Raw genomic sequence first — 55,687 nt, forward strand, 5'->3', positions numbered from 1 at the left:
TTGGCCTTCGGGGACAGTTCGGGGTTGCGGGACAGCGGCAGCACCGCGACCTTCACCGGGGCCAGCCGGTGGTCCAGGCGCAGCACGGTGCGCTTCTCCAGCTTGCCCTTGGCGTTGGGCGCCTCGTCCTCGACGTAGGCGTCGAGGAGGAACGCCAGCATCGCGCGGCCGACACCGGCCGCGGGCTCGATGACGTACGGCGTCCAGCGCTCCTGGGCCTCCTGGTCGTAGAAGGAGAGGTCCTGGCCGGAGGCCTTGGAGTGCGCGTTGAGGTCGTAGTCGGTGCGGTTGGCCACACCCTCGAGCTCGCCCCACTCGTTGCCGCCGAACTGGAAGCGGTACTCGATGTCAGCGGTGCGCTTGGAGTAGTGGGAGAGCTTCTCCTGCGGGTGCTCGAACCACCGCATGTTCTCCTCGCGCATGCCGAGACCGGTGTACCAGTTCCAGCGCTGCTCCATCCAGTACTCCTGCCACTTCTCGTCCTCACCCGGCTTGACGAAGAACTCCATCTCCATCTGCTCGAACTCGCGGGTGCGGAAGATGAAGTTGCCGGGCGTGATCTCGTTGCGGAAGGACTTGCCCATCTGCGCGATGCCGAACGGGGGCTTCCTGCGCGAAGTGGTCTGCACCTGGGAGAAGTTGGTGAAGATGCCCTGTGCGGTCTCGGGGCGCAGGTACGCGATCGAGCCGGTGTCCTGGGTCGGGCCGAGGTGCGTGGAGAGCAGACCCGAGAACTGCTTGGGCTCGGTGAACTGGCCCTTGTTGCCACAGTGCGGGCAGTTGATGTCCGCCAGGCCGTTCTCCGGCAGGCGGCCCTTCTTGGCCTCGTACTCCTCCTCCAGGTGGTCCGCGCGGAACCGCTTGTGGCAGGAGGTGCACTCGGTCAACGGGTCGGAGAACGTGGCGACGTGGCCGGAGGCCACCCAGACCTCGGGGGCCAGGATCACGGACGAGTCGATACCGACGACGTCCTCGCGCGAGGTCACCATGTAGCGCCACCACTGGCGCTTCAGGTTCTCCTTGAGCTCGACACCCAGCGGTCCGTAGTCCCAGGCGGCCTTCTGGCCGCCGTAGATCTCACTGCAGGGGAATACGAAGCCACGGCGCTTGCTCAGGCTGACGATGGTGTCGATCTTGTCGGCGGCCACGGTGCTCTCTTCATTACGACGACGGGCGACGAAGCATGTCTGCGATCGAGCAGTGCTTCAGAGCGAATGCTTCAGGTTACCGGCGGTGCCTGCCCCTCAATCAAATCGGTTCGGTCTACGGGCCCTCACAGGCCTCCTACCACGCTTTGTTGACAACCGTTTCCATATTTGTTGAAAATGACTGTCATGAACGTACGACGACATCACATATCCGGGATCGCGCTCGCGGCGGCCACCGCTCTCGGCCTCGGGACCCTGTCCGCCTGCTCGACCGACAGCGCCGCGGCCGGCAACACGGACAAGTTCGACGTCGTCGCGTCGTTCTACCCGATGCAGTACCTCGCCGAGCAGATCGGCGGCGACCACGTGAACGTCACCACGCTCACCGAGCCCGGCCAGGAACCGCACGACCTGGAGCTCAGCACCAAGCAGACCGCCGAACTCGGCGAGGCGGACGCGGTGCTGTACCTCAAGAGCCTCCAGCCGGCCGTCGACGAGGCCGTCTCCCAGTCCGAGGTCAAGTCGAAGATCGACGCGGCGACGCTGACCAAGCTCGAGGACCACGGCGACGTCGAGCACGAGCACGGAGCCGGGGAAGAGCACGCCGGGGAAGAGGAGGAGCACGCCCTCGACCCGCACATCTGGCTCGACCCGGTGAAGTACCGCGAGGTCGCCGAGGGCGTCGCCAAGGCCTTCGAGAAGGCCGACCCCGACCACGCGGCCGACTACCGGAAGAACGCCGCCGCGCTGACGAAGAAGCTCGACACCCTCGGCACCGCCTACGAGGACGGGCTGAGGAACACCGCGACCAAGGTCTTCTTCACCAACCACGCCGCCTTCGGCTACCTCGCCGAGCGCTACGGCCTCACCCAGGAGGCCATCTCCGGCCTGGACCCGGAGAGCGAGCCCAGCCCGGCCCGGATCAAGGAGCTCCAGACCGAGGCCAGGGCCGACGGTGTGACCACTGTGTTCTACGAGACACTGGTGTCCGACAAGACCGCGAAGACCCTCGCCTCGGACGCGGGACTGAAGACCGATGTCCTCGACCCGCTCGAGGGGATCACCGACAAGTCCAAGGGCGACGACTACTTCCAGGTCATGGAGTCCAACCTCTCGGCGCTCAAGACAGCACTCGGCGCCAAGTGATCGTTACGGAGGCCCTCGTGAGCGAACCCGTCATCGAGCCCGTCATATCGATGCGTGGTGTCCGCGCCGACCTGGGCGCACGCCCCGTCCTCCGCGGCATCGACCTCACCGTCCACCGCGGTGAGGTCGTCGCGCTGCTCGGCGCCAACGGCTCGGGCAAGTCGACGGCCGTGCGCAGCGTCATCGGCCAGGTGCCGGTCGCGGCCGGCGAGATCGAGCTGTTCGGCACCCCGCGCCGCCGGTTCCGCGACTGGGCGCGCGTGGGCTACGTCCCGCAGCGCACCACGGCCGCGGGCGGCGTGCCCGCCACCGTGACCGAGATCGTCGCCTCCGGCCGCCTGTCCCGGGCCCGCTTCGGCGTGCTGCGCAAGGCGGACCACGCGGCCGTGCGCCACGCCCTGGAGCTGGTCGGCATGGCGGACCGCGCCAAGGACTCCGTGAACGCCCTCTCCGGCGGCCAGCACCAGCGGGTGCTCATCGCCCGCGCGCTGGCCTCCGACCCCGAACTGCTGATCATGGACGAGCCGATGGCGGGCGTCGACCTCGCCAGCCAGGAGGTGCTGGCACGGACCCTGCGCGAGCAGGTGGCGCAGGGCGCGACCGTCCTCCTCGTCCTCCATGAACTGGGCCCCCTGGAGCCGCTGATCGACCGCGCGGTCGTCCTGCGCGACGGCTGCGTGATGCACGACGGCCCGCCCCCGAAGGCCCTCGGCCAGCACGCGCTGCCCGGCCACGACCACGTACACCCGCACGCGGCCCACGACGCCGAACCGATCCGGACGGGGCTGCTGAGCTGATGGAATTCCTGAACTACGCCTTCATGCAACGGGCTCTGCTCGCCGCCGTCCTCGTCGGCATCACGGCCCCCGCGATCGGCATCTACCTGGTCCAGCGCCGCCAGGCCCTCATGGGCGACGGCATCGGCCACGTCGCGATGACCGGCGTCGGCCTCGGCTTCCTGCTCTCCTGGTCACCGGTGTGGACGGCGACCGTCGTGTCGGTCCTCGGCGCGGTCCTCATGGAGCTGATCCGCTGGTTCGGCCGCACCCGCGGCGACATCGCCCTCGCGATGCTCTTCTACGGCGGTATGGCCGGCGGCGTGATGTTCATCAACCTCGCGCCGACGGGCTCCAACGCGAACCTGACTTCCTACCTGTTCGGATCGCTCTCGACGGTCTCCCAGGACGACGTCACCGCGATCTGTGTGCTCGCCGCCTTCGTGGTGTTGGTCACCCTGGGCCTGCGCCGGCAGCTCTTCGCGGTCAGCCAGGACGAGGAGTTCGCACGCGTCACGGGACTGCCGGTGCGCGCCCTGAACCTGCTGACCGCGATCACGGCGGCCGTGACGGTGACGGTGGCCATGCGCGTGGTCGGCCTGCTCCTGGTGTCGGCCCTGATGGTGGTGCCCGTGGCGGCCGCGCAGCAGCTCACCCGCAGCTTCGCGGCGACCTTCGCGATCGCCGTGGCCATCGGCGTCAGCGTGACCATCGGCGGCACGGTGACCTCGTACTACCAGGACGTCCCGCCCGGCGCGACGATCGTGCTGCTGACCATCGGCGCGTTCATCGTGCTGACCGTCCTGGCGACCCCGCTGGCCCGGCGCCGAGCCCGTCAGGCGGCCGCGGCACAGCCCGGCGGCGACCCGGCGGAGTGCACGATTCCGGCCAGCCGGGAGGGGACCGGAAAGGTCGGCGTCTGACTCCGCACAGACCGGGCTGGCACAATGGCCCGGCAAGTGCAGACGTGAGGAGGCAACCGGTGACGACCGCTGGACCGCCCGTAAAGGGCCGCGCGACCCGACAGCGGGCCGCCGTGGCGGCGGCGCTCGACGAGGTCGACGAGTTCCGCAGCGCGCAGGAACTCCACGACATGCTCAAGCACAAGGGCGACTCGGTCGGCCTGACCACGGTCTACCGCACGCTCCAGAACCTCGCCGACGCGGGCGAGGTCGACGTTCTGCGCACCTCCGACGGGGAGTCCGTCTACCGCCGCTGCTCGACCGGCGACCACCACCATCACCTGGTGTGCCGGGTGTGCGGCAAGGCCGTCGAGGTCGAGGGCCCGGCGGTGGAGAAGTGGGCCGAGGCGATCGCCGCGGAGCACGGCTACGTCAATGTGGCGCACACGGTCGAGATCTTCGGCACATGCGCGGACTGCGCGGGGCGCGCCGGGGGGTGACCCGAGCGGATGCGGCCGCGGGCCGTTTCCACGAGCGGGAGACCCTGGGTGGTCTCCCGCAGTGTCGACGGCCCGGGTGAACGCGCGGCGGCTACGAGGTGGACTGCTGGTCGGGAGTCCTTCCCTGCATGGCCAGGAGTTCCTCGTTCGGGATCGCGCCACCGAAGCGGCGGTCCCGGGAGGCGAACTCCACACACGCCCGCCACAGGTCGCGGCGGTCGAAGTCCGGCCACAGCACGTCCTGGAAGACCATCTCGGCGTACGCGCTCTGCCACAGCAGGTAGTTGGACGTGCGCTGCTCGCCGCTGGGGCGCAGGAACAGGTCCACTTCCGGCATGTCCGGGTAGTAGAGGTACTTCGCGAAGGTCTTCTCGTCGACCTTCGACGGGTCGAGCCGCCCGGCCCGGACGTCCTCCGCCAGTGCCTGCGCCGCGTCGGCGATCTCGGCACGGCCGCCGTAGTTCATGCAGAAGTACAAGGTGAGCTTGTCGTTGTCCTTGGTCTGCTCCTGGGCGATCTGGAGCTCCTTGGCGACCGACTTCCACAGCTTGGGCATCCGGCCCACCCAGCGCACCCGGATACCGAGCTCGTCGAGGGTGTCGCGGGTCTTGCGGATGAAGTCACGGTTGAAGTTCATCAGGAAGCGCACCTCGTCGGGCGAGCGCTTCCAGTTCTCGGTGGAGAAGGCGTACAGCGAGATGGCGCCGACGCCGATCTCGACCCCGCCCTGAAGCACGTCGAGAACGCGCTCGGCACCGACCTTGTGGCCCTCGGTGCGCGGCAGCCCGCGCTCCTTGGCCCATCGGCCGTTCCCGTCCATGACGATCGCCACATGCTTGGGGACGAGCTCCCCGGGCAGCTTCGGCGGACGGGCGCCGGACGGGTGCGGCTCCGGCGACCTGTACTCGCGCCGCTGGCGCCCCAACAGCCGGCCTACCACCATGTGCTTCTCGATTCCTCTTCGGCTTACTTCTCTACGTAACGCAGCGAGCGGAGCCCGCGTTCCAGATGCCAGTGCAGGTAGGCGGAGACCAGCCCGCTGCCCTCCCGCACGTGCCGCGGCTCGCTCGCGTCCGCGGTCTCCCAGTCTCCCGTAAGCAGCGCGCCGAGGAGTTCCAGGGTCTGCGGCGAGGGTACGACGCTCCCCGCCACCCGGCAGTCCCCGCAGACGGAACCGCCCGAACCGACCGAGAAGAACCGGTTCGGCCCGGGCAGACCGCACTTGGCGCAGTCGTTGAAGCTCGGGGCGTATCCGTTGACGGCGAGGGAGCGCAGCAGGAAGGCGTCGAGCACCAGGTTCGGGGCGTGCTCACCCCGGGAGAGCGTCCGCAGGGCGCCGACGAGCAGCAGGTACTGCTGTACGGCCGGCTCGCCCTCGTGGTCGGTGAACCGCTCGGCCGTCTCCAGCATGGCCGTCCCGGCGGTGTACCGGGAGTAGTCGCTGACGATGCCGCCGCCGTACGGCGCGATGGTCTCGCTCTGGGTGCACAGCGGCAGTCCGCGCCCGACCAGCTCGCTGCCGCGCGCGAAGAACTGCACGTCGACGTGGGAGAAGGGTTCGAGCCGCGCCCCGAACTTGGACTTGGTGCGCCGGACACCGCGGGCCACCGCCCGTACCCGTCCGTGACCGCGGGTGAGCAGGGTGATGATGCGGTCGGCCTCGCCGAGTTTCTGGGTGCGCAGCACGACGCCGTCGTCACGGAAGAGGCTCATCGCTCACTGCCGTGGTCGCGGAACAGGCTCATGGGTCCATTCTCCCGTACGCGCCGGGGTCAGCGGGCACGGTCGGGGTGGCTGATGGTGTCCCAGGGGGCCAGGTTCCAGGGGCTGTCCCTGTTGGCGGGGTCGAGGAGGGCGCGGAGGTGGGCGTCGGCGGTCGTCTGCGGGGCGGGGGCGTCGGGGGTGCCGTCCAGCCCGTCCTTCCACACCTTGCGGCCCAGCAGATAGTCGTCGGCGTACTCCTGCCAGGAGGCGTACGCCGACACCACCGCCGGCACGATGTTCTTCAGGGCGGTCCAGGCCTCGCCCTCGGTGATCATCCCGGCGGCGAAACCGCGCCGGGAGATGTCGACGTACAGGGCGGCGTCCCAGGCGAGCGGTGAGACGCCGAGGAGGCGCTGGGCCCGGGCGCGGTAACCGGAGCGGGCCAGCTCGTCGAGCCGGTCGGCCAGCCCGTCCCGCGAGGTGATCTCCCACTGCTCGGCCAGCCAGCGCCGGGCACCGTCGTCGTCGCTCCGCGTGAACGGGTACAGGGTGGTCCGCGAGGCGCTCCGGTCCCGGCTCACCGGCGCGCTCAGCGACACCATCCAGAGCTGGTGCGTGGTGAGCGGCGGCACGGGAGGACGGTCGGTGGCCTTCCGCCTCGCTCTCGTCCATCTGCGTATGCTCCACAGGCCCATGCGCCCGCACCCTACGACACCGGCGTCAAGGCACCTCACCCCGGCTGCGGGCGTTGGCATGCGCGTTCGCCGCGCTGAGCCGCTCGGCGGGGGTGGCCCGGCGGACGGTGTCCGGGGCCGCGTCCCACTCCTTTCCGCCGCCGTACGGTCTGAGTTGTACGTACGGTCCTTCGTGCCCCATGACGATGCCGACCTTTCCGCTCCGGGTGTCCATGACGTGGCTTCCGACGGGGGGTTTCATTTCCGCTCCTCTTTCTCCACCGTCACGTGGATCCCCCGCCGTTTCGAGTTTCACGCTTTTCCCCTGCGGCACCCCGCTGTGCTCCTACACTCGGCAGGAGTCTGTGCACGCCAAGGGCGGGGTGGCACAGGGGCGTTGGCAGTTGGAGCAGGAAAGCCACGGCGGGAAAGCGGTGGGGGAATTGTGCGGCGGATATCACGCCCTACGCCACGCCGATTGGTTCGACTGCATTCGAGCGCATTCGAGTTCACCGGAACTGCGGAGGGTGCCCCAGCGCCGCGATCAGGGTGTCGATTTTCGGCGGGGTGCCTGGGAGGGCGGGCCGCGTACCTGGGGAAAACCCCCGATCGACAAGGGAGTTGACCGGATGGGGGGCGCGAGGAAGATCCGCGAGGCTCGTGCCATGACGCAGATCAAGCGCAACGCCGCCCTCGTAGCCGTCACCGCCGTCGCCCTCGGGATGGTCACCCCGCTGGCCGTCGCGGTGGAGCAGGCGCCCGCCCTCGACTGGAAGAAGTGCGCCGGCTCCGCCCTCGACCCCCGTCAGCAGTGCGCCACTCTTGAGGTGCCCATGGACTACGCCCACCCGGACGGCCGGAAGATCGGGTTCGCCGTCTCGCGGATCCCGAGCGAGAACCCGGCCGCCCGGCGTGGGGCGCTGTTCCTGATCCCCGGCGGTCCGGGCGGGTCGAGCCTCAACGACCCCTCGAACAAGGGGCAGAAGCTGCCCCAGGAGGTACGGGACGCCTACGACCTCATCGGGTTCGCGCCTCGTGGGCTCGCGCCCTCCACCGCCGTCGACTGCGGGCTGGAGCACGCGGACCTCGCCCTCTCCAAGCTGCGGCCGTGGCCCGCCGCGGACGGGTCCGTCGACGGCAACATGGCCACCGCCCGGCGGCTGGCGGACGCCTGTGCGGCGAACGGCGGTGAGCTCGTCCAGCACCTCAGCACCCGTAACGAGGCCCGCGACCTCGACCGGCTGCGGGCCGCGCTGGGCGAGCGGAGGATCTCCGCGTGGGGAGTGTCGTACGGGACGTATGTCGGCTCCGTCTACGCCCAGTTGTTCCCGGCGCGCACGGACCGGTTCGTGCTGGACAGCAACGACAACCCCGACCCGACGAAGGTCTCCAGGGGCTGGCTCGCCGCGCACGAGCAGGGCGTCGAGGACACCTTCCCGGAGTTCGCGAAGTGGGCCTCGGAGCCCGGGAATCCGTACCGTCTCGCCGGCACGGCCGCCGAGGTGCGGCCGCTGTTCCTGCGGCTGGCCGAGCGACTCGACCGGGAGCCGATCCCCTGGCCCGGCGCCAACCCCGAGGAACTGAACGGCAACGTGCTGCGCCAGACGATGCTGGACACCCTCTACGACCCGGACAACTTCCCCGCCCTGGCCGAGCTGATGCTGGCCGCCCGGAGCGGCACCGTGCCGCCCGCGCCCGCCTCGCCGCCCGAAGCGGCACTTCAGAACGTCACCGCCGTCGGCGCCGGGACCCTCTGCAACGACGTCGCGTGGCCCACCTCAACGGCGGTGTACGAGAAGGGTGTTGCGGAGAGCCGCGCGAAGTACCCGCTGACCGCCGGCATGCCGCGCAACGCGATGCTCTGCGCCGCCTGGCCCTACACGCCGAAGGAGGCGCCGGTCCGCGTCACCGACCGAGGGCCGTCGAACATCCTGCTCGTGCAGAACGAACGGGACGTCGCCACCCCCGTGAGCGGCGCCCTGAAGCTCCGCGAGGCCCTCGGCCGGCGCGCTGTCATGGTCACCGTGAACTCCACGGGCCACGGCTCCTATCTCCGCAACGGCAACGCGTGCGGGGACGAGACCGCGTCGAGGTTCCTCGCCACCGGCCGGCGTCCCGCCGCCGACGCCTACTGCCGCTGACCCGCCCTGCGGTAGGCGCGGGCCACGGCGTGGAACGCCTCCTTGGGCTCCCGGTGCCAGCCCGTGTCCGGGTCGCCGGGGCGGTCCTGCACCGCCTTGGCGATGCCGTAGCTCGCCATGTCGAGGTCATGGCGGGGGTCGCCGGGGCGGTGCGGGGCGTCCGCGGTGAGGAACTCGAACACCATCGCCGCGTACAGGTTCATCGACTCGAAGACGGCCAGGAGGTCGAGCAGGTAGGCCGCCTGGGTGCGTTCGCTGCGGACCGGGGGCGGGTCGCCCTTGATCTCCGGGGGTGTCTTGTCGTAGTCGACGATGTCCCAGCCCATGCCGCCCGCCTCGGGGGCGCCACGGTAGGTGCAGGTGCCGAACTCGGTGATGGCGACGGGCTTGCCCCAGCGCAGGTGCTGACTCAACTCCCGTACGTAGTCCTTTGGTTGCGGGAAGTACGAGTAGTAGTCGATGCCCACCACGTCGAAGAGGTTCCAGTCGACGAGGTCGATCTCCGGGGCGGAGGCGTAGCTCAGCCGGCCGTGGAAGACCCTGCGGCCGAGCACCGCCGCCTTCGCCGTGAAGCGGGCCAGGCGGCGCTGCATCCCCGCCCAGTCGACGGTGCCGTTCTGGAGGTTCTCGATGCGCTCGAAGACCGTGTCCCCCGGGATGATCCCGGGCACGAACAGCCAGAACTCGCAGCCCACGCTGAACTCGACGCTCGCGCCCTGCCGACGCAGCCGTTCCGCGAACCGGCCGGTCTCGGCGAGGTGGTCGAGGATGTCCCGCTCCGGGACGTCACCGAGGGTGGGCTGGAGCCAGATGTGCAGTCCGAGCTCGGCCGCCTCGGCGGCGGTGGCGGTGAGGCGTTCGACGCCGTCGCCGGTGACGTCGACGGTGTCGGCGTGCAGGTCGTCGCGGATGGCGCGGAGGTCCGCCCGCATCCGGTCGGCGCTCCACGCGGTGGCCGGCGTCTCACCGGCGCCGAGGGTGTAGACGACACCCCGGCGCGTCAGCCCGCCCCGCCCGGCCGCCCCGGCCCCGCCCGCGGGCAGCACCGCCCCCGCCACCCCGACCGCCGCCGCCCCGGCCAGGAACTGTGCCCGACTGATCCCCTTGGTCTTCTCCATACGGCCACTGTGGCGAGCCCGCACCCGCCCCGCCGTCCGCCGATGGTCTACGGCCCCGCAACCAAGGAATGCGTTCCGACGTCGATCTACCGAGGAGATCGTCCACACCCGCCTGTGATCTGGACCGCGACGGCGAGTTCCTGCCCCGCCGCATCCACTGCACGGAGGCGGATCCACCGAAGGAGGGCTCCGACAAGACGGGAGGCGGTTCCTACGGCACCCACAACAATGTGGGCATCGCCCGGACACCGGAGGGCACCCCGCTCCTGCTGGCCCCCGACCCGGCCAAGGCGCTTGTGAAGGCGCTCGGTTGACGGCTCACAGCCGACGCGGTGGGCCACCGGTCCGACCGGGAGGCCCGCCGCGAGGTGCGGCATCGCAGCGGCTACGCTTCCGCGCCCGCCGCGCCTGGGAACCGCCGCACATACCGCCGCTGCCACGGCGTCTCCACCGCCCGCCGGTCGTAGTGCGCCCGCACATATCCGACGGCCTCGTCCGCCGGTACGCCGTCCAGGACCGCGAGACAGGCCAGCGCCGTCCCCGTACGCCCGCGTCCGCCCCCGCAGGCGACCTCGACGCGTTCACCCGCCGCCCGCTCCCAGGCCTCGCTCAGCGCCGCGCGAGCGGCCTGCCGGTCCGCGGGGAGGCGGAAGTCGGGCCAGCGGATCCAGTGGAACTCCCAGGGGACCACGGGCGGTTGACGGCCCAGGAGGTAAAGGGCGTACGTGGGGGTCGGCGCCCCCGGTGCGAGCGGGTACCGCAGGCCACGGCCCCGCACCAGCCTGCCGGACGGCAGTCGCAGTACTCCCGCGGTGTTCTCGTCCCAGTTCTCCACGGGTCCATTCGACCATCCGCGGCCGCCATCCGGGGAAGGAAGGGTGAGCGGGCCCCCGGCCTGGTACTTGTACCCGGGAACCACGAAGACAGGGAGCCCTGATGACGATCCCCGCCCCGCTGACCGGTGTCGTCCCGCCCGTCTGCACGCCTCTGACACCGTCCCGCGAGGTGGACGTCCCGTCGCTGCTCCGGCTGGTCGACCATCTGGTGCGGAGCGGGGTGCACGGGCTGTTCGTGCTCGGTACGTCCTCGGAGGCGGCGTATCTGACGGACGCGCAGCGCCGATTGGTGGTGGAGACGGTGACGGGCCATGTGGGCGGCCAGCTCCCGGTGCTGGCGGGCGCGATCGACATGACGACACCGCGGGTCCTGGACCACGTGGCTTCCGTGGCGGCGGCGGGGGCCGACGCGGTGGTCGTGATCTCGCCGTTCTACACGAGTACGCACCCCGCGGAGATCGCCCGCCACTACCGCCTGGTGGCCGCCGCGAGCCCGGTGCCCGTCCTGGCCTACGACCTCCCGGGTGCCGTCCACAGCAAGCTCCCCGCGGAGTTGGTGCTGTCGCTCGCGGCCGAGGGAGTGCTGGCGGGTCTCAAGGACTCCAGCGGGGACCTGGGGGCGTTCCGCGAGGTCGTCGTCGGGGCCAGGACCCGGGGTGACATCGACGGCTTCAGCGTGCTGACGGGTTCCGAGCTGTTCGTGGACGCGGCACTGGCGGCGGGGGCGGACGGGGCGGTACCGGGCCTCGCGAACGTCGACCCGGAGGGCTATGTGCGGCTGGACCGGCTGTGCAGGGTGGGCGACTGGGAGCGGGCCCGGGTGGAGCAGGAGCGGCTGTGTGCGCTGTTCGGGATGGTGAAGGCGGGGGATGCGGCGCGGATGGGCGCGAGTTCGGCGGCGCTGGGGGCGTTCAAGGCGGCCCTGTATCTGCGGGGGGTCATCGCGTGCCCGGTGACCGCTGAGCCCCAGGTCCCGTTGTCGCAGCGGGAGATCGAGGGGGTGGGGAAGTTCCTGGCGGCAGCGGGGTTGCTGTGAGGGGTCGCCTTGCGGCTAGCCCTCGCGCACAGTCCCCGGCGTGACCATCCCCGACTCGTACGCCACGATCACCAACTGCGCCCGGTCACGCGCCCCCAGCTTCCCCATGATCCGGCTGACATGGGTCTTCGCGGTCAGCGGACTCAGCCCCAACGCCTCGGCGATCTCGGCGTTGTTGAGCCCCCGCCCGACCAGCACGAGCACCTCACGCTCCCGTTCCGACAAGCACTCCGGACCACTCGAGAGCGCCGGCGCGGTCGCCGGTGTCTGGCTCAGCAGGCGGGTGATCAGGCGCGCCGTCGGGCCCGGTGACAACAGCGACTCCCCCGCCGTCACCGTACGGATCGCGGCCAGCAGCTCCGCCGGTCTGGTGTCCTTCACCAGGAAACCCGAGGCGCCCGCACGCAACGCCTCGATGATGTACTCGTCGGTGTCGTACGTCGTCAGGACCAGCACCTTCACCCCGGCCAGTGCCTCGTCCGCCGCGATCAGCCGGGTCGCCTCGATGCCGTCGAGGTCGGGCATCCGGATGTCCATGACGACGAGGTCGGGCCGGGCCCGTCGCGCCAGGTCCACCGCCTCCCGGCCGGTCGCCGCCTCCCCCACCACCTCCATGTCCCGTGCCGACTCGACGAGCATCGCGAACGCGGCCCGTACGAGGGTCTGGTCGTCAGCGAGCAGCACGCGGATCGTCATCCCGTCCCTTCCTCCACAGCCGTCGTCAACGGCAGTACGGCCGTCACCTCGAAGCCGCCTCCCGCCCGCGGCCCCGCGTCGAGTGTGCCACCCACGCTGCGGGCCCTCTCGCGCATGCCGATCAGCCCGAAACCGGGACTGCCGGCATCGGCCCCCGGCCCCGTCCCCTCGTCGGCGACCGACACCCGCAGGGCGCCCCGCTCCTCGTACAACGAGACGCGGACGGCCGGCTCGGGCCCCGCGTGCCGGACCGCGTTCGTCAGCGCCTCCTGGACGATCCGGTACGCCGCGGCGCCGACGGCGGGCGGCGCCTGCCGTACCCGTACCGTCTGCTCCACCCGCGCGCCCGCCAGGCGGGCCGCCTCCACCAGGTCGGACAGGCCGTCGAGGCCGGGCAGCGGGCCGCGGTTGTCGGCCTTGACGTCCTGTTCGCGCAGCACCTCCAGCGTCGTACGCAGCTCTCCGCGCGCCGAACGACAGGTCTCCGCGATGTCCTCCAACGCCTTGGCGACCGTCTCGCGGTCGAGGCGTTCGGGGTCCGTGGAGAGCACGTGCGCGGCCACCGAGGTCTGCACGCCGATCAGGGTGATGCTGTGGGCGAGCAGGTCGTGCAGGTCCCGGGCGATCCGCAGACGCTCCTCCGCCACCCGGCGCCGGGCCTCCTCCTCGCGGGTGCGTTCGGCGCGTTCGGCGCGTTCGACGATGGCTCCGACATAGCTGCGGTGGACGCGGACCGCTTCACCGGTGATCGCGGTCGCCAGGATCCAGCCGGAGATGCGCAGCAGCTCTACGCCCCGTTCCGGATTGATCAGGAGGAGCATGATCACGCTCAGGCCGACCAGACTCGGCACCACGATCAGGGTCCGGCGCCGCGGTCCGGCCACCGCGAGGGCGTAGATGGCGACCATCGTCACCGCGATCAGCCCGGAGTGGGCGTTGTCCAGGGCGTGATAGGTGCCCTCGACGACGATGAGCGCGACGAGCGTGCCCATCGGATAGTGCCGCCGCCAGGCGAGCGTCAGCGCCGAGAGAGCGAACAGGATCCAACCGACGACGCCCGGTGTGTGCGCGTTGTCGCCCTGCGCCACGAACGCCAGCGGCACCGACGCCAGCCCGACCCCCACCGCGAACAGCCAGTCGCGCCGGGCGGGCCGGACGAGCCGCCTGCCGGGGCGGGCGCGTTGCTCCTTGGTGGTCACCACGTGCTCCATCCTCGCCGATCCGGCCCGGGGCCGGACCCCCGTGCGTGAGCCCGGAGGTCCGGCCGGCTGTGCGCGTGCGGTTCAGCGCATCCCCGCGGGCTCCGCGACCGGCTCGGGCGACTCGCCGCCCACTGCCGGTTGCTTCGACAGCGCGCCCGGCCACCACACCTTGCGGCGCAGCGCCACGCTCGCGCTGGTGACCAGATAGGTGCGGACCAGGAAGGTGTCCAGCAGCACGCCGACCGCGATGACGAAGCCCAGTTCCACCAGCTGCAGCATCGGCATGCTGGTCAGCACCGCGAACGTCGCCGCCAGGACCAGGCCCGCCGAGGCGATGACCCCGCCCGTCGTGCGCAGCGCGATCAGCGCGGCCTGCGCCGGTTCGGTGCCCTTCAGGGACTCCTCGCGCATGCGGTGCATCAGGAAGATGCCGTAGTCGACGCCCAGGGCGACCAGGAACACGAAGGACAGCAGGCCGAGCCCCGGGTCCGTGCCCTCGAAGCCGAAGACCGGGCCGAAGACCAGTCCGCCGATGCCGAGCGCCGCGCCCCACACCGCGACCACGGCCACCACCAGGATCAGCGGCGCGACGACCGACCGCAGCAGGGCCATCAGGATCAGCAGCACGGAGGCGAGGACGAGCGGTACGACGACCAGCCGGTCCCGGGCGTTGGTGTCCTTCATGTCGAGCTGCTGGGCGCTGGGTCCGCCGACGTAGGAGCCGTCGAGGCGGTCGCGCAGCTCCTTGATGGTGGCGGTCTCCCCCGCCGACTGGGGTGCGGAGCCGGCGATGACGGAGAGCTCCGTCCAGCCGTTCCCGCTGCGGCCGCGGGTCGCGCTGTCGACGCCCGGGGTGTCCCGGGCCTCGGCCAGGGCGGCGTCGGCGCGGTCGGTGGGGGCGATGACGGAGATCGGCTGGGTGCCGCGCTCGGGATAGGCCTTCCCCAGGGTCTCCAGGGCGGCGACCGCCTCGGGCTTGCTGGTGAAGGAGTCCTCCTGCTTGAGGCTGCCGGGGAGGTTCAGTGCCCCGAGCGCCAGCGTGCCGAGCAGTACCGCGCCGCCCGCGAGGACCGTCAGCGGCCGGCGTCCGGCGGAGCTGCCCATCGCGGCGAACAGCGACCGGCGGACCTTGGGCGTGCTGCCGTAGCGGGGCACCAGCGGCCAGAAGACGCGGCGGCCGAGCAGGACGAGGATCGCGGGCAGCAGGGTCATCATGGCGGCCAGCGCGCACAGGATGCCGACCGTGCCCAGCGGGCCCATGCCGCGGCTGGAGTTGAGATCGGCGGCGAGGAGGCAGAACAGACCCGCGGCGACCGTCCCGGAGGAGGCCAGCACCGCCGGTCCGCAGCCCTTCAGCGCGGCGGCCATCGCGTCGTAGGGCCGCTCGACGCGTCGCAGCTCCTCGCGGTACCGGGAGACGAGCAGCAGGGCGTAGTCGGTGCCCGCGCCGAAGACGAGGATGGTCATGATGCCGGAGCTCTGGCCGGAGACCGACGTCCCGAACCCCTGGTTCAGCCCGTAGGCGACCCCCATGGACAGATAGTCGGCCATGCCCGCGACGGCGAGCGGCACCAGCCACAGGAACGGGCTGCGGTAGATGAGGATCAGCAGCAGCGCCACGACGGCGGCGGTGGTGTAGAGCAGGGGCCCGTCGAGCGAGTTGTAGACCTCGCCGGCGTCCGTCGCGAGCGCGCCCTCGCCGCCGACGTCGACGCTCAGCCCGTCCTCGCCCTGGGCGATGTCCCTTACGTCGCCGACGAGTTGGTCGCGCTTCTCCTCGTCCGTGCCGGGCTCGGTGCTGGCCACCGGGTACATCAGGGTGGTGCCGTCCTTGGACGGGACGCCCTCCGGCCGCACAGTGAGTGGGTGCGCGCTCGCGATCTCGCCGATCTGGTCGGCGGCCGTCGCCCGGTCCGCCGCGGTCAGTCCGCCGTCGCGGTGGTAGACGACGACCATCCGGGTCGTCTCGCCGCCCGGCAACCGGTCCTGGATCTTGGCGACCTGGGTGGAGTCGGCGCTCGCCGGGAGATAGTCGACGGCCCGGTCGCGCTGCACGTCCGCGAGCTTCGACGCGAACGGCGAGGTGAGCGCCAGCACGGCGATCCACAGCCCGAGCACGAGCCAGGGCACGGCACGGCGTCCCCGGACGGTTGTCGTTGCGGCCCCCATGAGTCGGGCCTCCCCTCGGTCGGATGTCTGGTTCGGTTCCAGACTCCCGGCGGCCGGGGGCCGATTCGTCGGGCGGCAGGGCGAGTTGGGGGTTACTGCGCAGGGCGTCCTTCAGGTCCCGTTACTCCCTGGGGAGTAGCGGCGGTGGTACGACGGCGGCGGCACCGCCCGCCTGCTACGACGGGGTGCGCGCCGCCGCCAGCAGCCGCGTCACGTCGTCCGCGCAGATGGTGAGCGCGGCGCCGACCGTAGCGAGGGCGTCCCGCTCCGCGGGGGTGTAGGGCCCGTCGGCGAGGGCGATCCGTGCGCCCTGGAGGAGGACCGACTCACGGCCGGCGGGGGCGAGGTGCGGGGCCAGCGGGTCCAGCGCCTCGTGGAGCTCTATGGCCAGGCCTGCCCCGCAGGGCTCGCCGAAGACCCGTCCGGTGTCCGCGGCCAGCGCCTCGACCAGCGCCCCGAGCTGGTCCTCCGTGCAGTCGTCGAAGCCGGCGGCACGGACCGTGCAGGCGGCGGCCTCCAGCGCCGTACGGGAGCAGGTGCCGCCCGCGGCGAGCACCGCGAGGGCGACGGTGTGGACGGCGTCGCGGAGCATCGCGGAGAAGCGGGTGGTGGTCGGGTGGTCGAGGACGTCGGTGCCGAAGTGGCGCTTGCAGGCGGCGCACTCCACGACCGGACCGGTCTCGCCGCGCGGCAGCACGGGCATGCCGAGGAGGGTGAAGCGGCGCCTGCCGGTCAGCCGCTGGTAGTTGCGGTCGCCGCCGCAGCCGGGGCAGAAGAACTCCCCGTCGCCCACGGGCGTCCACGCGGTGCGGGTGCCCAGCAGGCGCGCAGCCCTGACGGCCTGGCCGTTTCGTCCCCGTCCTGGCAGCACGTCGCACCTCCGCGTAACGGCACGGCAACATCGCCGTGCTGGCGTGATGTTAGCCACATCACGCACCCGGAGTCAGCACCCCCGACGAGACCTCTCCGTGACCTGCACAGGTCGATGGCCGAAAACAGAGGTGCCCCGCTCACCGAGAAACGGCGAGCGGGGCACACCTCAGGGGCGCGGGGAACTGCGCGACCAGCCACGACGGCGCCGCAGCCGAAGCGCGACCCCGCGCGGCACCTCCTTAGCGCGCCGCTCGGTTGACCGCCGAGACGACCGCCTTCAGCGACGCACGCGTCGTGTTCGCATCGATGCCGATCCCCCACAGAACCTTGCCGTCGATCGCGCATTCGATGTAGGAGGCGGCCTGCGCGGACGCCCCCTCGCTCATCGTGTGCTCCTGGTAGTCCAGCAGCCGTACGTCGATGCCGATGGACTGCAGGGCGTCGAAGAAGGCCGAGATCGGACCGTTGCCGGAGCCCGTCAGGACGGTGTCCTGACCGTCGACCGTGGCCTCCACCTTCAGCGTGTCCACGCCGTCCGTGTCGGTCGTCGACTGGTTGTTCTTGACCTGGACGCGGCCCCACGGGTTCTCGGGGTTCGGCAGGTACTCGTCCCGGAAGGTCGCCCAGATGTCGCCGCCGGTGACCTCGCCGCCCTCGGCGTCCGTCTTGGCCTGGATCAGCTTGGAGAACTCGATCTGCATCCGGCGCGGCAGGTCCAGCTTGTGGTCGTTCTTCAGGACGTACGCGATACCACCCTTGCCGGACTGCGAGTTGACCCGGATGACCGCCTCGTAGGAGCGGCCGACGTCCTTCGGGTCGATCGGCAGGTACGGGACCGCCCACTCGATGTCGTCGACGGTGACACCCTTCGCGGCCGCGTCGGCCTCCATGGCGTCGAAGCCCTTCTTGATGGCGTCCTGGTGGGAGCCGGAGAAGGACGTGTAGACCAGGTCGCCCACGTACGGGTGGCGCGGGTGGACCTCCATCTGGTTGCAGTACTCCCACGTACGACGGATCTCGTCGATGTCGGAGAAGTCGATCTGCGGGTCGACGCCCTGGGAGAACAGGTTCATGCCCAGGGTGACCAGGTCGACGTTGCCGGTGCGCTCGCCCTGGCCGAACAGACAGCCCTCGACACGGTCGGCGCCGGCCATCAGGGCCAGCTCGGCGGCGGCGACGGCGGTTCCGCGGTCGTTGTGCGGGTGGACGGAGATGACGACGTGCTCGCGGCGGGAGATGTTGCGGCTCATCCACTCGAAGCGGTCCGCGTGCGTGGACGGCGTCGAACGCTCCACGGTGGCGGGCAGGTTGAGGATGATCTCGCGGCCCGGACCCGGCTGGTAGACGTCCATGACCGCCTCGCAGACCTCCAGCGCGAAGTCCAGCTCGGTGTCGGTGAAGATCTCCGGGCTGTACTGGTAGCCGAACTCGGTCTCGGGGCCCAGCAGCTTCTCGGCGTACTCCATCACCAGGCGGGTGCCGTCGACGGCGATCTGCTTGATGTCGTCCTTGGAGCCGCGGAAGACCACGCGGCGGAAGACGGGGGCGGTGGCGTTGTACAGGTGCACGGTGGCGCGCTTGGCGCCCTTCAGGGACTCCACCGTGCGCTCGATCAGGTCCTCGCGGGCCTGGGTCAGCACGGAGATGGTGACGTCGTCGGGGATCGCGCCCGGCTCCTCGACGATGGAGCGCACGAAGTCGAAGTCGGTCTGCCCCGAGGCCGGGAAGCCGACCTCGATCTCCTTGTAGCCCATCTTGACCAGCTGGTCGAACATCCGGCGCTTGCGCTCGGGCGACATCGGGTCGATCAGGGCCTGGTTGCCGTCGCGCAGATCCGTGGAGAGCCAGCGGGGGGCGACGGTGATCCGGTTGTTCGGCCAGGTGCGGTCCGCGATGTCGACCTGGTCGTACTGGCCGTACTTGTGGATCGGCATGGCACTGGGCTGCTGGCGGTTCGCCATGATGCGGGGGCTCCTCAGGATGTCCGGAAGGACGGCCGACGACGCAACGCCAAGCTCCGCGGGGAGGGAGTCGACCTGGACTACAGGCCCTCGCCGCGGCAGCTAAGAAGAAGCAGCCCGAAACGCATGATGCGAAGCATGTTATCCGAGCCGCGGTCCGTGCGGGGCGCTGTATCAGTATGCGGGACCCGGGGGATCAACGGGACAAAACGTGCGCCATACCACTCGGTGACGGCGACCCGGGCTCCTTATCCGCACATTTCACCAATCATGGTTGCGAGTAGTGACAGCGGCATAACACAGTGCAATGGTGCCGGGCATGACGACCCACGGGGGCTCTGAGCCCGTCTTCTGCACCGTCGTACCACCGCATGTCCTCGACAAGCTCGCCCAGGCCGAGGACCCCGCGCTCGCTGGTCCCGCCCGCAGGACCCTGGAACGCGACGCCTTCGAGCGCACCCACCGCCGGCTGACCACGGTCGTCGGCGCTCCCTCCATCGCCGCGCCGTCCGGCGCCGAGCCCGGCAAGCCGTACCGCACCGTCTACGACGCCCGGCACCGCACCGACCTGCCCGGCAAGAAGGTCCGCACCGAGGGCTCGGAGCCCGGCAAGGACGCCACGGTCAACCGCGCTTACGCCGGTCTCGGAGCCACCTTCGAGCTGTTCCTGGCGGCGTACCAGCGCGACTCCATCGACGGAGGCGGCCTCCCGCTGGACGCCACCGTCCACTACGAGGAGAACTACAACAACGCCTTCTGGAACGGCGAGCAGATGGTGTTCGGCGACGGCGACGGCGAGATCTTCCTCGACTTCACCATCCCGATCGACGTCATCGGCCACGAACTCACCCACGGCGTCACGCAGTACACGGCCAACCTCACCTACTTCGGCCAGCCCGGCGCCCTCAACGAGTCGATGTCCGACGTCTTCGGCTCCCTCATCAAGCAGCACACCCTCGGCCAGACCGCCGCCGAGGCCGACTGGCTCATCGGCGCGGGCCTGCTCGCCCCGCGCGTCACCGGCTCCGCCCTGCGCTCCATGAAGGCCCCGGGCACGGCGTACGACGACGACGTCCTCGGCAAGGACCCGCAGCCCGCGACCATGGACGACTTCGTCCGCACCGGCCGTGACAACGGCGGCGTCCACATCAACTCCGGCATCCCCAACCACGCCTTCTACCTCGCCGCCACCACCCTCGGCGGCCACGCCTGGGAGCGGGCCGGACAGATCTGGTACGACGTCCTGACCGGCGGCCGGCTGAAGAAGGACGCCCTCTTCACGGACTTCGCCGCCCTGACGGTCGAGGCGGCCAAGGACCGCTACAAGGACGGCGAGGAGCTCCAGGCCGTCCTGAAGGCGTGGGAGCAGGTCGGGGTGCGCACGGCGTAGTTCCGTACTAGACACGTCCCATGCGTATTCGAGTGCGACGTACCGGTGGATTCGCGGGGATCGAGCGTCATGCCGAGGTGGACACCTCGGGCCGGCCCGACGCCCACGAGTGGCACGCCCTGGCCGAGAAGGCGCTCGCCTCCGGCCGGGGCACACCGCCCATCGGGGTGCCCGACGGTTTCGCCTACGAGATCACCGTGGACGGCAGGACGGTGTACGCCGCCGACCCACGGCTGACCGAGGAGCAGCGCGAGCTGATCTCACGGGTCCTGAAGGAAGGGGCCTGACGGGAGGCTCGTAACCGCTTCTTCACGCCTGCCCGTTGACTTCCGTTACCAGCGGTACGGATGATCCGGCGCATGGCGAATCAAGAGCATCCGATACCCCGGTTCCCGGCCGGCTTCCTGTGGGGCGTCTCGACCTCGGCCCATCAGATCGAGGGCGCGGCGGAGCTGCGCGAGCCCTCCGTGTGGGACACCTTCACGGCCGAGCCGGGACGGGTGAAGGACGGCTCGACGGCGGCGGTGGCCGTCGACCACTACCACCGCTACCGCGAGGACGTGGCGCTCCTGGCCGGCCTGGGCGTGGACGCGTACCGCTTCTCCGTCTCCTGGCCGCGGGTGCGCGCCGAGGGCGGCCTGGACTTCTACGACCGGCTGGTCGACGAGCTGTGCGCGGCGGGCGTACGACCGGTGCCCACCCTCTTCCACTGGGACCTGCCCGCGGCCCTCCAGGAAGGAGGCGGCTGGCTGGAGCGGGACACCGCGGCGCGGTACGCGGAGTACGTCTCGGTCGTCGCCGAGCGGCTCGGTGACCGTGTCAAGAAGTGGATCACCATCAACGAGCCCGCCGAACACACCCTGTTCGGGCACGCGTTGGGCGCCCACGCGCCCGGCAAGCAGCTGATGTTCGACGCGCTGCCGGTCGCCCACCATCTGCTGCTGGCCCACGGACTGGGCGTCCAGGCCCTGCGCGCGGCCGGTGCCACCGACATTGGCATCGCCAACTCGCACGGGCCGACGTGGCCGGCGTCCCAGGAGGCCGCCGACGTGGAGGCGGCGGACTTCTACGACGTCCTGCTGAACCGGCTGTTCGCGGACCCCATCCTGCTGGGCGAATACCCCGCGGGCCTCGGTGAGTTGATGCCGGGTGACGTGGCGGCCGACCTGAAGGTCATCGGGGAGCCGCTGGACTTCTACGGCGTCAACTTCTACGCGCCGACCAGGGTGGGCGCCCCGCAGGGTGCGGACATCGAGTTCGGGGGCCTGACGATCCCGGCCGAACTCCCCTTCTCCGTGCGGCAGATCGAGGACGTCCCGGTGACCGACTTCGGCTGGCCGGTGGTGCCCGAGGCGCTGACGGAACTCCTCACCGGCTTCCGCGAGCGCTACGGCGACCGCCTCCCGCCCGTCGTCATCACCGAGAACGGCTGCTCGTACGAGGGCATCCACGACCGGGCCAGGATCGACTACCTGGACGGTCATCTCCGCGCACTGCACCGGGCGGTCGAGGCGGGTGTGGACGTACGCGGCTACTTCGTGTGGTCGCTGATGGACAACTTCGAGTGGGCCGAGGGCTACGCCCAGCAGTTCGGGCTCGTGCACGTGAACCTCGACACCCAGGAGCGGACGCCCAAGGACTCGTACGGCTGGTACCAGGAGCTGCTCCGGGCCCAGAGGTGACCACGGCCCTCACCGAGCCGGCCGACCGGGTCGGCCGGGGCTGGACGACGGCGCTCTCGCTGGCCAACGTGGCGATCTGGGTGGGCTGGTACGGCCCGCTCCAGATCCTGCTGGCCCGGCAGGCGGAGGACTTCGCGCCAGGCGCCGGGATGTCGAAGGAGTCGCTGCTGGCGTGGGTGACCGGCGTCGGCGCGGTGGTGTCACTGGCCGCCAACCCGTTCTTCGGCGCGCTGTCGGACCGCACCACGAGCCACCGGGGCCGCCGTACCCCGTGGATCGTGGCCGGTGCGGCCGGTGGCGCGCTGTCGCTGCTGCTGCTCGCGGGCGCGGGCGGGCTGTGGCTGATGATGCTCGGCTGGTGCCTGGTCCAGCTGACCCTCAACGCGGCCTTCGCGGCAGTGACCGCGGCGGTGCCGGACCGGGTGCCCCGGTTGCAGCGGGGTGCGGTGGGCGGCTGGCTGGGGGCGGCGCAGATCCTCGGGGCGGTCGCCGGTACGGGGCTGGCGACGGCGGCCGGCGGGATCGCCGCGGGGTACGCGGCCTGTGCGGCCTTCACGCTGGCGGGCGTACTGCCGTACGTGCTCCGCTACGAGGATCTGCGGCTGCCGGTGACGGACCGCCCGGCGTGGTCCGCGAAGACCTTCCTCCGCGGGTTCTGGCTGAGCCCGCGCCGCTACCCGGACTTCGCCTGGGCCTGGCTGACCCGCTTCCTGATCAACCTCAGCAACGCGCTGGTCATCCTCTACCTCCTCTACTACCTGCGGGACCGCCTCCACCACGACGACCCCGAGCGGGGCGTACTGATCCTGACCGCGGTGAACAGCGTGACACTGCTGGCCACGGTCGTGGTGGGCGGCGTCCGGTCGGACCGGTCGGGCCGCCGCAAGCCGTATGTGCGGTGGTCCGGGGTGCTGATGGCGGCGGCCACGGCCCTGCTGTCCGTGTGGCAGACCTGGCCGAGCGCGATCGTCGTGGCGGCACTGCTGGGCGTGGGCCTCGGGGTGTTCATGTCGGTCGACTTCGCGCTGATGACGGACGTGCTCCCGAAGGCGGGGGACCGCGGCAAGGACCTCGGCGTCATCAACGTGGCCAACTCCCTGCCCCAGGTCGCCGCCCCCGCCCTCGCCGCACCGATCGTGACGTACCTGGGCGGATACCGGGTGCTGTATCTGGTGGCCGCCGTGGTCGGGTTGGCGGGGGCGGTGCTGGTGGGGCGGATCAAGGGGGTGGACTAGGAGTGGACCAGCGCTGGACCAGGGCCGGTCACAGGGCGCCTGCGTCCCGGGCCGACCAGACGCTGGGGTACAGCGGGCGGAAGCCGAGCTCCCGGCGGATGCGCTCGGTGGAGGTGATGCCGAGCCACGGGTCGGGATCCGTGCGGTCGTGGAGTTCGGCGGGGACCTCGACGCCGTTGAGCTCGTGCAGTTCGAGTGCCGTGACGGGGGCGTCGTCGGAGATGTTGTAGATCCGGCCGGCGACCCCCGGCGCGTACAGGAGACGCAGCAGCCCCTGGGCGACATCCGCGTGATGGACCATCTGCAAGCGCTGGGCCGACGCCCAGTTCCGGGCCCACATCAGGGACTGGGCCAGGTGCGGATCGCCCTCGCCGTAGACGAAGACGAGCCGGCCGACCCGCACGTCCAGGCCTTCCAGGGCGAGCAGTTCCCGTTCGGCCGCCGCCTTCGACTCGGTGTAGGCGCCCCACATCTCGCCGCCGGGCCGGCTCTCGTCCTCCTCGGTCAGCGGGCGGCCGCGTCCGAGCCCGTACACGAGCCCGGTGCTGACCTGCACGAAGCGCTGCACGCCGGCGGCGAGCGCAGCGTGCCCCAGTGCGACGGCCACATCCCGATTGACGGCCCAGGCCTCCTCGTCCGGGACCCCGCGGAAGGAGGCCGCGATGTTGACGACCGCGTCCACCCCGGCGACCGCCTTGCCGAGCACCCCGTCGTCCCGCAGATCCCCCACCACGATCTCGGCGCCCGACCCCGCGAACCGCTCCGCCCGTTCCGCGTCCCTCACCAGCACCCGCACCCGCTCCCCCGGCCGGGCCTGCGCCAGCAGCCGGGGCACGAACCGACGGCCGACCTGTCCTGTCGTACCCGTCACCAACGTCAGCATCATGTGCTCCTCTCGGTCGGTGCCCAGCCTCCGCGGGGGCCGGGCCGGCCGGGAGAGACCTTCCGATCGGGGGACCGCCAGTCCCTGGATAAGCCGGGCGGACTGCCGCAGCCTTGAGGGGTGAACCGAGCCGAACTCGCCGACTTCCTGCGCCGTGGCCGTGCCCGACTGGAGCCCTCGGACGTGGGGCTGGTCCCTGGGGCCCGCCGCCGTATCCAGGGCCTGCGCCGGGAGGAGGTGGCCGCGCTGACCGGCATGTCGGTGGACTACTACACGCGCCTCGAACAGCGCAGGGGCCCGCGTCCGTCCCGCCAGATGCTGACGGCACTGGCCCGCGCGCTGCGCCTGACGGACGACGAACGGGACCACCTCTTCCACCTGGCGGGCGAGGAGCCGCCACGCCGGCAGCCGACGTCGTCGCACGTGCGCCCGGGCCTGCTGCTGATCCTGGACCGCCTCCACGACACCCCGGCGCAGGTCGTGAGCGACACCGGGGAGGTGCTGGCCCAGAACGCGCCGGCGAAGGCACTCGCGGGTGACGCCGCAGCCCGCCCGCCCCGCGACCGCAACCTGATCCGCCGCTTCTTCCTCGACCCGACGGCGAGGGAGCTCTTCCCGCCCGAGGACCATCCGGCAATGGCCCGCGTCCAGGTGGCGAGCCTCCGCGCGGTGACCGCGGCGCGCCCCGACGACCCCGAAGCGGCGGCCCTCGTGGCGGAACTCCGCTCCCGCAGCCAGGAGTTCGCCCACCTCTGGACGGCCCACGAGGTCTCGCTACGCCGCGCCTCCACGAAGCGCTTCCGCCACCCGGTGGTCGGCCTCCTGGAACTCGACTGCGAGATCCTCCTCAGCCACGAACACCACCACCAACTGATCGTCTACACAGCCCGCCCAGGCACGGAGTCCCACGAACGCCTCCAACGACTGCGCCAAACGTCTCTCGCCCCCGCCGCCCTTACCCATCACAGCCCGTCCGGCGTTTGAGGACGAGGCCCGTTCAGGGCCGAAGCGGGGGTCTGGGGGCGCAGCCCCCAGGGATGGGACGGGTAGGGGCGGCGGGGGCGAGGAACAGGCTCAGAAGCCCAGCTTGCGCAGCTGGCGGGGGTCGCGTTGCCAGTCCTTCGCGACCTTCACGTGGAGGTCGAGGAAGACCGGCGTCCCCAGCAGCGCCTCGATCTGCTTGCGGGACTTGATGCCGACCTCCTTCAGGCGCTTGCCCTTGGGGCCGATGATGATGCCCTTCTGGCTGGGGCGCTCGATGTAGACGAAGGCGTGGATGTCGAGGAGGGGCTTGTCGGCGGGCCGGTCCTCGCGGGGCAGCATCTCCTCCACCACGACCGCGATGGAGTGCGGAAGCTCGTCGCGGACACCCTCCAGCGCCGCCTCCCGGATCAACTCCGCGATCATGACCTGCTCGGGCTCGTCCGTGAGGTCGCCCTCGGGGTACAGCGCCGGCCCCTCGGGCAGCAGCGGCACGATCAGGTCGGCCAGCAGATCCACCTGCTGGTCAGCGACCGCCGAGACGGGAACGATCTCGGCCCACTCGAAGCCGAGCTCCTTGCCGAGCTGGTCGATGGCGATGAGCTGCTCGGCCAGCGTCTTGGAGTCCACCAGGTCCGTCTTGGTGACGATCGCGATCTTCGGCGTCTTCTTGATCGACGCCAGCTCCTTCGCGATGAAGCGGTCACCGGGACCGAGCTTCTCGTTCGCCGGAAGGCAGAACCCGATCACGTCGACCTCGGCCCACGTCGTCCGCACGATGTCGTTCAGGCGCTGGCCCAGCAGCGTGCGCGGCTTGTGCAGCCCAGGCGTGTCCACCAGGATCAGCTGCGCCTCCGGGCGGTGCACGATCCCCCGTACCGTGTGCCGCGTGGTCTGCGGCTGGTCCGCGGTGATCGCCACCTTCTGGCCGACCAGAGCGTTCGTGAGGGTGGACTTGCCCGCGTTGGGGCGGCCCACGAAGCAGGCGAAGCCCGCACGGTGGCCGGACTCGGCGGACTGCTCGGATGACTGGCTGCGAACGCTCATGGCGCCCATTCTCCCTGATCCCCGGAGCCCCGCCGCACAACCGGCCACACCCGCCCCCGACGGTGAGGTCCCGGTAACCCGTACGCAACGAAACGTGACGGAAACACGCCGGTACACATCCGGTAACGCACGCCGGTGACCCTCTGACGAGCCCCCACCTCGATGGAGACCCCGTGACTCTCGCCGCCCCCCTTGCCGCCGGGCGTATCGACACCGGCGACACCGCCTGGCTGCTCGCCGCCACCGCCCTCGTCCTGCTGATGACCCCGGGCCTCGCCCTGTTCTACGGCGGCATGGTCCGCACGAAGAGCGTCCTCAACATGCTGATGATGAGCTTCGTGTCGATCGCGCTGGTGACCGTCGTATGGCTGGCCGCGGGCTACTCCCTCGCCTTCGGTGACGACATCGGCGGCGGACTCCTCGGCGGCCTCGACCACGCCGGCATGGCCGGCCTCGGCCCCGACAGCGTCCAGGGCACCGTCCCCACCCTGCTCTTCGCCACCTTCCAGCTGACCTTCGCGATCATCACGGCCGCGCTGATCAGCGGCGCGATCGCGGACCGGGCGAAGTTCGGCGCGTGGCTGGTCTTCGTCCCGGTGTGGGCGCTGCTCGTATACGTTCCCGTCGCCCACTGGGTCTGGGGGCCGGGCGGCTGGATCCTGGACAAGCTCGGCGCCCTCGACTTCGCGGGCGGTCTCCCCGTCGAGATCACCTCCGGTGCCTCCGGTCTGGCTCTGTGCCTGGTCCTGGGCCCGCGTCTCGGCTTCAAGAAGGACGCGATGCGTCCGCACAACCTGCCCATGGTCATGCTGGGCGCGGGGCTCCTCTGGTTCGGCTGGTTCGGCTTCAACGCCGGCTCGGCGCTGGGCGCCAACGGACTGGCCGCGGCCGCCTTCCTCAACACCCTCGCGGCGGGCTGCACGGGCCTGCTGGGCTGGCTGTTCGTGGAGCAGAAGCGCGACGGCCACCCCACCACCCTTGGCTCGGCCTCCGGCGCGGTCGCCGGTCTCGTCGCGATCACCCCGTCCTGCGGCTCGGTCTCCCTGCTCGGCGCGCTGGTCGTCGGCCTGGCGGCCGGTGTCGTCTGCTCGTACGCCGTGGGCTGGAAGTTCAGGCTGAACTACGACGACTCCCTCGACGTCGTCGGCGTCCACCTGGTCGGCGGTGTCATCGGCACCCTTCTCATCGGCGTCTTCGCCGTCGAGTCGATGACCGGCGGCACCGAGGGCCTCCTCTACGGCGGCGGCCTCGCCCAGCTCGGCAAGCAGCTGGTGGCCGTGGTCGCCGTGGGGACGTACGCCTTCGTGGTGACGTACGGCATCGCCAAGCTGATCGACAGGACGCTGGGCCTGCGGGCGGGCGAGGATCAGGAGCACACCGGTCTCGACCTTACGGTGCACGCCGAGACGGCATACGATCACGGCGTCCTGGGCCACGGTGCCCCGGTCAGCGCCTCCGTCGTTCCCTCCGCTCAGAAGGTCAAGCCCCAGGCATGAAGCTCATCACCGCGATCGTCAAGCCGTACCGCCTCGACGAGGTCAAGACGGCGCTCCAGGAGCTCGGCGTGCACGGGCTGACCGTGACCGAGGCCAGCGGCTACGGCCGTCAGCGCGGCCACACCGAGGTGTACCGCGGCGCCGAGTACCAGGTCGACCTGGTGCCCAAGGTCCGTATCGAGGTCGTCGTCGACGACGCCGACTCCGAGGCCGTGATCGACGCGATCGTGAAGGCCGCGCACACCGGCAAGATCGGCGACGGCAAGGTATGGGCCCTGCCGGTCGAAACCGTCGTACGCGTACGAACGGGCGAGCGCGGTCCCGACGCGCTCTGAGCCGGGGCGTCATGGGAGGTGAGCGGTACGTCCTAGTCGAGGCCGACGACGGCATCACCGATCACGCGTGGACCCTCACGGAGAAGATCCACGTGGGCGGGCACGAGCAGGCCGTGGCACATGGACGAGCTGGATGGTGGACGTCACCTTCTCCACCTGGAGCACGGACCCGGAGGGGCCCAGGACCCTCGCGATCGAGCACTTCCGGGTCACCGTCGCGGAGCTGCTGACGACACACGAACCGGCTCCCGCCGAACCGCCCGAGTCCCCGCAGAAGGGCCGCCTGCGCCGCGCCCTCGGCGGCTGGTCCCGGCCCGTGTCCGCCGCGCCCTGATCAGCAGGACGACTCCCACGGCCACGACCACCAGCAGCACCGCCGCCGCCAGCCACGGCAGCGCGAAGAAGGAGGCTCCCGCCGACTCGCGGGTGTCCTCGGCGCTCGCCGTCAGGGTCACCTCACCCCAGTCCAGCTGCGGCGCCCCCTTCCACGGCTCACTCAGCCGCACCTTCTGGCCGGGCAGCAGCTCGGAGGGGATCCTCGTCAGGTCACGGGCGAGCAGCGTGCGGCCGAAGAGGCCCGTCGCCCGCAGCTCCACCTTCGGGTTCAGGGTGAGATTGCCGGTGTTGTGGAGGGTGTACGAGACCGTCGCCGCGCTGTCGCCGAAGCCGGGCACGAGCGGCTGGTGGTGGGCGACACGGACGTCCTCGACGGAGATCGCGGGCAGGGTGGGCCCGCCGACCCGGAGGTAGAGGCGGGCGGCGACGGCCCGCTGCACCCCGAGCGCGACGGAACCGTCCCCGCGGTCGACGCGCTCGTCGAGCGCCACGATCGCGCCGGGGTGGTCGCCGGGTTCGGCGCCGTCGGGCACCTTCAGCGTGAAGGGGACGGTGACCTTGCCGTGCCCCGGGACCTTGATCCGGGACTTCGCGGGCTTCGCCCACACACCGACGCCGCGCATCTTCTCTGTCACGGTGCGTACGGCGAATCCACCGTCGCGCGCGGTGTTGTAGGCGTCGGCGGAGTACAGCCGGAACGTCATGGGCTCGGCCGTCTTGTTGACGACGACCACCTTGTCCTCGATGGTCTGCCCGGGATCGGCGAACAGGTAGAAGTACGGCCGCTCGGCCACCGACCCGGACACGGGGTAGACGGACCAGCTCCCGTTGTCGGCGGCGTGCGAGGGCGCGGCGAGGGCGGTGAGCAGCAGGCTCAGCAGCAGGACGTACAGCTTGCGCATGGGTGCGGACCCCCACGGGACGAGGTGGACGGGCGGGTGCGGACGCCCGTACGGTCAGCTGAGCGTGAGGGTGAGAACGCCGGAGTACGAGCCCGGAGGCGTGAACGCCGGTACGTTCAGGGAGAGTTCGGCCTTCGCGGTGAACTCACCGCCGGTCGTCGTGTCGGCGGGCGCCGACGCGAGCGTCGCCCCGGACGAGCCGACCTTGCCCGCCGAACCGGCCTGGCAGGTGCTGGGGCTGCCCGCCTTGGTGTCGCAGGCGGGGGTCCAGTTCAGCTGGTCGGCACCGATGGTGACACCGGGTCCGGTGAAGGCGGTGACCTTGCCGGTCAGGGACCAGCCCGCGGTACCGCCACGGAAGTCCTTGACGGTCACGGCGTTGAGGTTGCCGGTGGAGGCGCCGCCCGCGCCGTACTCGACCGCCGACAGGGAGACGGTGTCCCCGGCCTGGGTCATGGACAGGACTCCGCCGCGCACGGTGGTGGTGAGTTTCTGGGCGTTGTCGGGGACGGGTGTGTCGTCGATGACGGTGTAGGCGACCGGACCGGCGCCCAGTGCGGCGTCCCAGCTGCTCCCTTCGTAGGCCACGATGCCGGTCGTGGTCTTGTCGTTGACGACCAGCGAGCCGCTGATGGCACCGCTCGCGTCCGCCGTCACGGTCGCCTTGTCCCCGGTCTGGCTGGAACCGGCGCGTCCGGCGAGGGTGACGGTGGCGCCCGGGGTGAAGTGGCTGCCGGTGACGGTGACACCTGCGCCGGGGTTGCCGGAGCTCGAACCCAGCGCGATGGCACGGGTGTTGGGCCCGGGAGCATCGCTCGCCGTGAGGGTCACGGAGCCCGGGGCGGGCGGGGTGATGACGGTGCAGGGGGTGTCCAGCTCCAGCAGGTAGCTGGTGTGGATGTTGTAGTCGCCGGGCGAGAGCGTGATGGCGCCCGTGGCGGTGACCGTGAAGCTGCCGGTCATGCTGAACGAGGGGAACGCGGCGTTGCCCGGTACCGGATTGTTCTTCTTCGGCCCGGCGACCGTGACGTTCCCGCTCTGCGCCCCGCTCAGGACGGCCTTGCCGGACGGCGTCATGATGTCGGCCGGCAGGTCGATGGCGGTGGGGTTGCTCGCGGCGGGCTTGACGACGGTGTACGTCACGTCGACGGTGTCGCCGACGTAGGGGGTGGTGTCGCTGACCGTGATGATCGCGGTGGTGGTGCCCTCGATCGGCGGGAGTCCCGAGATGGCGGGCGGGACACAGCGGGTGGCGAAGTCGACGTTGTCGGCGGCCTGGGCCTGACCGGTCAGCGCGCCGCCCGTGGTGACCGCGAGGGCGGTGGCGCCGAGCAGCGCGGCGAGACGGTGTCTTCGACTTCTGGGTCCGGGCGCTTGGGATCTCATGTCTGGTTGCCCCCTCTGAGGGATGCGGGCGCGGCGGCTCTTCTGCGCCGACAGGGGGCATTGATGTGTGGATTGCGTGAGAAGTCAATGGATACGAACCGGTGAACTGATGGAGCGTCAGTTCACCGTGTCGCCTGGTGAACTGACGCTCCGGACAAGCGGGTTGGACCGGTTCGGTTGCAGATTCTCAGTCGAACACGAACGGTCCGGGCGACTGGGGCCCGGTCGCCGTGCAGGTGACGGTGATCCCGAGGACGACGATCTGCAGCGAGCCGCCGTACGCCTCCAGGCTGTCGCCCGAGGCCACGGCGCCATTGAGCGGACCGACGGTGACGGCGTCACCGGCGGCGAGCGCGGGGTTCTCCGTGCCGCTGAAGGTGGCGGTGCCGCCACTCGCGTTCACCAGGGTGAGGGTGGAGGTGATGGAGTCCTCGGCCACCGCGATCGGCGCGGTGATCGCGGAGGTGACGGTGACGGTTGCGGAGGTACCGTCCTGGGTGGCGGTGAGCGTGGCCTCGCCACTGCCGAAGGCGCCGCAGTCGGCGGTGATCGTGGCCGTGTCCGGGGTCACGGCGACGGCGGTGGGCGCGAACGCGAGCCCGGTGACCGCGAGGGCCCCGACAGCCAGTGCCGCACCCGTACCGAATCGTTTGCCTCTCATGGGGTTCCGACTCCCTTCCCATACAGGGAAATTGCCATGTGGGGATGGATGGGGAGAACAACCCGAACGGCCCGCCTGCGGCGCGTGGTGCGGAACGCTCCGCGTGGGGGGTGGCGGGATCCATATCTGACGGACCGTCGGAACTACAGATTCCATTGATGCGCGAGAGACTGAAAACAACAAGGTTCAATTCCAGCCGACGCCGACGCCGACACCGACACCGACGAGAGGTCCGATGTCAAAGGCTGCTCGGACGGGAAGCCGGGAGCCTGGAAGCCGGGAGCCTGCAGGAAGAGACCCCCATGGGGAACCTCAGATCGGTGCAGAAAGCACCGGCTCCGAAAAGCCTTACAGCGATGTCAGTGCCAAGTCGTACCCTTGGAAACGCGAGGCCGCCCTCAGCCATGCGGCCGTGATCAGGAGGAACCGCAGGCCTTCAGCGCCGGCCCATGACTCAGACACCCACACCTCCCACCCCCGCGCAGGGGCAGGCGAAAGCACAGTTCACCGTCCCCGCCCAGCACCCCATGGTGACTGTTCTGGGTTCAGGTGACTCCCTCCTGCGCGTGATCGAGAAGGCCTTCCCGGCGGCCGACATCCACGTCCGGGGCAACGAGATCAGCGCGGCCGGCGATCCCTCGGACGTCGCCCTCATCCAGCGCCTGTTCGACGAGATGATGCTGGTGCTCCGCACCGGACAGCCGATGACGGAGGACGCAGTGGAACGCTCGATCGCCATGCTCAGAGCCAGTGACAACGGCGAGGGAGACGGTGAGGAGACCCCGGCCGAGGTCCTCACCCAGAACATCCTCTCCTCGCGCGGCCGCACGATCCGCCCCAAGACCCTGAACCAGAAGCGTTACGTCGACGCGATCGACAAGCACACGATCGTCTTCGGCATCGGCCCCGCCGGTACCGGCAAGACATATCTCGCCATGGCCAAGGCCGTGCAGGCCCTGCAGTCCAAGCAGGTCAACCGCATCATCCTGACCCGGCCTGCGGTGGAAGCGGGCGAGCGGCTGGGCTTCCTGCCGGGCACGCTCTACGAGAAGATCGACCCGTATCTGCGGCCGCTGTACGACGCGCTGCACGACATGCTGGATCCTGACTCGATTCCGCGGCTGATGGCGGCGGGGACGATTGAGGTGGCGCCGCTGGCGTACATGAGGGGCCGCGCGCAGCCGCGGTTCGCGAATGTCCTGACACCGGACGGCTGGCGCCCCATCGGCGACCTTCAGGTCGGTGACCTGGTCATCGGCTCGAACGGTGAGCCGACCCCGGTTCTGGGTGTCTACCCGCAGGGCGAGAAAGACGTCTACCGCGTCACTGCCCAGGACGGTTCCTGGACCTTGTGCTGCGGTGAGCACCTGTGGACTGTCCGTACGGCCTCGGACAAGCGCCGCAACAAGCCGTGGCGAGTCCTGGAGACCCAGGACATGATCGGCAATCTCCGCGCGGCCCACGCTCGACGGTATGAGCTTCCGCTGCTCACGGCGCCGGTCTGCCTGCCGGAACGTGAGATCCCCATGGACCCGTACGCGCTGGGCTTGCTGCTCGGCGACGGTTGCCTCACGGGCTCCACCACTCCGTCCTTCGCCACGGAGGATCCGGAGCTGGCCGAGGCGCTGGAGGGGGCGCTGCCCGGCGTCGCAGTGCGCCACAAGGGCGGGCCCGACTACGTCCTCAACCGGATCAAGTCCCCCGGCGACGTGGTCACCCTGGAGAACCCGGTCACACGGGTTCTGCGTGAGCTGGACCTGCTGCGCACCCGCTCGAACACCAAGTTCGTCCCTGACGACTACCTGTACAACTCCGCCGAGGTACGCCTGGCCGTTCTCCAGGGCCTGCTCGACTCCGACGGTGGGCCGGTCACCCAGACGGACCGCACATGCCGCGTCCAGTACACGACGACATCGATCCTGCTCCGCGACGACGTGATCTCGCTCGTGCAGTCGCTCGGCGGCGTCGCGTACACCCGCCGCAGGGCCGCGGAGGGCCGTGAGCCCGATCTCGCCAAGGGACGCGAAGTCGCGTACCGGCATGACGCCCATATCGTCGACATCCGCCTTCCCGAAGGCATCGAGCCCTTCCGTCTCGCCCGGAAGGCCGACAGGTACCACGCGGCCGGAGGCGGTGGACGCCCGATGCGATTCATCGACAGCATCGAGCCGGCGGGCAGAGAGGAAACCGTCTGCATCCAGGTGGCGGCAGAGGACTCGCTGTACGTCACGCAGGACTATCTGCTGACGCACAACACCCTCAACGACGCCTTCATCATCCTGGACGAGGCCCAGAACACCTCACCCGAGCAGATGAAGATGTTCCTCACCCGTCTCGGCTTCGAGTCGAAGATCGTGATCACGGGTGACGTGACCCAGGTCGACCTGCCCAACGGCACCAAGTCGGGTCTGCGTCAGGTCCAGGACATCCTGGAGGGCCTCGACGACGTCCACTTCTCCCGCCTGTCGTCCCAGGACGTCGTACGGCACAAGCTGGTCGGCCGTATCGTCGACGCGTACGAGAAGTACGACAGCCAGAACGGTACGGAGAACGGCACCCACAAGGGCGGCCGTAACAAGCGGAAGTAGACGACCCAGCACCATGTCGATCGACGTCAACAACGAGTCCGGAACCGAGGTCGACGAGCAGGCGATCCTCGACATCGCCCGCTACGCACTCGCGCGGATGCGCATCCACCCGCTCTCCGAGCTCTCGGTGATCGTCGTGGACGCCGACGCCATGGAGCAGCTGCACATCCAGTGGATGGACCTGCCGGGGCCGACGGACGTCATGTCCTTCCCGATGGACGAGCTCCGTCCGCCGTCGAAGGACGACGACGAGCCCCCGCAGGGCCTCCTCGGCGACATCGTGCTGTGCCCCGAGGTCGCCAAGAGGCAGGGCGAGGAAGCCGAGACGCAGCACTCCATGGACGAGGAGCTCCAGCTCCTCACCGTCCACGGGGTGCTGCACCTGCTCGGCTACGACCACGAGGAGCCGGACGAGAAGGCCGAGATGTTCGGTCTTCAGGCCGCCATCGTGGACGGCTGGCGCGCGGAGAAGGGCCACACCGGCCCGTCCCCGGCCCCGACCGTGTCATGAGCCTTCCCCTCGTCTCCGGCGCGATCGCCCTGGTCGTCGTCGCGTGGCTCGCCGCCTGCGCGGAGGCGGGCATCGCGCGCATGTCCAGCTTCCGTGCCGAGGAGGCCGTACGCTCCGGCCGCCGCGGCAGCGCCAAACTCGCCCAGGTCGCCGCGGACCCGACCCGCTATCTCAACGTGGCGCTGCTGGTCCGGGTCGCCTGCGAGATGGCGGCGGCCGCCCTGGTCACCTACGCCTGCCTCCAGGAGTTCGGCGGCACGACCGAGGCCCTGCTGGTCGCCATCGGCGTCATGGTCCTGGTGTCGTACGTCGCCGTCGGTGTCTCCCCGCGCACCATCGGCCGTCAGCACCCGCTGAACACGTCCACGGCGGCGGCGTACGTCCTGCTGCCGCTCGCCCGGATCATGGGCCCGATCCCGAACCTGCTGATCCTCATCGGCAACGCGCTCACCCCCGGCAAGGGCTTCCGGCGCGGTCCCTTCGCCTCCGAGGCGGAGTTGCGTGCGCTGGTCGACCTCGCGGAGGCGGAGTCGCTGATCGAGGACGACGAGCGCCGGATGGTGCACTCGGTCTTCGAGCTCGGCGACACGCTCGTGCGGGAGGTGATGGTGCCGCGGACCGATCTCGTGGTGATCGAGCGGTACAAGACGATCCGTCAGGCCCTCACCCTCGCGCTGCGGTCCGGTTTCTCGCGGATACCGGTCAGCGGTGAGAGCGAGGACGACATCGTCGGGATCGTGTATCTGAAGGACCTGGCCCGCAAGACGCACATCAGCCGGGACGCGGAGAGCGAGCTGGTGTCGACCGCCATGCGGCCCGCCGCCTTCGTGCCCGACACCAAGAACGCCGGTGACCTGCTCCGTGAGATGCAGCGGGACCGCAACCACGTCGCCGTCGTCATCGACGAGTACGGCGGCACGGCCGGCATCGTCACGATCGAGGACATCCTCGAGGAGATCGTCGGCGAGATCACCGACGAGTACGACCGTGAACTCCCGCCGGTGGAGGAACTGGGCGAGGACCGCTACCGGGTCACCGCGCGCCTCGACATCACCGATCTGGGGGAGCTGTACGACCTCGACGAGTACGACGACGAGGACGTGGAGACCGTCGGCGGGCTGCTGGCTAAGGCGCTGGGGCGGGTGCCGATCGCCGGGGCGTCCTCCGTGGTGGAGCTGCCGGACGGGCGGGCGCTGCGGTTGACGGCGGAGGCGGCGGCCGGGCGGCGGAACAAGATCGTGACCGTGCTGGTGGAGCCGGTGGAGCCGCCGAAGGAGGAGGGCGAGCCGGAGTGACCCCACAGGAGCTGCGTACCTTCTGTCTCTCGTTCAACGCGGCCGTGGAGGACTTCCCCTTCGCGCCGGAGATCTCGGTCTTCAAGGTGCTGGGCAAGATGTTCGCGCTGAGCTGGACCGAGGCCCGTCCTCTGAAGGTCAACCTCAAGTGCGATCCGGAGGACGCGATCCGGCTCCGTGGCGAGTACGAGGGGCTGATCGCGCCCGGGTACCACATGAACAAGCGGCACTGGAACACGGTGCGGGTCGACGGGGAGCTGCCGGACCGGCTGGTGCGGGAGCTCATCGAGGACTCCTACGACCTGGTGGTGGCCGGGCTGCCGCGTGCGGAGCGGCTCCGCCTGGACCGGGGCTGATCCGTGCTGTTTATGCTCGCTCCATGACTGACAGCAGCGCGCTTGACCCCGAGGACCGCAAGATCGTCACCCTGGCCCGTTCCGCGCGGGCACGTAACGGTGTGCCCGAGGGGGCGGCTGTGCGGGACGAGACGGGGCGTACGTATGTGGCGGGGACGGTGGGGCTCGACTCGTTGCGGTTGAGTGCGTTGCGGACCGCGGTGGCGATGGCTGTGGCGTCCGGGGCGAAGTCGTTGGAGGCGGCGGCGGTGGTGACGGATGCGGAGTCGGTGCCTGCGGAGGATCTGGCCGCGGTGCGGGATCTGGGTGGGGCGGGTACGCCGGTGCTGGTGGCTGGGGTGGACGGGGTTGTGCGGCTGACTGTGTCGGCGGGCTGAGGCCGCGTATTTCTCACCCCCGCCCTCACTTCCGGTCTGGCCCGCAGGGGCGCACCGCCCAGTGAGAGCGCCCCGAGTGCAGCGGTGAGCCCTGCATGCTCCCCCCGCGCGCAAGGGCAGAATCCGCCCCATCGGTGCCACACACGTTCGGGGCGGCTCCGTTCGCCGCCGTAAGTCCGGGGAAAGCAGGTCGGCCGTGCTGTTGCGTCTGCCCACGTCCGTGTCCGAGGCACAGCGGTGTCTGTCCGAGGGAGCGATACCCGTCGGCGGTGCCACGCTCCAGTGGGCGCTCTGGCAACGGGACGGCTTCCCGGAGCAGGCGGTGTCGCTGCGCGAGGTGCCGGAGGCCAATGTGCTCGCCGCCGAGGAGCTGGGGGCGGCGGTGCTGCTGTCCCGGGTCGACGACCGGGTCCCGGAGGTACTGCGCGGGGCGGCCTCGCGGGTGGGTACCGGGGCGGTGCGCCGGGCCGCGACGGTCGGCGGGAACATCGTCGGCAGCACTCTGCGCTGCCTTCTCCCCGCGGCGCTCGTCCTGGACGCCCGCGCCACGGTGCTGGACGCGGAGGGCCCCTACGAGACCGACCTGAGCGAGCTCACGGCGAAGCGTCCGGTGCTGCTGAGCCTGCGCTGGCGCACCCCGCTGGCCAGCAGCCACCGCAAGCTGCCCGACGAGCCGGGCGGCGCACCGCCGCTCGTCGTCGCGGTCGCGGTGACGGCCGGGAGGGACGGGACGGACGGACACGTCCTGCGGGTCGCCGTCCGGGAGGGCTACGACGTGCTCTGCGAGAGCGTGGAGTACGACGGGGGGAACGGCCCGGTCCTCGACGCCCTGGCGCGTACCCCGATCGGCGCGCTGCCCGCCGGGGCATGGGACGTGGTCCGCGAAGAGGTGACCACCATCCTCGACCGCGTCACCTGAACCGCCCGCCGCGAGCGTCAGGCCGACCGGCGGAAACCGATGGTCGGCACCGCCCGCCGCAACGGCCACGGGCTCGTCTGCTCCGTGGGCACCAGGTCCGCCAGGAACCCGTAGCGCCGCAGGGCCGTGGGGTCCTGTCCCTCGACGGACTGGACCTTGCGCCACCAGGCCCCGATCTCGGACCAGCCCGGCGCTGACAGCGACCCGCCGAACTCCTGCACCGACAACGCGGCCGTGAGCCCCGCGAAGGCCAGCCGGTCGGCCAGCGGCCAGCCCGCCAGCGTGCCGGTGACGAAACCGGCCACGAAGACGTCGCCGGCGCCGGTGGGGTCGAGGGCCTCCACGGCGATGGCGGGGACCTCTGCGGTCTCCCCCGTGCGCCGGTCCACCGCGTACGCGCCGTCCGCGCCGAGGGTGACCACGGCCAGCGGCACATGTGCGGTGAGGGCGTGGGCGGCCTCGCGGGGGCAGGAGGCGCCGGTGTACCGCATGGCCTCCTCCGCGTTCGGCAGGAACGCCTCGCAGTGCTCCAGATCGGCCAGACCCGCCAGGTCCCAGGCACCGGTCTCGTCCCAGCCGACGTCGGCGAAGATGCGGGTGCCCTCGCGCGCGGCCTGGGTGATCCAGGGGGCCCGCTTGCCCGGCACCAGCGAGGCCACGGCCGCACGCGCGCGGGGCGGGCAGTCCGGGGCGGCTTCCTCGGGGGGCGGTTCGTGGCCGTGGGAGACCATCGTGCGCTCGCCCTCGTACGCCATCGAGACGGTGACCGGGGAGTGCCAGCCGGTGACCGTGCGGGACGGCGAGAGGTCGATGCCCTCACCCTGCTCCAGCGCGTCCCAGCAGTACTCGCCGTAGTGATCGGAGCCGAAGGCGGCGGCAAGGGACGTTTTCAGCCCCAGCCGGGCCAGCGCGGTGGCCATGTTCGCGACACCGCCGGGGCTCGACCCCATCCCGCGCGCCCAGGACTCGGTCCCGCGCACCGGGGCGGAGTCGAGCCCGGTGAAGATGATGTCGAGGAAGACGGGGCCGGTCAGATACACGTCCCAGGGCGGATCGTCCGGTGCGCGCAGGGCGGCCAGCGGGTCGACCCGGGCCTGGCAGTGGCCGGTCTCTCCGGTGTCGTACGACGGTCCCTTCCCGGACACGATCACGGTGCGCTCCCTGACATGGTGCCGATCAGGCCAGTCTGCACCACACCACCGACAACCGACCGCCGCGCACACCCGACCCGCCCGTGAGTCGCCTTGGGGCGGAGAAGGCCGCCGCCACCTTCACGGTCCGTGTCCGGAGGGCTCCGCCTCTCCACGCCGGGCCCAGGTATTTCAGTCCGCCCAGCGTTCGACGACGAGGGTTTGCCATCCCGATCCCCCACCCACCCGCAGGTGGCCGCACCTCTCGACGCCGGTCCATGTCTTTCAGCCCGTCCGGCGTTTGAGGACGAGGCCCCTTCAGGGCCGACGGGGGTCTGGGGGCGGAGCCCCCAGGGGCCGGGGTCGAAGGGGCAGCGCCCCTGGAGGATGGGACGGGTAGGGGCGGCGGGGGCGAGAAAAGGCCCGGCGCTACCAGCGGGGCACGCTCGGCGTCACCCACCCCGCCTCGGCGACCCGCATCGCCGCCGCGTCGTCCCGCTCCCGCAGCGCCCCGTCGTCGTCGAGCCACCGCTGATGCAGGAACTCCAGCTTCCCCCGGTCCAGTTCGACCCCGAGCCCCGGCGCGTCCGAGACGGCGACCCTGCCGTCGTCGAAGGTCAGCCGCGAGGTGAGGACGTCCTCCGACTGCCAGGGATAGTGGGAGTCGCACGCGTGGTGCAGGTTGGGCACGGTGGCCGCCACATGCGTCATCGCCGCCAGCGAGATCCCCAGATGGGTGTTGGAGTGCATGGACACCCCGACCCCGAACGTCCGGCAGATCGCGGCGAGTTGCTGGGTGTTGCGCAACCCGCCCCAGTAGTGGTGATCCGACAGCACCACCTGCACGGCATCGCGAGCGAACGCCTCCTTGATCTCCGCGAAAGTCGTCACGCACATGTTGGTGGCGAGCGGCACATCGGTCCCGGCGGACACCGCGGCCATGGCCGGCGTACCGAGGGCCGGGTCCTCCAGGTACTCGAGGACGTCCCCGAGCTCCTCGGCGACCTTCAGTGAAGTCTCCACGGACCAGGCCCCGTTGGGGTCGAGCCGCAGCGGATGCCCGGGAAAGGCCTCCGCCAGCGCCCGCACGGCGGCGATCTCCTCATCCGGCGGAAAGACCCCGCCCTTCAGCTTGAACGACGTGAACCCGTACCGCTCCTTGAACAGCCGCGCCTGCTCCACGACCCCGGCCGGATCCACGGCCGCCCCCCAGTCGTCCTTCTCGCAGGCCACGCCGGAGGGATGGTCGGCCCACCGGTAGAACAGGTACGCGCTGTACTCGACCGCGTCCCGCACCTTCCCTCCGAGCAGCGCGTGCACCGGCAGCCCGAGCGTCTTGCCGAGCGCGTCGAGACAGGCGACCTCGAACCCGGAGACGACGGACAGCCGCAGCTTGTCGGCGGTCTGGACACCGCGCAGCCCGCCGACGTCGACCTGCCCCAAGACCCGGGAGGAGTCGACCGAGACGTCCTCGGCGACCGCGAACAGCCCGTTCAGGTCGGACACCTGCCGCCCCACCAGCTTCTCGGCGAAGGGCCGCGCCAGCTCCAGGTACTTGGTGTCGCCGTACGTCTCCCCGACGCCGGTCACCCCGTCCACGGTCTCCACCTCCACGATCAGGCGGGGGGTGTACGGCTGGTGCACGCCCTGCGTGTTGAGCAGCGGCGGATCGGCGACGAGGATCGGCGTCAGCCGGACCTCCGCGATGGTGAGGTTCACAGGTCGGCTCCTACGAGGTCGAGGCCGGTGGCGAGGAGGGACGCGAGGTCGGCCAGGTCGGCGGCCGACGGATCGGTCAGGGGTGCGCGTACGGGACCCACGGGACGGCCCCGCAGCCGGGCCGCGGCCTTCACGAGCGACACGGCGTAGCCGGGGACGCGGTCGCGGAGTTCGACGAGCGGGACGTAGAAGTCGCGCAGCAGCTTCTCCACCGTGCCCTCCTCGCCTGACTTCAGCGCGCCGAAGAAGGCGTCGGCGATCTCCGGGGCGAAGGCGTGGACGGCGGAGGAGTAGGCGGGGACGCCGACGGTGGCGTAGGCGCGGGCCTGGATCTCGGCGGTGGCGGCGCCGTTGAAGAAGAGGAAGCCCTCGGGGGCGGCGAGGGTGAGGCGCTGGAGGCGGTCGAGGTCGCTGTGGCCGTCCTTGAGGCCGATGACGGTGGGGATGGCGGCCAGTTGCCGGAACGCCTCCACGCCGAACGCGACCTGTCCGCGCTGGTAGGCGATGAGCGGCAGCCGGGTCCGCGCGGCGATCTCCGCCACCTGCCGGACGAGTCCCTCCTGCGGGGCGGCGACCAGGTAGTGCGGGAGCACCAGCAGCGCGTCGGCGCCGGCCTCCTCGGCGATGCGGGCGAAGCGGACGGCCTGCGCCCAGCCATAGCCGATCCCGGCGACGACGGGCACCCGGCCGGCGGACTCCTGGACGGCCGCCGAGACCACGGTCCGGTACTCGTCCTCGTCCAGGGAGAAGAACTCGCCGGTGCCGCAGGCGGGGAAGACGGCGCCGGGGGCGGTGGCGATCTGGGCGGCGACATGGGTGCGGAAGCCGTCCGGGTCGAGGGAGCCGTCGGCGTGGAAGCTGGTCAGCGGGAACGACAGCACGCCGCCCGCCATGCCCGCCGCCAGCCGCCGCACGACGTCGCCCGTATCGAGACTCACCCTCACTCATCTCCCTATGTAGACATCATCCACGTATGAAGATGGAGATTAGATACACGAACCGCGACCGTCAATGGCGCGGACACCCCGATTACGATCGGTGCATGTCGGAGACAGGGGGCGTGCGCGAGGTGAAGTCGGCCGCGCGGACGGTCGAGCTGCTGGAAGTGCTGGCCGCGCGCGGGGACCGCCCGGCGCGGTTGCAGGAGCTGGCGGACGAGCTGGAGGTGCCGCGCAGCTCGATGTACGCGCTGCTGCAGACCCTGATCTCCCGCGGCTGGGTCCGCACCGACGTCACCGGTTCGCTCTACGGCATCGGCATCCACGCCCTGCTGACCGGCACGAGCTACCTCGACTCCGACCCGCGCGTCCGGGTCGTACGCCCCTATCTCGACGAGGCGTCCCAGGCGCTCGGCGAGACCATCCACATGGGCCGCCTGGACGGCCGGGACGTGGCGTATCTGGCGACCCGCGAGTCCCACGAGTACCTGCGCACGATCAGCCGCGTCGGCCGCCGCCTTCCCGCCCACGTCGGCGCCCTGGGCAAGGCCCTCCTGGCCGAACACCCCGACGACGAGCTGCCGGAGGGCCCGTACGAGGCCCTGACCCCCAACTCCCACACCACCCGCGACGCCCTGACGGCCGACCTCCGCGAGATCCGCTCCCGCGGCCACTCCGTCGACCGCGAGGAGGGCGTCCTCGGCATCATCGGCTTCGGTTTCGCCCTGCGCTACGACTCCCCCGCGCAGGACGCCATCAGCTGCGCGGTCCCGGTGGCCCGGCTGACCCCGGCGCACGAGGAGCAGATCATCGCGGTGATGAGGGAGATCAGGGCCAAGATCGAGGCGACGGTACCGGCGGCGGGCGGGGCCGCCGTTCACTGGCGTTGAGGCGCTCGTTTACCCGGCATTCCCCACCCGAAACACCACGTGCCTCAGATCACACCCCCCACTCTTCTTCTGAAACCGCGTGCTTGATACAAATTGCCCGCGCGTTCCTGTCCGTCGACGGTCGTCGCCCATCCCCTTTTTGAGCCGCTTCTTTCGCATGCCCAGGGAACGCCCGTGTTCGCCCCCCGCACCATCGCCTGGCCCCTCGTCGCCCTTTTCACGGCCGGGTACCTCGCCCCGTACCTCCTCCCGACCACCGTCGGCAGACTGGACTCGGGTCTTCCACTGACCGCCACTCAGGCGGGCGCCGTCGGCAGTGCGCTGCTGCTGAGTTCGGCGTCCGCGGGGTTCCTGCTGGCGTCGAAGGTGGACCGGATCGGCGCGCGGAGGCTGGCGCGGATCGGACTCGCCCTCGCGGTGGCCGGCTACGGCTGGGCCGCGCTCAGCGGCAGCGTCGCGGCCGTCGTCACCGGCGCGATGATCGGCGGGTTCGGATCCGGTACGGCCACCACGGTCGCCGCCACCGGGATCGCCGCCCAGCGCGACCCCCACCGCACGACCACACTCGGTCTGCTCGGCGTCTCCGCCCTGGCGGGCGCCGTCTATCTGACCGTCCCGCACCTGGGACCGGGCCACGGCCAGCCCCTGGCCGCGATCGCCCTCACCGCCCTCGCCGTCTGGCCCCTGACGAACCGTCTCCCGCCGGCCCCGGCCGCCACCCCGCAGACCCGCCGGACGAGGACCCCCCTCCCCCACTTCCGGTCCGGGCTGCTCCTCGCCGCCACCCTCCCCTGCTGGTCCCTCGCCCAGAACGCCCTCTGGGGCGTCAGCGGCCACATCGGCCTCACCCAGGCCCACCTGACGGAGACCACGGTCGGCGCCGTCTTCGCCGTGGCGCTCGGCGCGGGCCTGCTCGGCGTCATCGGCGCGGGCACCCTCGGCCCCCGCCTCGGCCACGCCCTGCCCATCGGCGCGGGCACGGCCCTGATCGCCGCCTGCATCGCCCTCAGTGCCTCCGCGACCGACCTGACGACCTTCGCGACCGGCGAGATCGCCTGGAACACGCTCTACCCGATCGTCCTGTCCTACGTCATAGGCCTCGCCGCCACCCTGGACCCCCGCGGCAGATGGGCGGTCCTGGTCGGCTCGGCATCATCCCTGGGCACGGCGGCAGGCCCCCTCGCAGGCAGCCTGCTCGCGGCCCAGGCAGGCTTCCCGGCCATGGGCCTGCTCCTGGCAGCAGGGCTGTTGGTCATCGCCGTACCGATGACGGCAGTGGCAGCGGGCACGGGACGTCACAAACTGCCGGTGGTGGAAATCCCGGTGGAGGCTCCGGCATACGACAGGGCAACGGCCGCGTAAGCGCCCCGTTAGGGGCGCGGGGAACTGCGCGATCAACCCCCACCGGCCCGCAGCCGGAAAACTACGAAAACTCGTAGCTCTCCACTTCACCCAGATACCGCTGACGCCGCTCCTCGTCATGCTCCAGGAAGGACGCGACAAAGGAGTTCCGCGCAAGCTCCCGCAACCGCTCCTCGCCAAGGCCCAGCGCCAAGCGCACCGCATCGAAGTTGTCTCCGGCGTACCCCCCGAAGTACGCCGGATCATCGGAGTTCACCGTGCACAACAACCCCGCATCCAGCATCGCCGGAAGCGGATGATCCGCCAGCACATCAACCGTCCGCAGCCGCACGTTCGACAACGGGCACAGCGTCAGCGGCACGCGGTCCCGGACCAACCGCGCCACCAGCTCGGGGTCCTCCATGCACCGCAGCCCGTGATCGATCCGCTCCACGCCGAGCACATCGAGGGCCTGCGTGATGTACTCCGGCGGCCCCTCCTCCCCGGCATGGGCCACGCGTCGCAGCCCGAGGGCCGCAGCCGCCTCGTACACCTCGCGGAACTTGACCGGCGGATGCCCGACCTCGGCGGAGTCGAGCCCGACACCGACGATCCGGTCGAGATACGGCTTCGCGGCGTCCAGCGTCTCCAGGGCCGACTCGGCGGACTCGTCCCGCAGGAAGCACAGGATCAGCTGCGTGGAGACACCGTGGTTCGCCTCGCTGCTGCCGAGCGCCCGCCACAGCCCGTCGACGACCGTCCCCATGCCCACACCGCGCGCGAGGTGCGCCTGCGGGTCGAAGAAGATCTCCGCGTGCCGCACCCCCTGCGCGGCGGCGCGGGCGAGGTACGCGTTCGCGAGGTCCTCGAAGTCCCGTTCGGTGCGCAGGACGGCCATGAGCTCGTAGTACAGGTTCAGGAAGGACTGGAGGTCCTCGAACTGGTACGCCTTGCGGAGCTCGTCCGTGTCCGCGTACGGCAGTTCGACGCCGTTGCGGGCGGCCAGCTCGAACGCCAGCTCGGGCTCCAGCGTGCCTTCGATGTGCAGGTGCAGTTCAGCTTTGGGGAGGGGCATCGAAGCATCGTACGGGTGGTTTACCGCCGTTTCGGAACCGGCACCCGCAGCAGATCGTGGGCGACCGTCAGCTCGCCCTCGAACCCCGCCGCCCGCGCCTGCCGTTCGAACTCTCCCCCACTCTCGGCTTCGCTCGAGCGGGAGGTGCCCCCATGGTCGCCGTAGCGCTGGCTGAAGTGCGTGAGCACGAGATGCCGTACGCCGGCGTCCCGCGCCACCTTGGCCGCCTGCCCGGCGGTGAGGTGGCCGTGGTCGACCGCCAGGTCGATGTCCTCGTCCAGGAACGTCGACTCGATGACGAGCATGTCGCACCCCTCGGCCAGCGCGTACACGCCGTCGCACAGCCGGGTGTCCATGACGAACGCGAACCGCTGCCCGCGCCGCACCTCGCTGACGTCCTCGAGAAGGACCCCGTCCACCGAGCCCTCCCGCTGGATCCGGCCGACGTCCGGGCCCTTGACGCCGTGGGCGGCGAGGCGGTCGGGCAGCATGCGGCGGCCGTCGGGTTCGACGACGCGATAGCCGTACGACTCGACGGGGTGGGAGAGCTTGCGGGCCTCCAGCTCGTAGGAAGAGCCCGTGGCCAGCGGCCCGTCCGCGCTCACCGGCGCCTCGGTGATCCCGACGGTCTCCCGGTACGCGGTGGAGTACCGCAGCCGGTCGAAGAAGCGCTGGCCGGACTTCGGGTAGTGGGCCGTGACCGGGTGCGGGACCTTGTCGAGGTTGATGCGCTGGATGACACCGGCGAGCCCCAGCGAATGGTCGCCGTGGAAGTGCGTGACGCAGATCCGGTTCAGGTCGTGCGCGGCGACACCGGCCCTCAGCATCTGGCGTTGGGTGCCCTCGCCCGGGTCGAAGAGGATGCCCTCGCCGTCCCAGCGCAGGAGGTAGCCGTTGTGGTTGCGGTGCCGGGTGGGAACCTGGCTGGCGGTGCCGAGGACCACCAATTCACGTACGGACACGGTGGTTTATCCGGGCGGCCACTGCAGGCCGCGACCGCCCAGGACGTGCGCATGGACGTGGAAGACGGTCTGGCCGGCACCGGCACCGGTGTTGAAGACGATGCGGTAGCTCTCCAGCTTGTCCTCGTCGGCGACGGACTGCGCCTCGCCGAGGACGTCGGCGGCGAGGGCCGGTTCGGCGGCGGCGAGGGTCGCGGCGTTCTCGTAGTGCGCCTTGGGGATCACCAGGACGTGCGTGGGGGCCTGGGGGTTGATGTCCCGGAAGGCGACGGTGGTGTCCGTCTCACGGACGATCGTCGCCGGGATGTGCCCTGCGACGATCTTGCAGAACAGGCAGTCGTCCTGCGGTTCCCCTGGCATGTGGTGTCCCTTCGGGTCGCGGGTGTGGGGGCATCGTATCGATCAGGTCAGGGAAGCGACGGAGGCACCTTCGCCGGAGTCCGCTCCAGGGCCTCCAGCGCGATGCGTACCGCCTCGTCCAGTTGTACGTCCTTCCCCGCGGCGTGGTCCTGCGGGCGCTGGACCACCTCGACGTCCGGGTCCACGCCGTGGTTCTCCACGCCCCACTCGTAACCCTCCAGCCAGAACGCGTACTTGGGCTGGGTGATCAGCGTGCCGTCGACGAGCCGGTACCGGCTGTCGATCCCGATGACGCCGCCCCAGGTCCGCGTGCCGACCACCGGACCGATCCCCAGCGCCTTGATCGCCGCGTTGACGATGTCGCCGTCGGAGCCCGAGAACTCGTTCGCCACGGCGACCACCGGACCCCTCGGCGCGTCCTCCGGGTAGCTGTAGGGCCGCAGTCCGCGCGGCAGGGCCCAGCCGACGATCCGCCGGGCCAGTTTCTCGACGACGAGCTGGGAGGTGTGACCGCCGCGGTTCTCCCGGACGTCGACGACCAGCCCCTCACGGGCCACCTCGACCCGCAGGTCACGGTGGATCTGCGCCCAGCCGGGAGCCTGCATGTCGGGGACGTGCAGGTAGCCGAGCCGGCCGCCGGACCTCTCGTGGACGTAGGCCCGCCGGTCCGCGACCCACGCGTGGTAGCGCAGCGGTTCCTCGTCGGCGATCGGTACGACGACGGCGTGCCGCACGTCACCGCCGCCGGACGGTGAGACGGTCAGCTCGACCGGCTTGCCCGCCGTGCCGACGAGGAGCGGGCCCGGACCGGTGACCGGGTCGACCGGATGCCCGCCGACCGCGACGATCGCGTCGCCCGCGCGCACCGCGACACCGGGCGCGGCGAGCGGGGAGCGGGCGTCGGGGTCGGAGGTCTCGGTCGGCAGGATGCGGTCGATACGCCACTGCGGCGCACCCTGGGGGCCGTCGTCGTGGCGGGAGATGTCGGCGCCGAGGAGCCCTTGGCGCGGGCCTCTGCCGTAGCCGCCGCGCGGCATGACGTAGGCGTGCGAGGTGCCGAGCTCGCCCTGCACCTCCCAGAGGAGGTCGACGAGGTCGTCGTGGGTGGCGACCCGGTCCACCACCGGGCGGTAGCGGTCCAGGACGCCGGACCAGTCGACGCCGCTCATGTCGGGGCGCCAGAAGTGGTCCCGCATGATGCGGCCGGTCTCCTCGTACATCTGCCGCCACTCGGCCGACGGGTCGGCGGTCTGCCGGATCCGGGCGAGGTCGACGGTGATGTTGGTGTCGCTGTCCTCGTCGCCCGAGGCCCGCCGGTCGCTCGGTACGACCTTCAGCCGCCCGTCGGTCCACAGCAGGACCCGCTTGCCGTCCCCGCTGACCGCGAAGTGGTCGGCGTCGGCGGCGAGATGCTCCAGGCGCTGCTGGGCGAGGTCGTAGCGCTCCAGCTCGGTCTTGGGGTCGGGGTCGTCCGGGGTGGCCCGGGAGGAGCCGAGGACTCCCTGCACCGGGTGGCGCAGCCACAGCACGCCGTCCTTGGCCGCGCGCAGGTTGGAGTAGCGGGCGGCCTCGACCGGGAACGGCACGATCCGGTCGGCGAGGCCTTCGAGGTCGATGCGGGTGGCCGGGGTGCCCTCGCTGTCGGGTGTCTCGTCCTTGTCCGGGGCCTCGAAGGGGCGGCCGTGCCGCTGCGGGCCGAACGGCGAGGGGGTGGTCGCGGCGAGCGTGATCAGGTGCGGGCGGTCGCCGACCACGAAGGCGAGGTCGAAGACGTGCTCGTCGTAGACCGGGTCGAAGGAGCGGGTGGAGAGGAAGGCGAGGTGCTTGCCGTCCAGGGTGAAGGTGGGCGCGTAGTCCTGGAAGCGGAGCGGGGTCGCCTCGGTGACGGAGAGGTCGGTGGTGTTGGCGAGGCGGAGCTGGCGGAGCGGGCGCGGGCCGGGGTGGGACCAGGCGAGCCAGGCCGAGTCGGGTGAGAAGACCAGCCCGGAGACGTCGCCGTCCGCGCTCCGGTCCACCTCGCGGACCTCGCCGGTCTCCCGCTCGACGAGCAGGACGCGTCCGTCGTGCGCGGCGACCGCGGCGCGGCTGCCGTCGGGGGCCATGGCGAGTCCGAGGACCCGGCCGAGTTGTCCGGCGGCGAGGCGGCGCGGGGTGGCGCCGGGGGCGAGGCCGGTGGCGGGCGCGAACTCCAGGGCGTCGTCGCCCTCCGCGTCGGTCACCCACACCACCCACTCCTCGCCCTCCGTGCGGAAGGTGCGGGGCAGTCGGGCCCGTACGCCGGGTTCGGCGGCCAGCGCCCGGGTCGGACCGGAGCGGTGGGTGACCCAGTGCACGGCGCCTCGGACGGCGACCGCGCTGCCGCGCGCGGTGTGGTCGGGGGCGGCGGAGCCGAACCAGCGCGAGGCGTTCACCGCGAAGGGCTGCCGGTCGACGCGCTGCCCGCCGAGCCGCACGTCCAGGCGGCGCGGCTCGGCCCCGTCCAGGTCGTCCAGGACCCACAGTTCACCGGCCGAGGTGTAGACGATCCGGGTGTCGTCGCCGGCGGCGTGCCGGGCGTAGAACCCGTCGAGGGGAGTGTGGCGCCGCAGGTCGGACCCGTCGGCGAGAGAGGAGTAGAGCGCGCCGACGCCTTCGTGGTCGGAGAGAAAGGCGATCCGCTCCCCCGCCCACACCGGGAACTCGATGTTCCCGTCGAGGTCCTCATGCAGCCGTACGAACTCGCCGTCGCCCTCGTGATCGATCCACAGCTTGCCCGCCGTGCCGCCCCGGTACCGCTTCCACCAGGCGGCCTCCCGCCCCATCGGAGCGGACAGCAGCACGGTGGACGGCCCGGACGCGACACCGCCCACGGGCCCGTACGGCAGGAGGGTCGACGGTCCCCCGTCGAGCGGGACGGCGTGCGCCCAGGAGCGGCGCAGACTGGCCTGGCCGTGGGTGGTGATCGCGAGGACCTGGCCGTCCGGGGTCCAGCCGCGCACCTGGGTGCGCCAACTCCCCCAGTGCGTCAGCCGCTTGGCGGGACCGCCGTCGACCGGGGCGATGTGCACCTCGGGGGCGCCGTCGCGGGTGGAGGTCCAGGCGACGGTGGTGCCGTCGGGTGAGATGCGCGGGGTGGAGACGGGCACGTTGTCGGCGCTGACCCGCCAGGCCCGGCCGCCGTCGAGGGGGGCGATCCATACGTCGTCCTCGGCGGTGAAGGCCGCCAAGTCGCCGTGCAGGTGCGGAAACCGGAGATACGAGGGCGTCGCGGGCTGTGTCACGAGTCAACCCTATGCAGGGCCGACGGCCCACGGACAGGGCTTTGGATCACTTGCCCTGGACGGGCCTGCAGTCCGGGTACTTGTCGCACCAGATGGTCTCCGTGACCGTCACGGTGACGGTGTCCCCCGGCTGTCCGTTGCCGCCCGGGTTGTTCGGCTCGGGCGAGGCGTTGCAGTTGCCCAGTCCGTTGACCTGGAACCACTGCTTGCCGTCGATCTTCGCGGTCAGCTCACCGCGCACGCACTGCCCGTTGACCACGCGGGTGATCTTGCCGTCGACGTCGATGTCCTGGTTGCTGGTGGTCTCCCCGGTGCAGTGGACCTCGGCGACGGCGTTGTCGGTCGCCGTGGGCGTGGGCCGGTTCCCGTAGGAGGCCTGGCAGGTCAGCCACCGCACGTTGGCCTTCTGGCGCTCCAGCTCCTTGGTGACCGTCTGATCGGTCGTGTACGCCACGGACGCGGAGTTCAGCCCCGCCGGATCACAGGCGGTGAGCCCGCCGGCGACCACGACCGCGAGCACGGACACGGCTGCCACCCGCTGGACCCGGTGTCCTCGCGGGCGGCCCCAAAACCTGAGCAATACCCCCATGGAGGGCAGCTTCCCACTGTCACGGCCGCCGCGGTAGAGCGCATACGGACACTCACCCCACAATCGAGTGACACTCGATCATCGGGAGGACCGTTGCCCAGCTCGCCGCTCCGTCGGCGCGTTCTGCCCGCGCCGCGCCCCTCGGACGACACCGCGCGGTCCGTGGAAACGGCGCCCGACCCGACGGCGGGACCGCCCGCTCCGCCGCGTCGGCGTCGGGTGCGGATCCTGGTCGACGTGGTCGACCAGGCGGATGAAGTGGCCTATGTGACGGCCCTGTTCGAGGAGCGGGGCTGGACCGTGCGTCCGGCCGCGGCCGGGGAGTCCGCCCCCGCCGCGCCGCACCGCACCTCGCTCGTCGTCGAGATCCGGCTGCACGGAGCCCGTCTCGGAGCGCTGCGTACGGCCACCGCGGAGGTGGAACGGCTCGCCCGTCAGGCGGAGTTGGGCGCATGGGTGCGGGACGCGGCCCTGGTGGAGCACCCCCGGCCGGTGACGACGACGTACCATGTGCATCGCGTACTGCCCTCCTGGGGCGGCCTGTTGACGTGGCTGGGGTTCGCGGACGAGCAGCGGGCGGTGACGGTGCCGGCGGGTCCGGAGTCCCGGGAGGCCGCGCGCACCGAGCTGGCCGCCCGGGCGCTGGGCGGGCGGGTTTTCGACCCCGCCGCGCACGGACTGCGGGTGCCGGGGCATTCCGACGCGAATCCGCCGCTGGACGAGACCCCGCATGCACGCCGGGTCCGTTGGACGTGGGTGACGGTGGGCGCGGCCGGGATCGTGGTGGCGGCCGTCTGCGGGATGTACGTGGTGTGGGCGGACGGCTGGTGGAAGCTGCTGCCCGCGCTGCTGAGCACGGCGGGGGCGCTGCCGCTGGGCCGGATGGCGAAGGAGACCCGGGACCGGGGGCGGCCGGTGCAGTGGGCGGCGGGGGTGGCGGGGACCTCGGCGATGGGGGGGTTCGGGGCCCTGGTGGGCACGGACACCGAGCCGCGGGTGCTGTGGGCGGTCGTGCTGGTGATGGCGGTGGTCGCGTTCACCGGGGCCGGGACGGTGCTCGCGCTGCGCCGGACGGTCTTCACGCGGCATGCGGCCTGGCTGCTGCCGTTGTCGGTGCCGGTGGTGTGGTCGATGGTGAACTGGCTGGGCGGGCAGATGCATTCGTCGTATCTGGACCGCTTCGACATCCGCGCGGACGCCGTGCCCACACCCCGTCTCGGGACCTATCTGGCGGCGGGCGAACCCATGGGCCTCGCCCTGGGCAGCATGCTGTTCTTCCTGGCGGTGGTGGGCTGGCTGCGCTACTTCCACCTGGGCCGGGACAGCGGCAACCGCTTCTTCGTCGCGGTCCTGGCGAGCCTGTTGATCGTCTCCTACGCGCTGGGCGCGATCCTGCTGGGCACCTCGCAGGCGGCCAGGACCGCCGGCCGGGACGCCGAGAACGCCGCCCGCGACGGCGAGGAACCGAAGGCCTACTTCGGCATCTACGGCCACTTCATGTGCCTGAGCCCGGTGGACCCGGCCAAGCCGCTCCCGGTAGAGAACGGCCCGGCCCCGACCGACCACCCGGTCCTGTCCTTCGGCACCTCGGGCGACTGGATCTGGCTCTGGGACCCGAAGCGCAAGAACGGCGACGTCCAGGAGTCCTTCGCGGTCCGCCGCGAGGACGTCCGGCTGATCCCCACGGAAAACCCGAAGACCAAGCGCTGCCCGCCCGTCTAGCGTGACGGCATGCGCAACGACCGCCGCCTTCGCCGTCTCGTCGTGGACGAGCGGACCGCCTACCTGTGGAACTTCCGCCAGAAGAAGGGCCATGACGGCGTCTGGCGGGACATCGTCACCCTGCACCGGGACGGCGACCGCACCCGGATCGTCTTCCGGGCGGGCGGCCCCGGCTCGGGGCGGTACGTCTCCGAGGGCGACCTCTGGTTCCAGGGCTGCGCGGCCGACGGCCAGGGTGAGGCGATCATCCTCCGCGAGCCCGGCGTCGTGCGCGCCCTGCTCGACGAAGCCGCCCGGCGCGGACTGATGCGGCCCGGCGACCGGGAGCTGGACGGCTGGGATCTGTTCTACGCCGTCGCCGAAGCCGTCGACCTCAAGCGCGCAGCAGCAGCCACTCCTGCAGCTCCACGAGGTTGCCCTCCGGGTCCTTGAGGTGCGCGACCCGCATCCGGTCGGTCATGGGGGCGGGCCCGTGCAGCAGCACGGCGCCCCGCTCGGCGATCTGCTCGCAGTAGGTGTCGAGATCGTCGACGCGCAGCACGACCAGTGACCGGTGCCCGCTCGCCTCGTCGCCCAGCTCCCCCAGTATTCCGGCCATCATGGACCGGTCCTGGAGGGCGATACCGGCGGAGCCGGTGGCGGGGCTGAACTTCTCGTACGGTCCCTGCGTCGCCCCCGACTGCGCTTTGAGGCCGAGGACTTCGGCGTAGAAGCGGTAACAGACGGGGAAGTCGGTGACGAGCAGCCGGACTTGGGCGAGTTCCAAGGCGTTCCCTCTGGTTCTCAGGACCAGCGGCCGGTGCGCGCGAGGAGCACGGCGGTCGCGGCGGTCCCGGCGGTCGATGTACGCAGCACGGTACGCCCGAGGACGTACGGCTTGCCGCCCGCCTCCTCGAACAGCGCCAACTCCTCGGGGGAGACGCCCCCTTCGGGCCCGACGACGAGCACGATGTCGCCCTCGGTCGGGAGTTCGACGGTGGCGAGCGGTTCGTCACCGCTCTCGTGGAGTACGGCGGCGAAGTCGGCCTCGGCGAGCAGCGCCGCGACCTGCTTGGACGTGGCCAGGTCCGCGACCTCGGGGAAGCGGAACCGCCGGGACTGCTTGCCTGCCTCGCGGGCGGTGGACCGCCACTTGGTGAGGGCCTTCAGTCCGCGGTCGCCCTTCCACTGGGTGATGCAGCGGGAGGCCTGCCAGGGCACGATCGCGTCGACGCCGGTCTCGGTCATGGTCTCGACGGCCAGCTCCCCGCGGTCGCCCTTGGGGAGGGCCTGGACGACGGTGATCCTGGGGGACTCCGCCGGCTCCTCGGACACCGAGGTCATGTGGACGATCAGCCGGTCCTTGCCCTCGGTGCCGATCACGTCGCACACCGCGTAGCGACCCGCGCCGTCGGTGAGGACGACCTCCTCGCCGGGCTGGAGCCGCTTCACGGAGACCGCGTGCCGACCCTCGGGCCCTTCCAGGACGTAGCGTCCGCCGGCCCCGGCGTCGAAATGCTCGACCACGAACACGGGAGCCGTCATCGCAGCTCATCGCCCTTCGGGAAGACCGACAACGCTGTCCGGGCGTCGGCGAGTTCGGCGGCCAGCACCTCCACCAGCCGCCCGGCGGGCAGCTCGCGCGCCATGCGGTGGCCCTGGCCGGCCCACAGGGCCATGCCCTGGGCGTCCTTGGCCTTGGCGGCGGCCTTGCGCAGCGGGGAGGTGAGGTGGTGGATCTCCGGGTAGGCGGCGGGGGCGTACCGGCCGTGCTCGCGCAGGAAGCGGTTGACGAGCCCGCGGGCGGGGCGGCCGGAGAAGGCACGGGTCAGCTCGGTCCGGACGAACAGGGGGTTGGTGAGCGCCTGCTTGTGGACGGGTGCGGCGCCGGACTCCGTGGTGGCGAGGAAGGCGGTGCCGAGCTGGGCGGCGGCGGCGCCTGCCGCGAGGACGGCGGCGATCTGGCTGCCGCGCATGATGCCGCCGGCGGCCACGACGGGGATGCCGACGGTCTCGCGGATCTGACCGACGAGGGACAGCAGCCCGATCCCGGTCCCGTCGTTCTCCGGGATGTCGCGGTGGGTCCCCTGGTGCCCGCCGGCCTCCACGCCCTGCGCGATGACCGCGTCGGCACCGGCCCGCTGCACGGCGAGGGCCTCCTCGGCGGTGGTCGCGGTGACGAGGGTGAAGGTTCCCGCGCGCCGCAGGGACTCCAGCACCTCGCTGCTGGGCACGCCGAAGTGGAAGGAGACCACCGGCACCGGGTTGTCGAGCAGTACGGCGAGCTTGGCGTCGTAGCCGTCGTCACGTCCGCTGTCGGGGTCCCCGAGCTCGGTCTCGTACCAGGAGGCCTCACCCGACAGCTGGTGCGCGTACACCTCGACGGCGGCCGGGTCGGCGTTCTCCGGCTGCGGCATGAACAGATTGACGCCGAAAGGCCGTCCGGTCAGCCCCCGCAGCTGCTTGATCTCCTGGTACAGCCCGTCCGCCGTCTTGTATCCGGCGGCAAGAAACCCGAGCCCCCCGGCATCGGACACGGCGGCCGCGAGCTGCGGCACGGAGACGCCGCCCGCCATGGGGGCCTGCACGATCGGATGCGGGAAAAGATCGGTCAGCGCGGAGGACATGACCGCATGTTGTCACGTCCTCCGAACAAGTCCGAATCCGGCCTTCCAGTGGCATAGGTCAGCGGAATGGGCACGGGGTGAGGGCCTCGAACGCTCGACGCGAGCCGGTGAAAACCGGCCCGTCCGGCGCTTGAACGAGGCCCCGCGGCCACCCCGCTCACCGACCGTTGAAGGCGTCCTTCAACCGCGAGAACAGCCCCTGCTGCCCGGGCTGGAACTGCCCCGTGGGCCGCTCCTCGCCCCGCAGCTTCGCCAGCTCCCGCAGCAACCGCTCCTGCTCCGGATCCAGCTTGTTCGGGGTCTGCACCTCGACGTGGACGATGAGGTCACCCCGGCCGCCGCCGCGCAGATGCGTGACACCACGCGCGTGCAGCGGGATCGACTGCCCGGACTGCGTGCCCGGCCGGATGTCGACCTCCTCCAGCCCGTCCAGCGTCTCCAGCGGGACCTTGGTGCCCAGAGACGCCGCGGTCATCGGGAGCGTGACCGTGCAGTGCAGATCGTCACCACGCCGCTGGAACTGCGAGTGCGGCAACTCGTGGATCTCGACGTACAGGTCACCGGCGGGACCCCCACCGGGCCCGACCTCGCCCTCACCGGCGAGCTGGATCCGCGTGCCGTTGTCCACACCGGCCGGGATCTTGACCGTGAGGGTGCGACGGGACCGTACGCGACCGTCGCCCGCGCACTCGGGGCACGGCGTCGGAACGACCGTCCCGAACCCCTGGCACTGCGGACACGGCCGGGACGTCATGACCTGCCCCAGGAACGACCGCGTCACCTGCGACACCTCACCGCGTCCGCGGCACATGTCACACGTCTGGGCGGAGGTCCCCGGCGCCGCGCCCTCACCACTGCAGGTGGTGCACACGATCGCCGTGTCGACCTGGATGTCCTTCGTCGTACCGAAGGCCGCCTCGTCGAGTTCGATCTCCAGCCGGATCATCGCGTCCTGGCCCCGCCGCGTACGCGACCGCGGGCCCCGCTGCGACGCCGTGCCGAAGAACGCGTCCATGATGTCCGAGAAGTTCCCGAACCCACCGGCCCCGAAGCCGCCCGCGCCACCGCCGCCCGCCTGGGACAGGGGGTCGCCGCCGAGGTCGTAGACCTGCTTCTTCTGCGGGTCCGAGAGCACCTCGTAAGCGGCGTTGATCTCCTTGAACCGCTCCTGGGTCTTCGGATCAGGGTTGACATCCGGGTGCAGCTCGCGAGCGAGCCGACGGAAGGCCTTCTTGATCTCTTCCTGCGACGCGTCGCGACGCACGCCGAGAACGGCGTAGTAGTCCGTGGCCACTTACGACTCCGCCAGGATCTGTCCGACGTACCGTGCCACTGCGCGTACCGCTCCCATCGTTCCCGGGTAATCCATGCGGGTCGGTCCGACCACGCCGAGCTTGGCTACTGCCTCGCCGCCCGAACCGTAGCCGACCGACACGACAGACGTGGAGTTGAGCCCCTCATAGGCGTTCTCATGACCGATGCGTACGGTCATGCCCGAATCCCCGGCCTCACCAAGCAACTTGAGGAGCACGACCTGCTCCTCGAGGGCTTCGAGCACCGGACGGATAGTGAGGGGGAAGTCATGTCCGAAGCGGGTGAGATTGGCGGTTCCGCCGATCATCAACCGCTCCTCGTTCTCCTCGACGAGTGTCTCCAGAAGGGTGGAGAGCACGGTCGAGACGGTGCCGCGGTCCTCCAGGTCGAAGCCCTCGGGGAGGTCCTCGACAAGCATCGGCACATCGCTGAAGCGCCGGCCCGCGACCTTGCTGTTGAGCCGCGCCCGCAGATCGGCGAGGGACGTCTCGCCGAAGGGCGCCGGGCAGTCGATCATCC

At 71.0% G+C, this 55,687-nt stretch carries 54 protein-coding genes (2 of these 54 only partly in view); 24 read left to right on the top strand and 30 right to left on the bottom strand.

The genetic code is table 11. From position 1 onward, the window contains the following. A protein-coding gene (locus OG381_RS17240; protein ID WP_327716986.1) for a glycine--tRNA ligase crosses the window boundary here: on the bottom strand, window positions 1–1,148 show its 5' portion. Its footprint begins 235 nt before the window's first position; 1,148 of the gene's 1,383 nt are visible here — the first part of the coding sequence; the start codon lies at window positions 1,146–1,148; the stop codon falls past the left edge of the window. 186 nt (window positions 1,149–1,334) lie between these two features. Between OG381_RS17240 and OG381_RS17245 the strand changes: the two genes are divergently transcribed. Genes OG381_RS17245 through OG381_RS17260 form a run of 4 tightly spaced genes read left to right on the top strand, consistent with a single transcriptional unit; the run spans window position 1,335 to window position 4,472 of the window. Next, entirely contained in the window at window positions 1,335–2,294 is a 960-nt protein-coding gene (locus OG381_RS17245) for a zinc ABC transporter substrate-binding protein (protein WP_327716987.1), read from the top strand. Window positions 2,295–2,344: 50 nt separating this feature from the next. Further along, entirely contained in the window at window positions 2,345–3,091 is a 747-nt protein-coding gene (locus OG381_RS17250) for a metal ABC transporter ATP-binding protein (protein WP_327722483.1), read from the top strand. Then, on the top strand, window positions 3,091–3,993 hold the full coding sequence (locus OG381_RS17255) for a metal ABC transporter permease (protein ID WP_307030872.1): 903 nt from the start codon (window positions 3,091–3,093) through the stop codon (window positions 3,991–3,993). Before OG381_RS17250 ends, OG381_RS17255 begins: the two co-directional genes overlap by 1 nt. Before the next feature lie 59 nt (window positions 3,994–4,052). Then, entirely contained in the window at window positions 4,053–4,472 is a 420-nt protein-coding gene (locus tag OG381_RS17260; RefSeq protein WP_046262667.1) for a Fur family transcriptional regulator, read from the top strand. Between the two features lie 91 nt (window positions 4,473–4,563). Here the strand turns inward: OG381_RS17260 and OG381_RS17265 are convergent, their stop codons facing one another. From OG381_RS17265 to OG381_RS17280, 4 genes are read right to left on the bottom strand one after another with little or no spacing between them, the layout of a single operon-like run. Beyond that, window positions 4,564–5,415: an isoprenyl transferase gene (locus OG381_RS17265; protein WP_327716988.1), complete on the bottom strand. Its 852-nt coding sequence runs from the start codon at window positions 5,413–5,415 to the stop codon at window positions 4,564–4,566. 23 nt (window positions 5,416–5,438) lie between these two features. Further along, window positions 5,439–6,185, bottom strand: a complete 747-nt coding sequence (gene recO, locus OG381_RS17270) for a DNA repair protein RecO (RefSeq protein WP_327716989.1) — start codon at window positions 6,183–6,185, stop codon at window positions 5,439–5,441. Between the two features lie 59 nt (window positions 6,186–6,244). After that, window positions 6,245–6,871: a DUF1266 domain-containing protein gene (locus tag OG381_RS17275; protein WP_327716990.1), complete on the bottom strand. Its 627-nt coding sequence runs from the start codon at window positions 6,869–6,871 to the stop codon at window positions 6,245–6,247. A gap of 25 nt (window positions 6,872–6,896) precedes the next feature. Next, window positions 6,897–7,112: a hypothetical protein gene (locus tag OG381_RS17280; protein WP_327716991.1), complete on the bottom strand. Its 216-nt coding sequence runs from the start codon at window positions 7,110–7,112 to the stop codon at window positions 6,897–6,899. Between the two features lie 403 nt (window positions 7,113–7,515). On the opposite strand from OG381_RS17280, the gene OG381_RS17285 reads away from it, so the two are divergent. Then, entirely contained in the window at window positions 7,516–8,991 is a 1,476-nt protein-coding gene (locus tag OG381_RS17285) for an alpha/beta hydrolase (RefSeq protein WP_327716992.1), read from the top strand. Here OG381_RS17285 and OG381_RS17290 read toward each other — a convergent pair. Next, on the bottom strand, window positions 8,979–10,109 hold the full coding sequence (locus tag OG381_RS17290) for an abortive phage infection protein (RefSeq protein ID WP_327716993.1): 1,131 nt from the start codon (window positions 10,107–10,109) through the stop codon (window positions 8,979–8,981). The two genes, OG381_RS17285 and OG381_RS17290, sit on opposite strands and share 13 nt — an antisense overlap. 68 nt (window positions 10,110–10,177) lie before the next feature. Between OG381_RS17290 and OG381_RS17295 the strand changes: the two genes are divergently transcribed. Then, window positions 10,178–10,423, top strand: coding sequence for a hypothetical protein (locus OG381_RS17295; RefSeq protein WP_327716994.1), 246 nt, complete (start codon window positions 10,178–10,180; stop codon window positions 10,421–10,423). A gap of 71 nt (window positions 10,424–10,494) precedes the next feature. On the opposite strand, the gene OG381_RS17300 is transcribed toward OG381_RS17295, so the two are convergent. Beyond that, window positions 10,495–10,944: a protein-tyrosine phosphatase family protein gene (locus OG381_RS17300; protein WP_327716995.1), complete on the bottom strand. Its 450-nt coding sequence runs from the start codon at window positions 10,942–10,944 to the stop codon at window positions 10,495–10,497. A gap of 101 nt (window positions 10,945–11,045) precedes the next feature. On the opposite strand from OG381_RS17300, the gene OG381_RS17305 reads away from it, so the two are divergent. After that, entirely contained in the window at window positions 11,046–11,981 is a 936-nt protein-coding gene (locus OG381_RS17305) for a dihydrodipicolinate synthase family protein (protein ID WP_327716996.1), read from the top strand. Between the two features lie 15 nt (window positions 11,982–11,996). Here the strand turns inward: OG381_RS17305 and OG381_RS17310 are convergent, their stop codons facing one another. The 5 genes from OG381_RS17310 to leuA all read right to left on the bottom strand — a co-directional run bounded on the left by OG381_RS17310 (window position 11,997) and on the right by leuA (window position 18,882). Further along, on the bottom strand, window positions 11,997–12,677 hold the full coding sequence (locus OG381_RS17310) for a response regulator transcription factor (protein ID WP_327716997.1): 681 nt from the start codon (window positions 12,675–12,677) through the stop codon (window positions 11,997–11,999). Further along, window positions 12,674–13,888 (bottom strand): sensor histidine kinase, encoded by a 1,215-nt coding sequence (locus tag OG381_RS17315; RefSeq protein ID WP_443061903.1) that lies wholly within the window; start codon window positions 13,886–13,888, stop codon window positions 12,674–12,676. Before OG381_RS17315 ends, OG381_RS17310 begins: the two co-directional genes overlap by 4 nt. 72 nt (window positions 13,889–13,960) lie before the next feature. Then, on the bottom strand, window positions 13,961–16,048 hold the full coding sequence (locus tag OG381_RS17320; protein WP_327716999.1) for an MMPL family transporter: 2,088 nt from the start codon (window positions 16,046–16,048) through the stop codon (window positions 13,961–13,963). A gap of 175 nt (window positions 16,049–16,223) precedes the next feature. Then, the gene (locus OG381_RS17325) at window positions 16,224–16,919 is read right to left on the bottom strand and encodes a TerB family tellurite resistance protein (RefSeq protein WP_327717000.1); all 696 of its coding nucleotides are present in this window, start codon (window positions 16,917–16,919) and stop codon (window positions 16,224–16,226) included. 241 nt (window positions 16,920–17,160) lie between these two features. Beyond that, entirely contained in the window at window positions 17,161–18,882 is a 1,722-nt protein-coding gene (gene leuA, locus OG381_RS17330; protein WP_307030839.1) for a 2-isopropylmalate synthase, read from the bottom strand. A gap of 319 nt (window positions 18,883–19,201) precedes the next feature. Here leuA and OG381_RS17335 point away from each other — a divergent pair, with 319 nt between their 5' ends. Genes OG381_RS17335 through OG381_RS17350 form a run of 4 tightly spaced genes read left to right on the top strand, consistent with a single transcriptional unit; the run spans window position 19,202 to window position 23,189 of the window. Further along, window positions 19,202–20,272: a M4 family metallopeptidase gene (locus OG381_RS17335; RefSeq protein WP_327717001.1), complete on the top strand. Its 1,071-nt coding sequence runs from the start codon at window positions 19,202–19,204 to the stop codon at window positions 20,270–20,272. Between the two features lie 20 nt (window positions 20,273–20,292). Continuing rightward, window positions 20,293–20,559, top strand: a complete 267-nt coding sequence (locus OG381_RS17340) for a protealysin inhibitor emfourin (protein WP_327717002.1) — start codon at window positions 20,293–20,295, stop codon at window positions 20,557–20,559. Between the two features lie 60 nt (window positions 20,560–20,619). Continuing rightward, window positions 20,620–21,954: a GH1 family beta-glucosidase gene (locus tag OG381_RS17345; protein ID WP_327717003.1), complete on the top strand. Its 1,335-nt coding sequence runs from the start codon at window positions 20,620–20,622 to the stop codon at window positions 21,952–21,954. Then, a complete protein-coding gene (locus OG381_RS17350; RefSeq protein WP_327717004.1) occupies window positions 21,951–23,189 on the top strand; it encodes an MFS transporter in 1,239 nt (412 codons plus the stop codon). The genes OG381_RS17345 and OG381_RS17350 overlap by 4 nt, the downstream gene beginning before the upstream one ends. A gap of 28 nt (window positions 23,190–23,217) precedes the next feature. Here OG381_RS17350 and OG381_RS17355 read toward each other — a convergent pair whose 3' ends face one another. Continuing rightward, window positions 23,218–24,072, bottom strand: a complete 855-nt coding sequence (locus tag OG381_RS17355) for an NAD-dependent epimerase/dehydratase family protein (RefSeq protein WP_327717005.1) — start codon at window positions 24,070–24,072, stop codon at window positions 23,218–23,220. A 120-nt stretch (window positions 24,073–24,192) separates the two neighbouring features. Here OG381_RS17355 and OG381_RS17360 point away from each other — a divergent pair, with 120 nt between their 5' ends. Next, window positions 24,193–25,056 carry a helix-turn-helix transcriptional regulator gene (locus OG381_RS17360; protein ID WP_327717006.1) on the top strand — a complete coding sequence of 288 codons (864 nt, stop codon included), beginning with the start codon at window positions 24,193–24,195 and terminating at the stop codon, window positions 25,054–25,056. A 90-nt stretch (window positions 25,057–25,146) separates the two neighbouring features. On the opposite strand, the gene era is transcribed toward OG381_RS17360, so the two are convergent. Further along, window positions 25,147–26,109, bottom strand: coding sequence for a GTPase Era (gene era, locus OG381_RS17365; RefSeq protein WP_327717007.1), 963 nt, complete (start codon window positions 26,107–26,109; stop codon window positions 25,147–25,149). 164 nt (window positions 26,110–26,273) lie between these two features. Between era and OG381_RS17370 the strand changes: the two genes are divergently transcribed. Together OG381_RS17370 and OG381_RS17375 are read left to right on the top strand one after the other, a co-directional pair. Then, on the top strand, window positions 26,274–27,596 hold the full coding sequence (locus tag OG381_RS17370; protein ID WP_327717008.1) for an ammonium transporter: 1,323 nt from the start codon (window positions 26,274–26,276) through the stop codon (window positions 27,594–27,596). Continuing rightward, window positions 27,593–27,931: a P-II family nitrogen regulator gene (locus OG381_RS17375; protein WP_327717009.1), complete on the top strand. Its 339-nt coding sequence runs from the start codon at window positions 27,593–27,595 to the stop codon at window positions 27,929–27,931. Before OG381_RS17370 ends, OG381_RS17375 begins: the two co-directional genes overlap by 4 nt. Window positions 27,932–28,140: 209 nt before the next feature. Here the strand turns inward: OG381_RS17375 and OG381_RS17380 are convergent, their stop codons facing one another. The 3 genes from OG381_RS17380 to OG381_RS17390 all read right to left on the bottom strand — a co-directional run bounded on the left by OG381_RS17380 (window position 28,141) and on the right by OG381_RS17390 (window position 31,216). Next, a complete protein-coding gene (locus tag OG381_RS17380; protein WP_327717010.1) occupies window positions 28,141–29,169 on the bottom strand; it encodes a WxL protein peptidoglycan domain-containing protein in 1,029 nt (342 codons plus the stop codon). 54 nt (window positions 29,170–29,223) lie between these two features. After that, window positions 29,224–30,555: a beta-xylosidase gene (locus OG381_RS17385; RefSeq protein ID WP_327717011.1), complete on the bottom strand. Its 1,332-nt coding sequence runs from the start codon at window positions 30,553–30,555 to the stop codon at window positions 29,224–29,226. A 187-nt stretch (window positions 30,556–30,742) separates the two neighbouring features. After that, window positions 30,743–31,216 (bottom strand): hypothetical protein, encoded by a 474-nt coding sequence (locus OG381_RS17390; protein WP_327717012.1) that lies wholly within the window; start codon window positions 31,214–31,216, stop codon window positions 30,743–30,745. Between the two features lie 449 nt (window positions 31,217–31,665). Between OG381_RS17390 and OG381_RS17395 the strand changes: the two genes are divergently transcribed. From OG381_RS17395 to OG381_RS17420, 6 genes are all read left to right on the top strand, one after another. Further along, window positions 31,666–33,804, top strand: coding sequence for a PhoH family protein (locus OG381_RS17395; protein ID WP_327717013.1), 2,139 nt, complete (start codon window positions 31,666–31,668; stop codon window positions 33,802–33,804). A 13-nt stretch (window positions 33,805–33,817) separates the two neighbouring features. Further along, window positions 33,818–34,315 carry an rRNA maturation RNase YbeY gene (ybeY, locus tag OG381_RS17400; RefSeq protein WP_327717014.1) on the top strand — a complete coding sequence of 166 codons (498 nt, stop codon included), beginning with the start codon at window positions 33,818–33,820 and terminating at the stop codon, window positions 34,313–34,315. Further along, window positions 34,312–35,610, top strand: a complete 1,299-nt coding sequence (locus OG381_RS17405) for a hemolysin family protein (protein ID WP_327717015.1) — start codon at window positions 34,312–34,314, stop codon at window positions 35,608–35,610. Before ybeY ends, OG381_RS17405 begins: the two co-directional genes overlap by 4 nt. Continuing rightward, window positions 35,607–35,966, top strand: coding sequence for an MmcQ/YjbR family DNA-binding protein (locus tag OG381_RS17410; RefSeq protein WP_327717016.1), 360 nt, complete (start codon window positions 35,607–35,609; stop codon window positions 35,964–35,966). Before OG381_RS17405 ends, OG381_RS17410 begins: the two co-directional genes overlap by 4 nt. 23 nt (window positions 35,967–35,989) lie before the next feature. Next, window positions 35,990–36,343 (top strand): cytidine deaminase, encoded by a 354-nt coding sequence (locus OG381_RS17415; protein WP_307030819.1) that lies wholly within the window; start codon window positions 35,990–35,992, stop codon window positions 36,341–36,343. 196 nt (window positions 36,344–36,539) lie between these two features. Then, the gene (locus OG381_RS17420; RefSeq protein WP_327717017.1) at window positions 36,540–37,262 is read left to right on the top strand and encodes an FAD binding domain-containing protein; all 723 of its coding nucleotides are present in this window, start codon (window positions 36,540–36,542) and stop codon (window positions 37,260–37,262) included. Between the two features lie 17 nt (window positions 37,263–37,279). On the opposite strand, the gene OG381_RS17425 is transcribed toward OG381_RS17420, so the two are convergent. The 3 genes from OG381_RS17425 to OG381_RS17435 all read right to left on the bottom strand — a co-directional run bounded on the left by OG381_RS17425 (window position 37,280) and on the right by OG381_RS17435 (window position 41,049). Beyond that, window positions 37,280–38,413, bottom strand: coding sequence for a carbohydrate kinase family protein (locus tag OG381_RS17425; protein ID WP_443061904.1), 1,134 nt, complete (start codon window positions 38,411–38,413; stop codon window positions 37,280–37,282). A 408-nt stretch (window positions 38,414–38,821) separates the two neighbouring features. Beyond that, window positions 38,822–40,111 carry a glucarate dehydratase family protein gene (locus tag OG381_RS17430; RefSeq protein ID WP_327717018.1) on the bottom strand — a complete coding sequence of 430 codons (1,290 nt, stop codon included), beginning with the start codon at window positions 40,109–40,111 and terminating at the stop codon, window positions 38,822–38,824. After that, window positions 40,108–41,049: a 5-dehydro-4-deoxyglucarate dehydratase gene (locus OG381_RS17435; RefSeq protein WP_327717019.1), complete on the bottom strand. Its 942-nt coding sequence runs from the start codon at window positions 41,047–41,049 to the stop codon at window positions 40,108–40,110. Before OG381_RS17435 ends, OG381_RS17430 begins: the two co-directional genes overlap by 4 nt. Window positions 41,050–41,153: 104 nt before the next feature. On the opposite strand from OG381_RS17435, the gene OG381_RS17440 reads away from it, so the two are divergent. Continuing rightward, on the top strand, window positions 41,154–41,939 hold the full coding sequence (locus tag OG381_RS17440) for an IclR family transcriptional regulator (RefSeq protein WP_327717020.1): 786 nt from the start codon (window positions 41,154–41,156) through the stop codon (window positions 41,937–41,939). A 174-nt stretch (window positions 41,940–42,113) separates the two neighbouring features. Continuing rightward, on the top strand, window positions 42,114–43,301 hold the full coding sequence (locus OG381_RS17445) for an MFS transporter (protein WP_327717021.1): 1,188 nt from the start codon (window positions 42,114–42,116) through the stop codon (window positions 43,299–43,301). Between the two features lie 61 nt (window positions 43,302–43,362). Here the strand turns inward: OG381_RS17445 and OG381_RS17450 are convergent, their stop codons facing one another. From OG381_RS17450 to OG381_RS17470, 5 genes are read right to left on the bottom strand one after another with little or no spacing between them, the layout of a single operon-like run. Continuing rightward, entirely contained in the window at window positions 43,363–44,355 is a 993-nt protein-coding gene (locus OG381_RS17450; RefSeq protein WP_327717023.1) for an adenosine deaminase, read from the bottom strand. A gap of 20 nt (window positions 44,356–44,375) precedes the next feature. Then, a complete protein-coding gene (locus tag OG381_RS17455; protein ID WP_327717024.1) occupies window positions 44,376–45,317 on the bottom strand; it encodes a ribonuclease Z in 942 nt (313 codons plus the stop codon). A 6-nt stretch (window positions 45,318–45,323) separates the two neighbouring features. After that, a complete protein-coding gene (locus OG381_RS17460) occupies window positions 45,324–45,677 on the bottom strand; it encodes a histidine triad nucleotide-binding protein (protein ID WP_327717025.1) in 354 nt (117 codons plus the stop codon). A 47-nt stretch (window positions 45,678–45,724) separates the two neighbouring features. Further along, window positions 45,725–48,937: a S41 family peptidase gene (locus tag OG381_RS17465; RefSeq protein ID WP_327717026.1), complete on the bottom strand. Its 3,213-nt coding sequence runs from the start codon at window positions 48,935–48,937 to the stop codon at window positions 45,725–45,727. 46 nt (window positions 48,938–48,983) lie between these two features. Continuing rightward, window positions 48,984–49,472, bottom strand: coding sequence for a hypothetical protein (locus tag OG381_RS17470; RefSeq protein ID WP_327717027.1), 489 nt, complete (start codon window positions 49,470–49,472; stop codon window positions 48,984–48,986). A 216-nt stretch (window positions 49,473–49,688) separates the two neighbouring features. Between OG381_RS17470 and OG381_RS17475 the strand changes: the two genes are divergently transcribed. Both OG381_RS17475 and OG381_RS17480 read left to right on the top strand, forming a co-directional pair. Then, window positions 49,689–51,248 carry a hypothetical protein gene (locus tag OG381_RS17475; RefSeq protein WP_327717028.1) on the top strand — a complete coding sequence of 520 codons (1,560 nt, stop codon included), beginning with the start codon at window positions 49,689–49,691 and terminating at the stop codon, window positions 51,246–51,248. A gap of 9 nt (window positions 51,249–51,257) precedes the next feature. After that, entirely contained in the window at window positions 51,258–51,680 is a 423-nt protein-coding gene (locus OG381_RS17480; protein WP_327717029.1) for a hypothetical protein, read from the top strand. Here OG381_RS17480 and OG381_RS17485 read toward each other — a convergent pair. The 5 genes from OG381_RS17485 to hrcA form a co-directional block, all read right to left on the bottom strand. Then, window positions 51,622–52,014 (bottom strand): VOC family protein, encoded by a 393-nt coding sequence (locus tag OG381_RS17485; RefSeq protein ID WP_327717030.1) that lies wholly within the window; start codon window positions 52,012–52,014, stop codon window positions 51,622–51,624. The genes OG381_RS17480 and OG381_RS17485 overlap by 59 nt on opposite strands. A 17-nt stretch (window positions 52,015–52,031) precedes the next feature. Then, the gene (locus tag OG381_RS17490) at window positions 52,032–52,772 is read right to left on the bottom strand and encodes a 16S rRNA (uracil(1498)-N(3))-methyltransferase (protein WP_327717031.1); all 741 of its coding nucleotides are present in this window, start codon (window positions 52,770–52,772) and stop codon (window positions 52,032–52,034) included. Further along, window positions 52,769–53,854, bottom strand: a complete 1,086-nt coding sequence (locus OG381_RS17495; protein ID WP_327717032.1) for a nitronate monooxygenase — start codon at window positions 53,852–53,854, stop codon at window positions 52,769–52,771. The genes OG381_RS17490 and OG381_RS17495 overlap by 4 nt, the downstream gene beginning before the upstream one ends. A 157-nt stretch (window positions 53,855–54,011) precedes the next feature. Then, window positions 54,012–55,148, bottom strand: a complete 1,137-nt coding sequence (gene dnaJ, locus OG381_RS17500; protein ID WP_266892534.1) for a molecular chaperone DnaJ — start codon at window positions 55,146–55,148, stop codon at window positions 54,012–54,014. Beyond that, window positions 55,149–55,687 carry the 3' portion of a heat-inducible transcriptional repressor HrcA gene (gene hrcA, locus OG381_RS17505; protein ID WP_266892532.1) on the bottom strand. 478 nt of this gene lie beyond the right edge of the window, so the window shows 539 of its 1,017 coding nt (coding positions 479–1,017); its start codon lies beyond the right edge, outside the window — the gene reads right to left on this strand; its stop codon occupies window positions 55,149–55,151.

It is taken from the genome of Streptomyces sp. NBC_00490 (assembly GCF_036013645.1).
In the GTDB taxonomy this organism is placed as follows: domain Bacteria; phylum Actinomycetota; class Actinomycetes; order Streptomycetales; family Streptomycetaceae; genus Streptomyces; species Streptomyces canus_F.

What these genes read in the sequence shown, in the direction of transcription:
- OG381_RS17385 (WP_327717011.1), bottom strand. Translation starts at nt 30,555, where the DNA reads ATGAGATCCCAAGCGCCCGGACCCAGAAGTCGAAGACACCGTCTCGCC.
- leuA (WP_307030839.1), bottom strand. Translation starts at nt 18,882, where the DNA reads ATGGCGAACCGCCAGCAGCCCAGTGCCATGCCGATCCACAAGTACGGC.
- OG381_RS17405 (WP_327717015.1), top strand. Translation starts at nt 34,312, where the DNA reads ATGAGCCTTCCCCTCGTCTCCGGCGCGATCGCCCTGGTCGTCGTCGCG.
- ybeY (WP_327717014.1), top strand. Translation starts at nt 33,818, where the DNA reads ATGTCGATCGACGTCAACAACGAGTCCGGAACCGAGGTCGACGAGCAG.
- OG381_RS17395 (WP_327717013.1), top strand. Translation starts at nt 31,666, where the DNA reads ATGACTCAGACACCCACACCTCCCACCCCCGCGCAGGGGCAGGCGAAA.
- OG381_RS17305 (WP_327716996.1), top strand. Translation starts at nt 11,046, where the DNA reads ATGACGATCCCCGCCCCGCTGACCGGTGTCGTCCCGCCCGTCTGCACG.
- OG381_RS17335 (WP_327717001.1), top strand. Translation starts at nt 19,202, where the DNA reads ATGACGACCCACGGGGGCTCTGAGCCCGTCTTCTGCACCGTCGTACCA.
- OG381_RS17440 (WP_327717020.1), top strand. Translation starts at nt 41,154, where the DNA reads ATGTCGGAGACAGGGGGCGTGCGCGAGGTGAAGTCGGCCGCGCGGACG.
- OG381_RS17490 (WP_327717031.1), bottom strand. Translation starts at nt 52,772, where the DNA reads ATGACGGCTCCCGTGTTCGTGGTCGAGCATTTCGACGCCGGGGCCGGC.
- OG381_RS17380 (WP_327717010.1), bottom strand. Translation starts at nt 29,169, where the DNA reads ATGCGCAAGCTGTACGTCCTGCTGCTGAGCCTGCTGCTCACCGCCCTC.
- OG381_RS17320 (WP_327716999.1), bottom strand. Translation starts at nt 16,048, where the DNA reads ATGGGGGCCGCAACGACAACCGTCCGGGGACGCCGTGCCGTGCCCTGG.
- OG381_RS17355 (WP_327717005.1), bottom strand. Translation starts at nt 24,072, where the DNA reads ATGCTGACGTTGGTGACGGGTACGACAGGACAGGTCGGCCGTCGGTTC.
- OG381_RS17255 (WP_307030872.1), top strand. Translation starts at nt 3,091, where the DNA reads ATGGAATTCCTGAACTACGCCTTCATGCAACGGGCTCTGCTCGCCGCC.
- OG381_RS17295 (WP_327716994.1), top strand. Translation starts at nt 10,178, where the DNA reads ATGCGTTCCGACGTCGATCTACCGAGGAGATCGTCCACACCCGCCTGT.
- OG381_RS17265 (WP_327716988.1), bottom strand. Translation starts at nt 5,415, where the DNA reads ATGGTGGTAGGCCGGCTGTTGGGGCGCCAGCGGCGCGAGTACAGGTCG.
- OG381_RS17480 (WP_327717029.1), top strand. Translation starts at nt 51,258, where the DNA reads ATGCGCAACGACCGCCGCCTTCGCCGTCTCGTCGTGGACGAGCGGACC.
- OG381_RS17495 (WP_327717032.1), bottom strand. Translation starts at nt 53,854, where the DNA reads ATGTCCTCCGCGCTGACCGATCTTTTCCCGCATCCGATCGTGCAGGCC.
- recO (WP_327716989.1), bottom strand. Translation starts at nt 6,185, where the DNA reads ATGAGCCTCTTCCGTGACGACGGCGTCGTGCTGCGCACCCAGAAACTC.
- OG381_RS17290 (WP_327716993.1), bottom strand. Translation starts at nt 10,109, where the DNA reads ATGGAGAAGACCAAGGGGATCAGTCGGGCACAGTTCCTGGCCGGGGCG.
- OG381_RS17275 (WP_327716990.1), bottom strand. Translation starts at nt 6,871, where the DNA reads ATGGGCCTGTGGAGCATACGCAGATGGACGAGAGCGAGGCGGAAGGCC.
- OG381_RS17280 (WP_327716991.1), bottom strand. Translation starts at nt 7,112, where the DNA reads ATGAAACCCCCCGTCGGAAGCCACGTCATGGACACCCGGAGCGGAAAG.
- OG381_RS17340 (WP_327717002.1), top strand. Translation starts at nt 20,293, where the DNA reads ATGCGTATTCGAGTGCGACGTACCGGTGGATTCGCGGGGATCGAGCGT.
- OG381_RS17390 (WP_327717012.1), bottom strand. Translation starts at nt 31,216, where the DNA reads ATGAGAGGCAAACGATTCGGTACGGGTGCGGCACTGGCTGTCGGGGCC.
- OG381_RS17315 (WP_443061903.1), bottom strand. Translation starts at nt 13,888, where the DNA reads ATGGAGCACGTGGTGACCACCAAGGAGCAACGCGCCCGCCCCGGCAGG.
- era (WP_327717007.1), bottom strand. Translation starts at nt 26,109, where the DNA reads ATGGGCGCCATGAGCGTTCGCAGCCAGTCATCCGAGCAGTCCGCCGAG.
- OG381_RS17450 (WP_327717023.1), bottom strand. Translation starts at nt 44,355, where the DNA reads ATGCCCCTCCCCAAAGCTGAACTGCACCTGCACATCGAAGGCACGCTG.
- OG381_RS17310 (WP_327716997.1), bottom strand. Translation starts at nt 12,677, where the DNA reads ATGACGATCCGCGTGCTGCTCGCTGACGACCAGACCCTCGTACGGGCC.
- OG381_RS17460 (WP_327717025.1), bottom strand. Translation starts at nt 45,677, where the DNA reads ATGCCAGGGGAACCGCAGGACGACTGCCTGTTCTGCAAGATCGTCGCA.
- OG381_RS17375 (WP_327717009.1), top strand. Translation starts at nt 27,593, where the DNA reads ATGAAGCTCATCACCGCGATCGTCAAGCCGTACCGCCTCGACGAGGTC.
- OG381_RS17245 (WP_327716987.1), top strand. Translation starts at nt 1,335, where the DNA reads ATGAACGTACGACGACATCACATATCCGGGATCGCGCTCGCGGCGGCC.
- OG381_RS17250 (WP_327722483.1), top strand. Translation starts at nt 2,345, where the DNA reads ATGCGTGGTGTCCGCGCCGACCTGGGCGCACGCCCCGTCCTCCGCGGC.
- OG381_RS17415 (WP_307030819.1), top strand. Translation starts at nt 35,990, where the DNA reads ATGACTGACAGCAGCGCGCTTGACCCCGAGGACCGCAAGATCGTCACC.
- OG381_RS17345 (WP_327717003.1), top strand. Translation starts at nt 20,620, where the DNA reads ATGATCCGGCGCATGGCGAATCAAGAGCATCCGATACCCCGGTTCCCG.
- OG381_RS17285 (WP_327716992.1), top strand. Translation starts at nt 7,516, where the DNA reads ATGACGCAGATCAAGCGCAACGCCGCCCTCGTAGCCGTCACCGCCGTC.